Below are 57,671 nucleotides of genomic sequence, written 5' to 3' on the forward strand. Positions count from 1 at the left end.
ACAGCGGGACCCGTTGGTCTCGAGACCATAAATTTTCACTACACCATCGACACTGGCGGTCAACACATGGCAAGCATCGGCACTAAAGGTGGCTGAGACGACCTCACCCGGATGGACAATGCGGGCTTTTAGTGCCCATGATCCATCGGCCTGCAGGCTGCTGATTTTCGCTATGGCATCACTGGTGGTCACCACATGCTGGCAATCGGCACTGAAGTTGGTTGAGGTGACCTCCTCAGGGTGTTCAATGCAGGCTTTTTCTTCCCAAGATCCAGCACTCTGGCTATGGATTTTCGCCTTACCATCATTACAGGCGGTCACCACATGGCGGCAGTTGGCGCTGAAGTTGGCTGATTTGATCAACATTTCATATTTTATCGTGCCCATTTCTTTCCACGATCCATCAGCTTGCAGGTTATAGATTATTGTCGCGTGATTACGATGAGTGCTGAGGACCAGATGGCAGCTATCGACACTGAAGTTGGCCAGGAAGACAGGGGCCTTTAGTTGGATGGTAGATGTTACTTCCCACAATCCCGCAGCCAACTGGCCATGAATTTCTACAACGTGATCCATTGAATTAAGAATTATCATGTGACGGCCATCGGGGCTGAGCTTGGCCGAAGTGATCCAATTTCTATAAAAAGTCTCCTCTACTTCCCATGACCCATTGCCCCTTCGACCAACGAGTTTCACCGTGTTATAGGAACTGTGGGTCACCACACGGCGGCTATCAGCACTGAAAGTGGCTGAATTGAGGAAATTCTTATGGGAAATGCAGGCCTTTTCTTCCCAGGATCTATGATCATCCAGACCATAGATTTTCGCTGTGCCATCGCGACAGACGGTGACCATGTAACGGCCATCGGGGCTGAAGCTGGCTGACAAGACCACACGATTATGGGTAATGGTGGCTTTCTCTTCCCATGATCCATTGGCCTCCCAGCAGTAGATTTTTGCCGTGTGATCGCTACTGGCGGTTACCAGATGCTGGCCATCGGGGCTGACACTGGCGGAGTTTTTCAAGATAGTTGTCCCGAAAACTGAATTTTAGGCTGCCTTTTTCTCGTTAATTCTTGCTTCAGACAACCGCTCAGGATTCAGTGCAACCGCACCTACAGGCTCCCAGTTTCTGATAACTCCTGACCAGCGCGTTGGATTAGCTTCTCGCGCTTTGGTATACACCTGTTTCCGGTGATTCAGGATTTCCTGATCTCTTTTCTCATGCCGTTGCGCAGGTGTCACAAAGCGGATTGAGCTATGGCGGTGTTCATTGTTATAAAAGCGCTCAAACTTCAGCATCCACTGTCGACTGTGTTCTAACGTCAGAAAACCTTGAGATGGCCACTGAGGACAGTACTTCACCGTTTTAAAGATCGATTCTGCAAATGCGTTATCGTTACTCACCCTTGGGCGACTATGAGAGGGAATAATGCCCAATTCCTCAAGCTTGGCCTTAAAGGTACTCGACGTCATTGGAGCCCCATTGTCTGAGTGCAGTACAAGCGGTGTTTTAGTGCATTTTTCAGCCACCATTGTCCGGTTAATCAGTTCACTGGCTAACTCACCAGACTCACGGCTATGAATCTCCCAACCAACAATCTTACGACTGTAAACGTCCAGTATCAGGTAGAGGTACCAGAACTGGCCGCGTACCCTGGAAGGTATGTAACTGATGTCCCAACACCAGACCTGGTTAGGGCCAGTAGCAACATAGGTTGTCGGCTTGTTGCTTTTCGATCGCTTTCTTGAACGACCGCGGTGGTGCAACTGACCATACTTTTTCAACACACGGTAAAAGCTAGATTCAGAAGCAACGTATACTCCCTTGTCTGCAAGGGCTGGCACGATCTGCGATGGTGGCAGGCTCGCATACTCATCTTCATTACTGATAGTCAGAATACGTTGCTCCTCTTCCTCAGTCAGTTTGTTAGAGGGTACCGGGCGCAAGGCATCCGGGCGTTTGTCCGTTAACACTGCACCATTGTCATCGCGCCAGCGATTCAGTGTTTTCAGGGATATTTCCAATTGTTCAGCAGCCTTCCAGCGAGAAGCGCCGTTTGCTATAGCCTCATCAAACCATGTCAGCAGTTGGCGGCGCTTATCGACAGGTGTCAGTTGTCCTCGCTGTCTATCCCGTAGAAGGCATCGAGCTTTTTTGATAGCACCAGCAGGGCTGCAGCTTCTGCCAACGCCTTGTCTTTACGGCGAAGCTCTTTTTCAAGGCTCTGATTGCGCTTACGCTCTTGTTTTAATTGCTTGCTTTCCTGGTCTGCACGCTGAGAAGCCTGAACAGCACCTGAAATACAAGCGTGCTTCCACTCCTTGACTTGTTGAGGATAAAGCCCTTTTTTACGGCAGTATTCACTTAACTCTGTTTCTGACAAAGCAGCGGTTTCGACGACCACGGCAAACTTGCTTTCAGCAGACCATTGTTCTGATTTTTGTTCGTTCCCTGGCACAGGTAATCCTTTGTCCCGTAGTTTTTTACGCCAATTATACAGGGTTTGTTCGCTGATACCTTCCTCTCTGGCAACATCCGGCACAGAGCGATTGTGTGGTGGTAACAGTTTTTTCAAAACAGCTGATTTACGTTCCTCTGAAAAACGAGGCATATTCAACGTCCATCGCCCACTGTCTAGCTTTTATTGGTTAATCAGTGAGCGGGACAACTATCCTGACACAGCGGGCTGGCTTCATAGACTCGACCACTATGGGTAATTTCGAGCGTTTCCACTAACTTAAATTCTCTGCACAGAGACATTAATTGACTGTTGGTGAAAAGTAACTGGACAGGGAAATGAATATTCTTTCGGTGTTCAATGAGCGACTCGACAGTGCCCTTATTAGCAAACGGCGCCAACCAATCACGGAGCTGTTGCTCATCTTTTGTCTTAATGGCAGCCTTTAGTTGATATAGATGATGTGGTGAAGGAAACCGGCGATTCCATGCTCTTCCCAAAGCGTTATGGTGTTTAACAAGATTGCGAAAATATCGGCATACTTTTGCTAAACGGGTAATCTCTCGCAAACCCAAACAGCGAATAATCTTTAACTGTGTTAATTCCGGCAAATCTAAAAGCGGAGAGTTATTGTCGTAATAAGGAGTAACGTCCCTGCCTTTACAGACAACGGTTGCAGCTTCCTTCAGTCGATTTCGCTTGGGTGTTGGCGGGTGTGGTTCCTGTATCCCGGAATGGCTGTTAATTGGGTTCATCCCTGATTGCTCCATAGTTCCAAAGTCAGTCTTTATCCACAGTTAAAAGGGACATTTAAAATGGATCTGATCCGTTGGACTCGGTTTTACAATGGAAGTTCAAAACATTGCGTAAGCAAAAATACGCTCATTCGATCATCAATCTTTCTTCCGAAGTTCAGTGATTCTCACCTTGTTATCTGCGCTGACAGTCAACACATGTCGGCTATCGGCGCTGAAGGTGGCTGATTCAACAGAAAACTCGTGTCGAATGGTGGCTTTTTCTACCCATGAACCATCGGTCCACAAGCCATAAACTTTCGCCGTGCGATCGCAACTGGCGGTCACTACAAGGCAACCATCGGCACTGAAGGTGGCTGAACAGACGTAACCTTTGTGGACAATAGTGGCTTGTTTTTCCCATGATCCGTCAGTCTTCCGGCCATAGATTCTTGCCTTTTTATTGTCGACGGTGGTCAGCAAACGGAGGCCATCGGCACTGAAGTCGGCTGAGATGATGTCGCTTTTGTGAGAAAGGATGGCTTCTTTTACCCATGATCCGGGGGGCTCCAGGCCGAAGATTTTCATCGTTTTATCATTAGAGATGGTCAGCAGGCGGCGGCCATTGGCGCTGAATGTGGTTGAGAAGACACCCGTATTAAGAATTGTGACTGTTTCTTGCCATGAACCATCGTCCTGCAGGTCACATATTTTAAGCGTCTTAAGGACACCTTTGGTTATCAGATGGCGGCCATCGGCACTGAAACGAGCTGAGTGGACAGGAACATCATGAGTCATGGTGGTATTTATTTCCCATGACCCATTGGCTTCCTGACTATAGATTTCCACAGTATTGTCTTTACCACTGATCATCAGATGACGGCAATTGGGACTGAATCTGGGCAATATGAGCTCACCGTTATGAATCATGGTGGCTTCTGCTTTCCATGAGCCATTGTCCTTCTGACCATAGAGTGTGACAATGCCAGATACACTGAGGATCAATAAATAACGACCATCGTCGTTTAGTTGGGCAAATTTGATCGAATCATTATGGTAATTAGTGTATTTTTCTTGCCATGATGTATCAGTCTCCAGACCATAGATTCTCAGCGTTTTATCGGTGCTGGCGGTCAACATTTGGCGCCCATCAGCAGTGAATCTGGCAAATTTGACCAGACCATTGCCAGAAATGGTGGCTTTTGGTTTCCATGAGCCATTGTCCTCCCGGCCATAAATTTCCCCCTTGTTACGACTGGCGACCACCAGATTGCGGCTATCTGGGCTGAAAGTGACGATGTAGAACCGACGATTATGGGAAATGATGCCTTTTGGTTTCCATGAGCCATTGTCCTCCTTAGCAAAGATTTTCGCTGTATTATCACGACTGGCAGTTACCAGATGCTGGCCATCGGAGCTGAAACTGGCATTGTAGACAATATCACCACGGGTAATTTCGGCTTTTTCCACTGACTCAAATTCTTTACATAGCGACATCAGTTTACTGTTGGTGAAAAGTAACTGAACAGGAAAATAAGTATTCTTACGTTGTTCAATGAGGGGCTCTATAGTGCCCTTATTAGCAAATGGCTCTAACCAGTCACGGAGTTGTTGCTCATCTTTTGTTTTAATGCTGGTCTTTAGTTGATATAGATGGGATGAAGGAAACCGGCGATTCCATGCTCTTCCTAAAGCGTTAACCTGTTTAACAAGATTGCGAAAATATCGGCATACCTTTGCTAAACGGGTAATCTCTCGAAAACCCAGGCAGCGAATAATTTGCAAATGAGTTAATTCGGGCAAATCTAAAAACGGAGAGTTATTGTTGTGATACAGAGTAACGTCCCTGCCCGCACTGACGCCCGTTGATGCTGCCTCCATTTGAGGTTGCACAGGTGTCGGTGAGGCTCTGTTTATGCTGGAATTGCTGTTAATTGGGTTCATCCCTCATTGCTCCGTAACTCCAAAGTCAATATTTATTGTTAACTGGAAAGGACATTTAAAATGGATTCAGTCAGTAGGACTCGGTTTTATGATGAAAGTTCATTGATCATCAATCCTTTTTCCGAAGTTCAGTGATCCTCACTTTGTTATCCATACTGACGGTCACCACATTTCGGCTATCGGCGCTGAAACTGGCTGCGGTGAATTTTGTCTCTTTTTGAATGACGGCTTTTTGCAGCCATGACCCGTCAGCCTCCAGACCATAAATCTTCACTTTACCATCGTCACTGGCGGTCACCACGTGGCAAGCGTCGGCACTGAAGGTGGCTGAGACGACCTGATCATTATGGACAATGCTGGCTTTTAGTGCCCATGATCCATCGGTCTGCAGGCTATTGATTTGCGCCGTGGCATCATAACTATTGGTTACCACATGCTGGCAATCGGCACTGAAGCTTGCCGACCTCACCCCCCCGGAGTGGACAATGCAGGCTTTTTCTTTCCATGATCCAGCACTCTGGCTATAGATCTTTGCCGTATTATCCCTACTGGCGGTCACCAGGTGGAGGCAGTCGGCGCTGAAGTTGGCTGATTGGATCAAATCATCATGTTTGATCATGCCCATTTTTTTCCATGATCCATCAGCCTGCAGGTCATAGATTATTGCCGCAGGAGCAAATGTGCTGATGACCAGATGGCAGCTATCGGCGCTGAATTTGACCCGGTCGCTTCCCTCCTCTAGCTGAATGGTGGATGTTACTGCCCATAATCCAGCGGCCAACTGACTCTGGATTTCTATAACGCGATACCCGGGAGTATGAATGATCAGGTGACGGCCATCGGGGCTGAGCTTGGCCGAAGTGATCCAATTTTTTTGAAGAGTGTCCTCCAATTCCCATGATCCATTGTCCCCCCGACCTGTAATTTTCAGCAAAGCATCATTACCATAACCAACAGTCAACACACGGCGGCCATCAGCACAGAAGGTGGCTGAAGTGATGTATGTCTCGTGGGAAATGGAGGCTTTTTCTTCCCACGATCCATCGTCCTCCAGACCATAGATTTTCACTGTGCCGCGATGAGCGGCGATTACCAGATAGCGGCCATCGGGGCTGAAGGTGGCTGATATCACCCAATATTCATGGGTAATAACGGCTTTTTCTTCCCATGAGCCATTGGGCTCACGGCTGTAGATTTTCGCTGTTGTATCGCGACTGGCGGTTGCCAGATGTTGGCCATCGGGGCTTAAAGTGGCTTGGTAGACACGACCTCCATGGGTAATTTCGAGTTTTTCCACTAACTCAAATTCTTTACATAGCGACATCAGTTTGCTGTTGTTGAAAAGGAGCTGAACAGAAAAATGAATGTTCTTTCCTTGTTCCATGAGCAACCCGATAGTGCCCTTATCAGCAAACGGCTCCAACCAATCACGGAGTTGTTGCTGATCTTTTGTCTCAATGGTGGACCTTAGTTGATATTGCTGTGGTGAAGGAAAACGGCGATACCAGGCTCTTTCCAGAGCTCTACCTTGATTAACAAGATCACGAAAATACCGGCATACCCTTGCGAAACGGGTAATCTCTCGAAAACCCAGACAGCGAATAATCTTTAATTGTGTTAATTCGGGCAAATCGAAAAATGGCGAGTTATTGTTGTGATATGGTGTAACTTCCCTACCTGCACTGAGCCCCGTTGGTGCTTGCTCCAGTTGAGGTTCTTCAGATGTTGACGACAGTAGTTCGTTAATACCCGAGCTGCTTTTTACAGGGTTCACGACCGTTTCCTTTGTATTGCCAAAGTCAGTATTTATCCTCAATTTAAAAGGACATTTAGAATGGATTCGATCCGTTGGACTCGCTTTTACAATGGAAGTTCAAAATATTGCGTAAGCAAAAATACGCTTATTGGATCATTAATTCTTCTTCCATAGTTCAGTGATTCTCAGCGAGTATTCGTGACCGATGGCCGCCACATTTCGGCTATCGGCGCTGAAGCAGGCTGCGTTGAATCGTATACTGTTATGAACGGCGGTTTTTTGCAGCCATGATCCATCGGCCTGCTGGCCAAGGATTCTCACCATACCATCGTCACTGTACGTCACCAGATGACAAGCGTCGGGACTGAAGGCGGCTGAGAGGATCTTATCCTTATGGACAATGTTGGCTTTTGGTTGCCATGAGCCGTCGGTTTGCAGGCTATGGATTTTTGCTGTGGCATCATCACCGATGGTCAAGACATGCTGGCAATCGGCACTGAAGCTTGCCGATTTGACCCCCCCATGGTGGACAATGCAGGCTTTTTGTTCCCATGATCCAGCATTCTGACTATAGATTTTCGCCGTACCATCATCACTGGCGGTCATCAAATGGAGGCTGTCAGGGCTGAAGTTAGCTGATTTGATCGACTGATCATGTTCAATCGAACCCATTTCTTTCCATGATCCATCAGCCTGCAGGTCAAAGATTATCGCTGTGTGAGCGTAAGTTGTGATGACCAGATGGCAGCTATCGGCACTCAAGTTGCCCGTGCGGATATTAAACCTGAAATTAATAGTGGATGTTACTACCCATGATCCGGCGGCTGACTGGCCATAGACTTCTAAAACATCATCCAGAGAACCGAAAACTACCAGGTGACGGCCATCGGAGCTGAGCTTGGCCGAATAGACCCGTTCGTCATGAATAGTGTCCTCTACCTGCCATGATCCATTGTCTTCCCGGTGGATGATTTTCACCGAATCTCTTAAACCGACGGTCACCACACGGCGGCCATCGGCACTGAATTTGGCTGAATTGAGCATATTCTCGTGGGAAATGCAGGCTTTTTCTTTCCATGATCCATCGTCTTCCAGACCGTAGATTTTTGCCTTGCCATCCCAACCGGCTGTGACCAGATAGCGGCCATCGGGGCTAAAAATGACTGAATCAACAGTATGATCATGGCTAATGGTGGCTTTTTTTTGCCATGATCCATTGGTCTGCAGGGAGTAAATTTTCGCTGATTTATCACGACTGGCAGTTGCCAGATGCTGGCCATCGAGACTTAAACTGGCGTGGTAGACAGCATCATCATGTCTAATTACGGCTTTTTCCACTAACTCAAATTCTTTACTTTGAGACATCAGTTTACTGTTGGTGAAAAGTAACTGAACAGGGAAATAAATATTCTTGCGTCGTTCAATGAGCGACTCGACAGTGCCCGTATTAGCCATTGGCTTAAACCAATCACGGAGTTGTTGCTCATCTTTTGTCTTAATAGTGGTTTTTAGCTGATATAGGTAAGGTGAAGGAAACCGGCGATTCCATGCTCTTCCCAAAGCGTTATTTTCATTAACAAAATCGCGAAAATATCGGCATACCTCTGCTAAACGGGTAATATCTCGAAAACCCAAACAGCGAATAATCTTTAATTGTGTTAATTCAGGTAAATCGATGAGTGGAGAGTTATTGTTGTAGTAAGGAGTTACCTCCCTACCTGCATTGACACCCTTTGGTGTCTCCTCCAGTGGAAGTTGCAAAGGCATTGGCGAGAGTGGTTCGTGTATGCTGGAATTGCTGTCGGTAGGGTTCATCCCTGATTGCTCCGTAACTTCAAAGTCAGTGTTTATCTCCGCTTGGGAAGGGCATTTAAAATGGATTCGATCTGTTGGACTCGGCTTTATGATGGAAGTTCAAAAAATATTGAGGTCAGTGGCAATAAGTTGAAGAAGAGCACTGATCCGGAAAAATAACAGTGAGAAACTTTTTCATTGAAAGCTCAGAGTAATAAAAAGCACGACTTGCTTTAAGCGGTCATTTCTGCAAAAAGTGCTTCTGAAAAGTGCTTCTGAAAAGTGCTTCTGATGGTCTCTCGTGGTTAGCGGGTTTTACGCTCAACCATCTTTCTTGCCAAGTTCAGTGATTCTGGTCTTGTTATCTGCGCTGACGGTTAACAGATGTCGACTATCGACGGTGAAGAGGGCTGAGAGGACTCCACTATTGTGATGGATGGCGGCTTTTTCTACCCATGACCCATCGGTCCACAGACCATAAATTTTCGCTGTGTGATCTTTACTGGAGGTCACCACAAGGCAACCATCGGCGCTGAATCTGGCTGATTGGACGAAATCTTTGTGGACAATAGTGGCTTTTATCTTCCATGACCCATCAGCCTCCCGACCGTAGATTTTCGCTGTTTTAACATCACTGTTGGCCACCAAATGTTGGCCATCGTCGCTGAAGCTGGCTGAGAAGACCGCCCCATCATGTTGAATGATTGCCTCTTTTACCCATGATCCAGTGGGCTGCTGGCCGTAGATTTTCGCTGTTTTATCGTCACTCGTAATCAGATGGCGACCATTGGTGCTGAACTTGATTGGTTGGGCAAAATCATCATGAGAAACTGTGGTTATTTCTTTCCATGATCCATTGTCCTGCAGGTCACATATTTTCACCGTGTTATCGTAACTGGAGGTTGCAAGATGGCGGCAATCGGGGCTAAAGGTGGTTGATGCGACAACATCATCATGAGTAATGGTGGCTTTTACTTCCCACGAGTCAATGGTCTTCTGGCCATAGATTTTCACAGTGTTATTTTCACCGTAGATCACCACATGACGGCCATCCGGGCTGAAGTCGAATCTTCTGAGAGAACGCTCATTAGCTATGGTGTCAATGGTGGCTCTTAATTCCAATGACCCATCGTCCTCCTGACCATAGATTGTCAAACAGTTAGAACCATTGTCGACCAACAGATGACGGCTGTCGGCGCTGAAGCTGGCGAACCTGATCGGAGCATTATGGTTAATAATGTATTTTGGCTCCCATGATCCATCGCTCATCTGGCTATAGATTTTCAGCGTTTTATCGAAACTGGCGGTCAACACATGGCGACCATCAGCACTGAATCTGGCTAAGATGACCATACGATGATGGGAAATGGTGGCTTTTGGTTTCCATAATCCATCCTCACCAATACCATGGATTTTTGCCTCAGCACCACTGCTGATCAACAGATCGAGACCATCGGGGCTGAAGTTGGCTGAGAGGAGCGTATCCTGAAGAGAAATGCTGGCCTTTTCTCTCCATGATCCATCGGTCTCCTGGTCACAGATCTTCAATGTATCATCCAAACTGGCGGTCAATAAGCGGCGGCTATCGGCACTTAAAGTGGCCATGCAGATATCGTCATGATGGGTGACTTCGGCTTTTGCCTTTAAGTTAAATATTTCACATTGAGACATCAGTTTACTGATGGTGAAAAGGAGCTGAACAGGAAAATAAGTCCTTCCTCGTTGTTTTAAAAGTGACTCGACAGTGTCCTTATTCGCAAAAGACTCCAACCAATCACGGAGTTGTTGCTCATCTTTTGTCTTAACGATGCTCTTTAGTTGATCTTGGTGACGCGGAGAGAGCCGACGAAACCAGGCTTTTTCCAAGGCTAAATCATTTTTTACAAGCGCGTGAAGACGTTTGCATACCCTTGCTAAACGGGTAATCTCTCGAAAACTCAAACAGTCAATAATTTTGGAATGTACTAAATCGGGCAGATCGATGAATGGAGAGTTAAGGTTGTAGTACGGAGTGACCTCCCTGCCTGCACTGACACCCTTTGGTGCCTCCTCCAGCGGAATTTGCAAAGGTGTTGGCGAGAGTGGTTCGTGTAGGTTGGAATTGCTGTCGATAGGGTTCATTCCTGATTGTCCCGTAACTTCAAAGTTAGTATTTATCCCGGCTTGGGAAGGGCATTTAAAATGGATCAGATCTGTTGGACCCGGCTTTATGGTGGAAGTTCAAAAAATATTGAGGTCAGAATAATGAAAGGCACGACTTATAAACGACTGTCCATACTGCCCGATCTGCCCCAACCCCTGTCGCACTGTCTCGGTAATCTGCCGCATTCAGGTTTTCAGCGGCAGTTGATCCTCGGCACTGGCCGCAGGGGCAATCAGGCCAGGCGGTTTGTTGTTAAAGTCATCCATGGTCCAGGCTTGTGCCTCTTCCATCGGTTAAAAGGAGCTGAATGTGTCGGAAACGCTGTTCAACGTACTGAAAAACATCGGCATCAGTGAGGAGCTGGCGGCAAAAGTCAGTGCCTCCCTGGACCCGGACTACAACGCCAGCAAGAAAGACGTGCTCATCATGCAAGAAGCCATCTTGCAGCACCAGGCACACTTCAATCAAAAAATGGCCGACATGAGAGCCGAGTCTGACGCTCGCTTCAAAGAACAGAAAGCCGAGTCAAACGCCCGCAAAGCCGAATCAGACGCTCGCTACTACGGAGTGAAAATGGACAACATCTTTTGGCAGGCCGGTATTACCTTGAGCTGATTAGGAATGTGCTGAGGGTTTGATTACCTGGCTCATTCGGCAACGGGGTGCCTTATATAGGGTACAGAACAATTTCTTTACCTGGACCTGCGTAAAGCATCGCCCAATCGGGCGGTGATATAAGCAACAAGCCCGTGTAGGGCTTGCAGAACCGGAAGCTTTAATTATTTACAGGTGCTTATCGTTTCTGTAATATCCCTGCCATGAAAACTAAACGTGCCTACAAAGAACGATTCTACCCAACGCCGGAACAGGAAATGCTTCTTGCCCAGTCGTTTGGTTGCGCCCGTTTTGTCTATAACAACACCCTCCGTTTTCGCACTGATGCCTACTACAAAGACGGGCAATCTATCTCCCATTCCGAGGCAGAAAAACGGCTTGTGTCGCTCAAGACAGAGTTCCCATTTCTGGCAGATGTATCCAGTGTCATCCTGCAACAAACACTCAGGGATCAGCAGGAAGCCTTCAAGAACTTTTGGGCTGGCAGGGCGAAATACCCCAAGTTCAAAAAAAGACATTCAAGACAAAGTATGCGGCTGACAAAGGCTGCTTTCAGCGTTAAAAACGGCCACCTGTTTATAGCCAAAAGCAAAGAGCCTCTGAACATCCGCTGGAGCAGAGAACTGTCTTCTGAGCCTTCCAGTTTAACTATCAGCAAAGATCGGGCAGGCCGGTACTTTGTTTCTATGTTGTGCGAATTTGAAGCTAAAGCAATGCCTATTAGAAATAAGACAGTGGGCATTGATTTAGGCTTAAATGATCTGTTCATCACTTCAGACGGTGAAAAATCCGGTAATCCAAGGCACACCAAACGCTACGAGCGAAAGCTCGCCTACCTTCAGCGTCAGTTGTCGAAAAAGCAGAAAGGCAGCAGCAACAGAGCTAAAGCAAAGCTCAAGGTTGCTCGCATTCATGCAAAAATTGCCGATTGCCGGATGGATGCTACTCACAAGGCATCCCGCGAATTTATAGACGAGAACCAAGTTGTTTGCGTAGAGTCTCTGAACGTGAAGGGTATGATTCAAAATCCAAAGCTGGCCAAGCACATAGCCGATGCAAACTGGGGAGAATTTGTCCGACAGTTGCAATACAAGGCGGAGTGGGCAGAAAGAAAGGTTGTTCAGATTGACCGGTTCTTTCCAAGCACCAAGCGTTGCTCCGGCTGCGGGTTTGTCCATGAAAGCTTGTCGTTGTCTATTCGTGAATGGGAGTGTCCAGAGTGCCGCACTCATCACGACCGGGACATTAATGCAGCAAAGAATATCAAAACCGCCGGGCTGGCGGGGTTAGCCTGTGGAGCGACTGGAACGGGGATGGCTGCGAAAGCAACCATCTAGGGAAGGCGTGACGAAGCAGGAAGGTTCTTGGAGCGATCTAAGAACCCTCGCCCGATAGGGCGGGGAGTGTCAGCCATTTCCAGCTTCTTTCTTGGGGAGATTTGGATTTACCCGCTTAAAGCGTTTGAGTTGTTCTTCGGACAAAGGTTGTGCATCAGGGTCTTCCAATGCAGCCTCATGAAGTTCTTCTTCGGTCATTTCATCGAGAGCTTTTTTATCTTTGTACACATCAAGTTTTTGCCCTTTTACGTAGTCTACAGAGACTGTTTTTCCCATTGCGATCACCATGATTTATCGAATGAGCGTAAAACCCCTTACTTTTAGAGGGTGTCAACAGTTTTAAAATCTGCCCATTTGTGCAACGCATTACCGGAATGCTGGAAGCCAAAAGTATTCCTTATGAAATCGAATACATCAGCCTGAGCGAAAAGCCCCGATGGTTTCTGGCTATTTCACCAAATGGCCAGGTACCTGTCATGGTCACTGAGAATGGCACAGCTTTGTTTGAATCCGATGCCATCGCCGAATACCTCGAAGAAGCTTATCCCCCATTGCTGCCTGGCTTGAGCGCAGAGCAGAAAGCACTGAATCGTGCCTGGAGCTACCTGGGCAGTAAACAGCCATTCTTCAACAGTGATTCTCTGGGCATGGTCGATCTGGCCTGGCTGCCCGTGTTGCATCGTGCCCATATCATTCAGGTGAACACAGGCTATGACTTCCTGGCTTTTTATCCTAAAACCAAAGCCTGGCAAAAAAGTCTGCTGGCGACCGGGCTGGCTGAAAAGAGTGTCTCCGATGACTTTATTGAAAAGTTCACAGGCTTTTATCTGTCTGAGGAAACCTTTCTTGGCCGCTGTGAACAGGGAGGGCAGTGCAATGCCTTTAATCTGGAAGAGTGCTGTATAGAAGCTGACTGCTGCAAGACAGAAGTTACGGCTTGTAAGGATTTCGTCAGTGGCTTCGGATGTTAAGCATGGGGGGCTGGTGGATCTCCTGTTTGAGTGGCATTCATTGGTGTTTGTTCGAATAGTGGCAATCGTTGTTCCTGATACACTTCTGGCCACAGAGAATAAGCGACAGAGAGTATCAGGATGAGCGAAATGTACGAAAAGTTCGCCAGGGAGTACGAAAAAGCCATTATCGATAATATCTACAATGGCCATCTGGAGCGTCCATCATTAATCGCCATGCTGCCCGAACTGGGCGTAAAAAGTGTTCTGGATCTGGGGTGTGGACCGGGCGTCTATGCAGAGTATTTGATCAACCAGGGGGCAAAGGTGACTGCGATTGATGCCTCGCTGGAAATGGTTGAGATCGTCAAAGAGAAGTTGGGTGATAACGTTAGAACTTATGCACAGGATATTTCTCTTGGGCTGCCAGAAGAAAAAGAAGCCAGTTATGATGTTATTATCTGTCCTCTGACCGTGCATTACATTGAAGACCTTAGTGTACTGTTCGGTGATGTTAAGCGCCTGCTGAAAAATGGCGGCGTATTTATCTTTTCTACCCATCACCCGATAGTGGATTTTGAAGTGTCACCTTCAGGCAATTACTTTCAAAGAGAACTGATCACGGAAGAGTGGGATACTGTAGGTCATCCTGTCGGAGTAAGCTTCTATCGTCGTTCACTGACAGAGTGGTTTGAGAGTCTGGCTGCAGCAGATCTGTGTGTCACTCACCTGTCAGAAGGAAAGCCGTCGGAGCGCATGAAGTCTCTCTGCGCCGAGAGCTATAAGAAGTTATCCACAACGCCTAACTTTATCTTTTTTAAGTGTGAGGTCAGGTAGGCACCTTTTTAAACTGCTCAATTCCAAAAGTCATTGCACATTTGAGCCAAGACTGAAACCATGGTCCGACCTTATAAAAATTAATTGAAAGGAAGTCTTGCTATGTCTGGGGGAATGTTCAGACGGTATGTTATCACCGCCAGTCTTTTGGCTGCTTGCTTTAAGGTGCAGGCAGAGGCCGTGAGTCTGAGTGATGATCTGGCGCCTGAAGCAGCGACGGGATTTGAACAAAAGAGTCTGGTAAAAGCCAGCAAACATATGGTGGTAGCAGCCAACCCGCTGGCTGTGCAGGCAGGTGACGAAGTCCTTAGAAAACGTGGTTCGGCAGCGGATGCTGCGATTGCTGTTCAGTTGGTTCTGAATCTGGTTGAGCCCCAGTCGTCCGGAATTGGCGGAGGAGCCTTCACCCTTTACTTCGATGCCAAAAAGAACCGCCTGATCACTCTTGATGGCCGGGAAACAGCCCCTGTAGAGGCGACACCGACCTTGTTTCTGGACAGCGATGGCAAGCCGTTGCAATTCTATGATGCTGTGGTGGGGGGGCGCTCAGTCGGTACGCCAGGTACCGTCAAGCTGCTGGAAGAGATGCATCAGCGTTATGGTAAACGTCCATGGTCTGAGCTTTTCCAACCGGCCATTAAACTGGCTGAGGAAGGCTTTATCGTTTCTCCCAGGCTGGCCAGCCTGATTGCCAGGGATCAAAAAAGACTCAGCCGTTATTCGGGTACCCGTGAATACTTCTTCGATGAAAAAGGACAGCCGCTTCAGGCAGGCGCTGTTCTGAAAAATCCTGAGTTTGCCAGGACACTGAGGCTGATTGCCAAAGAAGGCTCAAAAGCCTTCTATGAAGGGAAGTTGGCGGACAGGATTGTCAAAACCATCAGAGAGGCCGAGGGGAACCCCGGAGTGCTTTCAAAGAAGGATCTGAAAAACTATCAGGTAAAAGAGCGAACGCCGGTGTGTTCGGCCTATCGTCAATACTCTGTCTGTGGCATGGGACCTCCCAGCTCTGGCGCAACTACGGTGGGACAGATCCTGGGGATTCTGCAATCTTATGATCTGGCCAACCTGGGGGCGGATAATCCGGAATCCTGGCGCCTGTTTGCCGGTGCATCAAGGCTGGCTTTTGCCGACAGGGCCCGTTATCTGGCCGACAGTGACTATGTGCCCGTACCTGTTCAGGGGCTTCTGGACAGCCAATATCTGGCAGAGAGAGCCAGACAACTTCAGTCTGATCAGGCTCTAAAGACGGTTAAAGCAGGCAAACCCGTCTGGCAGCATGCTTCGCTTCAGGCCGATGATCAGTCCATTGAACTGCCTTCTACCAGCCATATTTCCATTGTCGATGCCGAGGGTAATGCGTTATCCATGACGACGACTATTGAGAATGGTTTTGGCTCCCGTTTAATGGTGGGCGGTTTCCTGCTGAACAATGAGATGACGGACTTCTCTTTTTCCAGCCATGACGATGGTACGCCCATTGCCAATCGCGTTGAACCTGGTAAAAGACCAAGGTCTTCTATGGCGCCCACCATGGTTATGGATAAAAAGGGACAGCCTTATATGGTGCTTGGTTCACCCGGCGGAAGTCGTATAATCAGCTATGTTGCCAAAACCCTGGTCGCACATATTGACTGGGGAATGGACATTCAGGAAGCCATTGCTCTGCCCCATAAGCTGAACCCTTTTGGCGTTTATGAGCTGGAGCAGGATACCGAAGCAGAGCGTCTGAAGTCGACACTGGAAAAGCTCGGCTACTCCGTCAAGGTGCGGGAACTGAACAGTGGCCTGCACGGCATTGTGATAACGGACAAAGGCCTTGAAGGTGGCGCTGACCCCCGTCGTGAGGGAGTAGCGATGGGGATTTGAACGAAATCAAGGGCGTAATCCAGCTTCTTTAGAGGCGGGGAGTGTCAGAGACTCCAGCAAATTACATTCCTGATGAAACAGTGATACCCGTCTGACATTTTCTGATGTTTTGTAATAGTCATTCCAGTAACTCTGTCTATACTGCCTTCTCAAGCAACGGGTGCAGAACAGGTTTTATTTTGCTGTGCATCTTTTCTCACTGAGCGAAAAATCACTTTGTTTGATGCTATCTTCAATCCGTGAAAAACAACAATGCGGGCTGCTTCCAAGGGAGTGCCAATGAGCCTTCATACAAATCTTGCCGGAAGGTTACGTAATACTAATCTGCCGAAAACTCATGGTCTACTGCCGGTTTTTGAAGCCGTAGTCAACTCGATTCAGGCCCTTGAAGAAGCAGATGGGCTGGCCGAAGGTCAGATTACTCTTGAGATTATTCGTAACCCTCAACAACAAATGCACCCCGGAAAAGGGGCTGAAAAAGAAATCATCAAAGGCTTTACCATTACCGATAATGGAGTTGGATTTAACGCAGCCAACATGGAGTCCTTTGAAACCCTGGACTCAGATCACAAGATCGGAAAGGGTTGCCGGGGCATCGGGCGTTTGATGTGGTTGAAAGCCTTCGACATCGCCGAAGTAGAAAGCGTTTTCTGTCAAGAAGGAAAGCTTTATCAGCGAAACTTTTCTTTTTCATCCCGGCAGGGTGTTCAGACAGAGTCGCCGGTGGCGGTCCATGACCAGAAAGTACGGACGGTGCTAAAACTGGACGGGTTTGACAAAGAGTATTACGCGAGTTGCCGTAAAACCCCGTTGAGTATTGCCGAGGCTCTGCTGGAACATTGCCTGTGGTATTACGTCAGAAGCCCGGCAACGCCAAACATTGTTGTAAAGGATGGTACCGAAAGCATTTCTCTCAGCGACATTTACGATCGCTGCATGCACTCTGCTGCAACGGCAGAACAAGTCAGTCTGAAGGGCTATGTTTTTGAACTGAATCACATTAAGTTTCGGGCTGGGGTGAACAAAAACCACCCCATGTTCCTCTGTGCGGCTAACCGTGTTGTTAAAGAAGAGTCTATTGGCAAAAGGGTACCCGGGCTCTTTGGCACTCTATCCGATGATACGGGTGAGTTTACCTACGCCTGCTATGTCACTTCAGACTATCTTGATGAGCATGTCCGTTCTGAAAGAACGGCATTTAATATCGCTGAAACGATTGAGGATCTTATCAGTGATCAGGAGATTTCCCTCAGCGAAATCCGGGAAGCGGTCGTAGAGAAAACCAGAGAATACCTTTCCGATTACCTCCACGACAACATGAAAGCAGGCAAGGAGCGGGTGAATACCTTTGTTGCTCAGAAAGCGCCACGGTACCGTTCAATTATGAGCCATATGGATGAGCGTGAACTTGTGGTTGACCCCAGAATATCGGACAAGGAGCTTGAGTCCCTTCTCCACAGGCACTACTACGAGGCCGAAAAAAGCCTGATGGAAGAAGGGCATGAAATTATGAATCCGGCGGTAGAAAGCAATCTGGAAGATTATCAAAACCGACTGAGTGACTACCTGAGAAAAGCACAGGACTTCAAACAGTCAGACCTGGCCAACTACGTCACTCACCGCCGGACAATCATCGATTTGCTGGAAAAGTATATTGAGCGGTTGGATGACGACAAGTACGCTCGTGAGGATTTAATCCATCAGTTGATTATGCCAATGCGTAAGGATTCCACGCAGACACCGTTTGATGTCTGTAATCTCTGGCTGATTGATGAACGACTCGCGTTTCATGACTATCTGGCCTCAGACAAGCCTTTGGGTTCCATGCCTGTTACCGGTGACATTTCTGGAAAAGAGCCAGACCTGTGTGCGTTAAATGTCTGTGATAATCCTATTCTGGTGTCCGATAAAAAAGCCTTGCCGCTGGCATCCGTTACTGTGGTCGAGATCAAACGGCCCATGCGAAACGATGCCCGAGAGGGAGAAAATAAAGATCCTATCGAGCAGGCTTTGAGCTATTTGGATCGTATTCGTGAAGGCCAGGCGAAAACGGCGAGTGGCAGGCTGATACCCAATTCACGGGATATACCTGGCTTTTGCTACGTCATCTGTGATTTAACGCCATCAGTTGTGCAGCGTTGCCGAATCTTCGACCTCACGCCAACCCATGACCACATGGGGTATTTTGGATACAGTAAAAGTTACGGTGCCTTTATCGAAGTTATTTCTTATAACCGGCTGGTACAGTCGGCGAAGGAAAGGAACAAAGCATTCTTCGACAAATTGGGCCTGCCATCCACTTAGCCTTGACACAGAGTGTGCTCTGCAGGAGTGAAACTATGGCAATGATGACGCTTGGAAATATCCCGGATGAGCTCTACAGTGCTCTGAAGGCCAGGGCTAAGCAAAATAACCGGAGCCTGGTTGCCGAGGTTCGGAATATTCTCAATGAGGTTCTTCAACCTGAGGATCGACTGTTGATGGGTGATGCCCTGGTCAATGCCGGGCGAGACATCGGCCTGACGGACGAGGAAGTTGATGCGCTGGAGTCTGACCGGGATAAGACACCAGCGGAACCGCTGAAGTTACAACTCGTTCCCACGCTGGATAGAGTTTTGCGACACGCTCTCAAAGCACGGGGTTTTACACTCATTCGATAAAACTACCAATCAAGCTCAGAAAACGCTTATTTTCTTGATCCATCACTTTCTCAATCTACCCTTACTCTCTACAAGTCAGAGCAGACGGATAGAATGATGAACAACTCAATCTTTGCTGCATTGTTTTTACTGTCGGTGTTGCTATCTGTCGTCTGTCAGGCTGAGTCGTCGACAAGACATTTTGTTGCCGACTTTCAGCAGGATGATGCAGGTTCTCCGATCCAGAGCTTTTCTATAAAACGTGACTTCAATACTCTGTCGTATACCTCGTCAGACATGGTCGACACAAACGGCTATGCGGGGTTAGGTATTGAGCCCCTTGCATGGCTACCTGCAGGAGCGTTTGTTGCTCTTGGCTGGCTTTTGAAAAACTATTGGAACTCCGATCCATCACTGCTTATCCCAATGGATCAACTGGAAGCCAGTCAGGATGACCGGCCTGCAATCATCACCATGATGCTTCCCGGGAATAGCCAACAAAAAAATGACCAACAAAACCCGCCATCAACATCATCCGGTCAGCAAGCCACAGGTGGGTCAGCCAGCGCCCAGATTAAAGGCTATGCCAGCGGCTCCCAGCTTTCTGGCTCTGACGGCGATGACAGAAACCCTGAACCACAAAAGCATACTTTCGGTTACAATTGTCACTTTGGTTCCTGTCACGGTATTTGCAAACTCCGATCACCAAACCACCTCACAACGGTAACATTCGAACCAAGGTCTTATACTCTCTCAGAATTTGCATACGAGGAACTCCTCCGGCAAGAACAACTGAGACCTGACATCCTGGCGAGGTCAGGGGCAGCCAGTACATCTACCAGTGGAGATCCTGATCCCGCCGGGCGATTTGTCTGTGATGTGCTGATGAAAACGAGCAGTGGTGAGCGGGCGCCCTGCGGGAAGCGCTGCAGCGATAGAGAGGGGCTGTCAGAACACAAAATGCGATACCACACTGCGCCACTATTCTGTGATGTGATAGTGGTCGGGGGAGATGGTGAGCAGCGAGTATGCGGAGAAGTTCTTCATGTACTAGAGCAGGAGGATCACAACGACAGTAGATACCATGACGACGAATTGGATATTAGATGGTCGGATCCCAACAGAAGCCATCAGGTTCCCGGGTCAGTATTTTGTGACGTGATCCTATACGTGAATTTTAACGAGGGTCGCGTACGTCGAATGACGCAGCAACTATGCGGGAGGATCTTCGAGAGTGAAGAAGGGCTGCTTCGTCACATAAGCAGACGCCACCAGGGATGCCATCAAAGATGGAAAGACATAAGACCACCGGCAGACCTCCGGTGGCGTTTTTAACCCCATACCAGCGCCGCATTTTTGCGACAGTCTCAAGAGTGAGGGGCAGTCTATTCCCGATCAGCCTCCATGCTTTGTTGTGGCGCCATTATTGTTGTTCGGATTATCGGGCCTGTGTCTTTGATGTATTCTTTTATGCCACATCAGGCCCCGAGCAGTCCTGAAGCCAAGTCCGCATGGCCACCGTCGACCATTGCAAATGGCGACTGTTACGTAACAGGTGTGTTGCCTGTGTTTTCTTCTTTTGTGATCCTTCAGGGCTGTATTACTCTGGCAGACTTGCCCGCATGCTCGCTGCCGACCACCCTCCCCGAACACTGTCACTTTACAGGTGTGTTGCACGAGAGGGCTCTGTCGATTGAAGTCTTCATTGGGCCTTGAGCTTTGTTTCGGTCTTGCACCTGATTGTCGGAATTTACAAACGCCATTACAGTTATCTGCGAAACAATTTAAACCCAAAGTATGTTGGTGTTGTTCAGGGACTTCGTCACCGCCGTCAGAGTCGGAATGCTGGTGGCTGGTGATAGTGCCTCTGAACCCTGAGGTTGTTCCTGAGGCTTGCCGGGTGGATGATTCCGATAGTTGGCCTTGTTGTTGGTTCTCTCCGGAGCTGAGCGCCATAGTGTTGATCACAAAGGGATAATCCTGGCTCGACTCTTGTTGTCCAATCGGGTTGAACATCGGTGAATCGGAGTTCCAATAGTTGCTTAAAAACAAACCGACAGTGATAAACGATTCTAAAGGTAGCCGTGAATAAGTTTTGGAGCTTTGTGTGTCATGGCTGGTCAGGATCAGTTCGTAAGCAACCAGCCACTGGGAGGCGTAAAGCAAATGCCACGAAACCGACTCAATAATGATCGTTATTAGCCCGAAAATACCGGGTCCGAAGGGTGTGTCATTTGCCGGGGAATCCTGGTCTGAATGACCGTTGTTGCTGGCAATGATTGAAGGAGTGTTCGGCAAAGTATGCGGGTCATGCTGTTTGATAGAAAAGCTTTTGTCTGGAGAACCTGCATCCTGTTCAAGCTCGACAACAAAGTGTCTTATTGACGCCTGGCAGGCGATAGACAGCAACAGCAGTGCTGCAAAGAGTGGGCGTTTCACTTTATTGTTACATCCTGGTTTACCGTTGAGAGAGTGTAGACCATGGAAATAAGCGCGCTTTCTGGCAAAGAGATTCTGTTAAAAACGCATAGAAGTACTTATCGTTTTTTGTGCCCCAAGAGTGTGATCACGAGCCATTCGAGGGTTAGATAGATGACTTTGGTCATTTATTTAGACGACTATTATCTTTTGTTAGCTCCGGATCGCCCAGCAAAAAATATCACCCTCGATTGGGCGAGGGTTTACGGCGTTTTTGCTAACCACAATACCTGATAGGGCTTGAGTTGCAGGTCCTGTATGGTCCCACTGCCCAGTAAATCGGACCAGCCGACATAGTCTGGCTGGTTCAACGTTTGATGGGCCGATGTCAGGTTGTGTATAGCCACCAGTTTCCGGCGGCCACAGGGAGATGTTCGCAAGAATGCAAAAATCCCCGGCGCCATATCCAGAATGGTTTGGGAGGCATTGGGATGAAAGCAAGGCTCCTGTTTGCGAACTTTGATGTGATTCAACAACGAATGGAAAACCAGTGACCGAATCGAAACCGGGTTTTCCAGCTCAGGCAATAATTCTTCCAGTAACCACTTGCGGCGATTGATCGAGCGGGTTCTGCCACTACTCTCGACGCCTGCCAAATCATTGTGTGTGGCAAACAGGCTGTGTATGTAAAAAGCAGGTATTCCGCGCATCCCCAGCATGATGAGCTGGGAGCAGAGAAATCGCTGCACTTGCCATTGGTCCTCACCCCTTCTCGTCCCTTTCATGGCATCAAACAGGGCAATATTGATCTCATAAGGTGATTCAGTGTTGTCCGAAAGGGTGCGCATGCTGACGAACCCCCCAAAACGGTGCATGCTGTCGATCAGCTCTGAAACTTCATTTTCCGGGATCACCCCCGTCAGCGGACGCAGGCCTATGCCATCATGAGAGGCAGTAAAGTTCAGAACGGTACAACTCTCGGGGTAATCGGGCAGGTTACGGGCCCATTGCACAAGGTGTTTTTCTGTGCCCCGATTGAGTGCATGCAATATCAGGGGCGGCAGGGCAAATTGATAAACCATGTGTGCCTCATCCTGTTCCCCGAAATAACTGATGTTCTCCTCGTGGGGGACATTGGTTTCGGTCAGCAGCGTACTGCCAGGACAGGCTCTCTCCATAATCAGTCGGAACAGTTTCACGATGGCATGGGTCTCGGGCAGGTTTATGCAGTGAGTGCCCGGTTTCTTCCAGAGAAAAGCGACGGCATCCAACCTGACTACCATGGTGCCGCGGGCCAGATAAAAGAGCAGGACATCTACCATCTGTATCAGCACATCGGGGTTTTTAAAGTTCAGATCCATCTGATCTTCACTGAAGGTGGCCCAGACGTGTTTCAGCCCTCGCCTTGTATGAATAGGCACCAGCAGGGGGGAGTTTCTTGGGCGGGTCACTTCACTGAGATCAGTCTCCGGGTCTTCTTCAATAAAGTAATCCCGGCCGGGCTGATGACCACTGACAAAGTCGGCAAACCAGAGACTTTCCCGGGAGACATGGTTAATCACCAGATCCGACATAAGCTGATAGTCACTGGCGATGGCTTCGATATCCTGCCAGCTTCCCAGCTGCTCGTTGACCGACAGGTAATCAATCACAGAAAAGCCATCATCCGAGCTGTAGGGAAGGTAGGGAAGAATGTGAAGGGTATTAATAACCTCGTTCAGATAGCCATCAAGAAATCCCTTCAAGACCTGAAGAGGTGGCTGTTCACTGTTGTCATAGAGGGTGTCGCCATAGGTAATCAGAAAGATATCTTTTTCTGACCAGCCAGTGACTGTTTTGGGAGGGTTTTCATGAAGGTGATACTGAACTCTACGGACAATTCTGGCGGCTATCTCGCCCGCTTCCTGTCCATAAGGGAGTGTCAGAAGCTGAGTCATGGCCTGATGAAACTCATGGAAGGCTTTAGGGTAACTTTGCACGATACATCTTCCCCTTTGGCAATGTTTTTTTAGTACTTTTTCTTCTTTGCAGCAGGAGTCATGCCACTCCCGTATTTATAAAACCTTCAATCATTGTAAATGATGTTGAGCCCGGCGGGTGGTTTTCTGAATTGGCACGACTTCTGCTTATAGCCTGATGAGATGCAAAACTTCTCAATAAGACGAGCAATAATATGATTAAAAAATGTCTGTTTCCTGTTGCGGGGTATGGAACCCGCTTTTTACCCGCCACCAAGTCCATGCCCAAGGAGATGCTGCCTATTGTTGATAAACCCCTGATTCAATATGGCGTAGAAGAAGCCATGCTGGCAGGTCTGACTGACCTGGGGTTTGTCAATGGCAGAAACAAACGGGCGATTCCGGATCATTTTGATATTAACTATGAACTGGAAGCGGAAATCGCTGGCAGTGGCAAAGAAGAAAAACTGTCGACCATTCGAGAAGTGATGGCGGCCTGTACTTTTTCCTATACTCGACAGAACCAGATGCAGGGGCTGGGGCATGCCATTCTCTGCGGACGAACTCTTATGGGCGATCAGCCTTTTGGTGTGGTGCTGGCCGATGATCTCTGTGTTAACGACAGTGGTCCGTTGGTTATGTCGCAGTTGGTCAATCTCTACAAACAGTTTCGCTGCACCATTGTGGCTGTTCAGGAAGTGCCCGAATCCGAAGTCGATAAATACGGTGTGATTGCCGGTGAAGCTCTGAGCGATAACCTGATCCGTGTGACCGATATGGTGGAAAAACCAGCCCCCTCAGAAGCGCCCAGTAATCTGGCAGTGATTGGACGTTATGTCCTGACACCGGATATTTTCGACATTATTGAGAACACTGAACCCGGAATAAACGGAGAAGTGCAGCTGACTGACGCCATTCTGACTCAGGCCAGACAGGGCTGTGTTATTGCCTGCAAGTTTGAAGGTGAGCGCTTTGACTGTGGCAGTGTCAGTGGTTTTGTCGAGGCCACCAATACCATCTACCAAAAACGTCTGGACAGAGTTTGAGTCGATGTTCAACAGCAAAAAGGCGATGACGAAGCTGGTCATATTTTCCGACCTCGATGGTACCTTGCTGGATCATGATAGCTACAGCTGGGCGGCGGCAAAACCCGCTTTGGACCAGTTGAGAGAGCAAAATATTCCGGTTGTTTTCAATACCAGCAAAACCCTCAGTGAGGTACTGCCTCTGCAACTGGAGATGGCTCTGGATCATCCATTTATTACCGAAAACGGAATGATTACCACCATCCCGGCTCACTACTTTCAGTCGTCTGATACTGACAAGAATACCCATTACTTCCATGGTCAACCCTACAAGGCGATACGCAGGGTACTGAAACAGTTTCGCGAGCAGTACGGCTTCCGGTTCAGGGGCTTTGGCGATTGCTCTCATAGTGAAATAGCCGATCTCTCCGGGCTAAGCCTGGAGGAGGCTAAACTGGCAGCAGACCGAAAAGCCAGTGAACCTTTGGTCTGGGAAGACAGTGATAAGGCATTGGAGCAGTTTGAAAGGCAGCTTGCTGAAGAAGGATTACAACTGACCCGGGGTGGGCGTTTCTATCACGTATCCGGCAAGGGGGATAAGGGTTCGGCGGCGAAGAAACTGTTCAAACACTACCTGAAAAACTTTCCGGAGTGGACGTGGATATCCATGGGTCTGGGCGACAGCTTCAACGATCTGCCCATGCTGGAAGTAGTCGATATTCCTGTTCTTGTAAGTTCTGAAAAAAGTAAACAGCCCATTACAGAACATCTGTCTAATATTAAGTACACAAAATCAGTCGGGCCTGAAGGTTGGAATGAAGCGGTATCGGAGGTTCTTGATTCACTTCAGGAAGGTCATGAGCCAGTCTGTCCTCCAAAAGACGGCTCTATAAAAGACTGCTCTTTACAAGACGGGTGAGCTGGACTGCAGAGTGTGATCAGAGCATAAAGCGCTAACGAAAAGAAGGGAAAGCATTTATGGGCGATTTTTACCAGAATGGCACTATCACCAATTTCCATAATTTGAGAGTACGTTCGGTTGAAGATATGGAGCAGGAGCTGCAGGCCTTTTCCCGCCAGCGCCCTATGTCTCTGGTCTTGCCTTCGCTGTTCTCCGAGCTGCAGGGACCAGCCTTGAATAATATTGTTCAGGAGCTTAGCCAGGTGGGTTATCTTTCCGAGATTGTTATAGGCCTGGATAGAGCCAACGAAAAAGAATTTTCCTATTCAAGAGACTTTTTTGCCCAGCTGAATCAGCATCACCGGATTCTATGGCAGGATGGCCCCGGACTTCGTGAAATTGACCGTCTGCTTGAAAGTAAGGGGTTGGCGCCTAAAGAGGCTGGTAAAGGAAGAAACGTCTGGTACTGCTACGGTTATGTGCTGGCTTCAGCCAAGTCAGAAGCAGTGGCTCTGCACGACTGTGATATCGTGACCTACCAGAGAGATCTGCTGGCCAGGCTACTCTATCCGGTAGCTAATCCTGCGTTTAGCTATGATTTTTGCAAGGGCTATTATGCAAGAGTCGCTGATAACAAACTTAATGGCAGGGTCAGCCGTCTTCTGGTGACGCCACTGTTGCGAGCCCTGAAAAAAATTCTCGGCCCTATGGACTATCTGGAATACCTCGACAGTTTTCGTTATCCCCTGGCCGGTGAGTTTTCCATGCGAACCAGTGTTTTCAATGACATCCGGATTCCCAGCGACTGGGGTCTGGAAATAGGGGTACTGTCAGAAGTTAAGAGAAACTATTCCAATAAACGGCTGTGTCAGGTTGATATTGCCGATGTTTATGATCACAAACATCAGCCTCTATCGGAAGAAGATCGCAATGCCGGTCTGTCGAAAATGAGCCACGATATTATCAAGGCCGTGTTCAGGAAGCTGGCGACCAACGGGGTTCAGTTCAATACTGAAACCTTCCGCACGATCAAAGCGACTTATTACCGGGTGGCACTGGATTTCATCGAGTCTTATTACGATGATGCGATGATGAATGGCCTGCATGTCGATCGTGATACGGAAGAGCGAGCCGTTGAACTCTTTGCCAGAAACATTATGGCAGCAGGGCAACACTTTTTGGAAAACCCCATGGAAAGGCCTTTTATTCCCAGCTGGAACCGGGTGATGTCCGCTGTCCCTGATATTTTGGAGCGTCTCTATGATGCAGTAGAAGAAGACAATGCCTGATTAAAGCGCACAGAATAGTCTTGAATCATCACTCATTCAGCTTTTCAAGGGTTGACCTTCCAGTTACTGGATGGTTCAAGTTGGAAAGCTGAACCATAATCTCCTGAATTCTATGTCCATCCTTCACCTGAACCTGAAACACAGGCAGAACATTGGCACAGCAATGATTGCCCTGCTGATGTTTTTGCTGTTGCAGGTTTGCCTGATGGAGTCGTCACAGGCTATGGTTGCTGACCAGTCAGACATGCCCACGACGATGTCATCCAATGCTTCCGGCATGGCTGACGGTTTGTCCGCAGATCATTACTGTTGTGCTCCTTCCCCGGCAGAGCAACTGCAGAAAGCGAATCAGGCCTGTCCAGGCTGCGATTCTGAGGATCGCTATATCCCGTTTTCTCACCCGGACAGTAAGCCGACTTTTACCCTGCTTTATATTGTTGCAGAGTTGATTTTGCTGGACGCTGAACCGTCGCAGGACTGGATTTCTGCACCCCCATCTTCAGTACAGAGCTCCCAGCCTGATATCTATCTGGCCAATGTCTCCTTTCTGGAATAGCATTTCATAAATATCGTCGTTTAAAAAACAGAGTGAAACGTTGATTTTTCAGTGTCCCCTGCATGGGATTGGCACGGCTGTGGAGACAAACATGCAACTGAAACGGATTATGGTATCCGCTGCATGGCTGATATTGGTATCGGCAGGAGTCAGTGCAGGCCGCCTGACTCTATCTCAAGCCGAGCAAAAAGCTCTGGCTGCTGATCCAATGATTCAAGCCTATGAAAAACAGTCCAGGCAAGGCAAAAAAAGTCAGCAGGATCTGATCAGTGCCGAGCTTACATCCCCTGCCGCAGGCCCATTATGATGACCGTTTGCACCATTCTCTTCGGTCTTATACCGGTCATGCTCAATAATGGCACTGGCTCCGAAGTCGTGCAGCGCATAGCTAGCCTGATGATCGGTGGCATTGTCAGCTCACTGGTGGTGACTCTCGTGCTGGTGCCTGCCGTCTATTTTCTATGGCACACCCGGGAAAAGGTTCTGACCGCTCAGATCAATCAATGAATTATGAAACACTTGAAAAAGGAGAGTGAAACCATGAAAAAGCTGAAAGCCCTGTTCCTGGGAACTGCTGTTCTAATGTCGTTTATGCTGGCCAAGGCCGAGGAGTCATTACCGACAGTCATGCTCTACAAAACCCCTGCCTGTGGTTGTTGCAAACAGTGGGCGAAACACATGGAAGAGAATGGCTTTAAGGTCATGTCCCATGATGTGCCGAACACAGCCACGTATCGAGCCAGGGCCGGTATTCCGAAAGGAATGGAGTCTTGCCATACAGCCTTTATCGGTGATTATGCCATTGAAGGTCATGTCCCGGCTGCAGACATCAAGCGTTTGCTAAGTGAAAAGCCTGCTGGTGTGAATGGTCTGACTGTTCCGGGTATGCCTCTGGGATCGCCAGGTATGGAGTACGGTGATCGCAAAGATCCTTATCAGGTGATCGGTTTCACCAAGGATGGCAACACGAGTGTATTTGCCAATCATTAATCATGTCGCGATCCAAAGAAGCTCTTTTATGAGCTTCTTTGGGTGGCAGGGTTGAAATGAGTTATCCCCAATTCACGTAACGGGTGTCTAAAACTTGATAGTTGACTGCTCGATTGTGAGTTTCACAAAAACGCACTCAGAAGGTGAAAATCAGAATCAGAGAATTATACACGAAAAGCCATGGATTGGGGGCTTCTCAGGCTGATTTATGTGATGTGAACTCGGGGATTCAGGTATGATTAAGGCAAATTCATTGCCAAGGTTAATGGTGTTATTAAAATACATAACATAGTTGAAGCAGAAGCAGAAGCAGAAGCAGAAATGGAATTCCATCTTTGTGCATTTAGAGAAATTCCTTTTATTGGGTAATATATATCATGGCTTTTTTCTAATCGCACATACTTCTCTATAAAATTACGATTAAAAGTTAATGACAGCTTAAACTGGATTGCCAAATTGTCTTGATAGAATTTTCCAACATGTATTCCCAAGATAAATGAATTGTTTTGTCTGTAAAATAAGGGAGAACCTGAATCCCCAGGCTGGGAATCTCCGGGATATGAAACGAAATGTACTTCATCATTGCAGGAGCCTACCCAACTTACAGATGCAAGCTGCAATAACTGCTGATTGCCATAACCCGCAACCATAAGGTCAGTAATATTATAAAGGTCAGGACATTTGGTATAGTCGATGTCAGCAGGAGGAATTGACACAGGCTGGTTTAACTCGAGTATTGCTATATCGTATTTAGGCCAATCAGAGGTAGAAAAAAAATTATTATTTAATATATACTTTATAACTTTTCTTTTAATCTTGTTTTTAGCATTAAGAAAAGTTATGTCTAATTTTTTACCAATGCAGTGAGCTGAAGTCAGCAAATGCTTATCAGATATGAGCACAGTAGTACAACCATTATTAATACCAGCTATCCATGGAAGCGTACCTGAATTTATTTTTCTAACCGGCTCAGTGTATCGAGGAATTCTACTGTTTGATTCACACAATATTTCTTCTGAAGTAAATATTAATATAAATGAAAAGAGCACAATAATTTTTTTCATTAAATGTTGCCTGTCTGTGCTAGCCAAGTGTATCAAAGTAGCATATTTCAAACTTGTTGCCGTATAACCACTAAAAGAAAAGAAAAAAGACACCCATAAAAGAAAAAAGACACCCATAAATTTGCTTTACCATCCACCTAGTCTACTTTTTCACCCATCACTGATTTTTTACCCAGACAGGTGAGTCCATGGCACAGGCCCGTAATACTCTAGTGTAGTGCGTCGTTCTTTTTGCAACTTAACCGGCGATTAGCCCGAACGACTTTTTCTAAGATATCATTTGCCTTAGCAGTCCAGATAAACGGCTTTGGATTTTGATTATGCTTTTCAATATATTCATCAATCGCACTGACTAGCTGTGGCACACTGACAAACACACCACGGCGTAAACGCTGACTCGTGAGATCCCGAAAAAATCTCTCAACCATGTTTAACCATGACGTTGGCGTAAAGTGCATATGAAAACGAGGATGTTTTTCCAGCCATTCTCGCACCTTCGGGTGTTTGTGAGTCGCATAGTTGTCGCAAATCAGGTGCAGCTCTTTGTCTTTTGCCGTTTCCCTATTTATCTGTTTAAGAAACTTCAACCATTCCACATGGGTATGACGCTGCTGGCACTGACCGATGACAGCACCATCAAGTACATTCAGTGCTGCAAAGAGAGTGGTTGTACCATGTCGTTTATAATCATGAGTCATTGTTGCGGCACGCCCTTTCTTCAACGGTAAGCCAGGCTGTGTTCGATCGAGTGCCTGAACCTGACTTTTTTCATCACAGCACAGCACCAACGCATGTTCAGGAGGAGACAGATAGAGTCCGACAATATCTTCAAGCTTCTCGACAAATTTCGGGTCTCGGGACACCTTGAATGTCTTTTCCAGGTGAGGCTTGAGGCCATATGCATGCCATATCCGGCGAACACTTCTCTCACTGATACCGCTAACAGCAGCCATAGTTCGGGTGCTCCAGTGAGTGGCATTTTCCGGAAGGGTGTTTGTGGTCAGACTCACAATCTCAGCAGCATCAATCTTCTTTTTACGGCCACTGCGAGCTCGATCCTGTTCAATCCCGGAGAAGCCTTCCTGAGCATATCGGTCACGCCAGCGGCTGACCTGATGACGACCGATCTTCAGTATTTGCGCAATCTCAAGATTGCTTTTTCCTTCTGCAGAGAGAAGAACAATCTGGGCACGGCGGGCCAAGCGAAGAGGGCAAGTATTTGATGAAGTAATCTTTCTGAGTCGTATTTCTTCAGAAGCATCAAGTATTATCTCTGTGGCAACTCGCATAGTAAAAACAGGCAGTGGTTGGAATAACATCCATAGTAGACCGTTAGGAGTCTTTATGTACTGTTAATTAGGTCGCACTACACTAGTTGATCCCAGCTCAACGGAGTTTTTCAAGATAGTTGTCCCGAAAACTGAATTTTAGGCTGCCTTTTTCTCGTTAATTCTTGCTTCAGACAACCGCTCAGGATTCAGTGCAACCGCACCTACAGGCTCCCAGTTTCTGATAACTCCTGACCAGCGCGTTGGATTAGCTTCTCGCGCTTTGGTATACACCTGTTTCCGGTGATTCAGGATTTCCTGATCTCTTTTCTCATGCCGTTGCGCAGGTGTCACAAAGCGGATTGAGCTATGGCGGTGTTCATTGTTATAAAAGCGCTCAAACTTCAGCATCCACTGTCGACTGTGTTCTAACGTCAGAAAACCTTGAGATGGCCACTGAGGACAGTACTTCACCGTTTTAAAGATCGATTCTGCAAATGCGTTATCGTTACTCACCCTTGGGCGACTATGAGAGGGAATAATGCCCAATTCCTCAAGCTTGGCCTTAAAGGTACTCGACGTCATTGGAGCCCCATTGTCTGAGTGCAGTACAAGCGGTGTTTTAGTGCATTTTTCAGCCACCATTGTCCGGTTAATCAGTTCACTGGCTAACTCACCAGACTCACGGCTATGAATCTCCCAACCAACAATCTTACGACTGTAAACGTCCAGTATCAGGTAGAGGTACCAGAACTGGCCGCGTACCCTGGAAGGTATGTAACTGATGTCCCAACACCAGACCTGGTTAGGGCCAGTAGCAACATAGGTTGTCGGCTTGTTGCTTTTCGATCGCTTTCTTGAACGACCGCGGTGGTGCAACTGACCATACTTTTTCAACACACGGTAAAAGCTAGATTCAGAAGCAACGTATACTCCCTTGTCTGCAAGGGCTGGCACGATCTGCGATGGTGGCAGGCTCGCATACTCATCTTCATTACTGATAGTCAGAATACGTTGCTCCTCTTCCTCAGTCAGTTTGTTAGAGGGTACCGGGCGCAAGGCATCCGGGCGTTTGTCCGTTAACACTGCACCATTGTCATCGCGCCAGCGATTCAGTGTTTTCAGGGATATTTCCAATTGTTCAGCAGCCTTCCAGCGAGAAGCGCCGTTTGCTATAGCCTCATCAAACCATGTCAGCAGTTGGCGGCGCTTATCGACAGGTGTCAGTTGTCCTCGCTGTCTATCCCGTAGAAGGCATCGAGCTTTTTTGATAGCACCAGCAGGGCTGCAGCTTCTGCCAACGCCTTGTCTTTACGGCGAAGCTCTTTTTCAAGGCTCTGATTGCGCTTACGCTCTTGTTTTAATTGCTTGCTTTCCTGGTCTGCACGCTGAGAAGCCTGAACAGCACCTGAAATACAAGCGTGCTTCCACTCCTTGACTTGTTGAGGATAAAGCCCTTTTTTACGGCAGTATTCACTTAACTCTGTTTCTGACAAAGCAGCGGTTTCGACGACCACGGCAAACTTGCTTTCAGCAGACCATTGTTCTGATTTTTGTTCGTTCCCTGGCACAGGTAATCCTTTGTCCCGTAGTTTTTTACGCCAATTATACAGGGTTTGTTCGCTGATACCTTCCTCTCTGGCAACATCCGGCACAGAGCGATTGTGTGGTGGTAACAGTTTTTTCAAAACAGCTGATTTACGTTCCTCTGAAAAACGAGGCATATTCAACGTCCATCGCCCACTGTCTAGCTTTTATTGGTTAATCAGTGAGCGGGACAACTATCCTGACACAGCGGGTCAACGCCTTATTACCACTGCACGGCAGGATGTGTTCGTCAGGCTTACCTCTGTGGAGAGAACCACCTGACTGGCAAGAACTATGAGCATCGCCGCCAATGGGTGGTGGATAAACTCCGGGAACTGGTTTCAGTCTTTGCTATCGAAGTCTGCGCTTACGCTGTCATGTCAAATCATTATCACGTGGTTTTGCACATCAATCAGTCATCTGCCAGAGGCTGGTCACGGGACGAAGTGCTTCACCGTTGGACGACCTTGTTTACAGGCCCACTTCTGGTGCAAAGGCATTTGGCTGCTGACAAACTGGGCAGCGCTGAATTGGCCCGTATTGATGAATATGCTGAGGAATACCGGCGTCGTTTAACGGATATCAGCTGGTTTATGCGTTGTCTGAATGAATACCTTGCTCGTGAGGCCAATAAAGAAGACGAGTGTAAAGGACGCTTTTGGGAAGGTCGCTTTAAAAGCCAGGCACTGCTGGACGAAGCAGCGTTACTGACCTGCATGACCTACGTTGACTTGAATCCGATTCGGGCTGGAAAGGTAGAAACACCGGAAGAATCAGACTACACGTCGATTCAGGAACGCGTAGAGCAGGTTACAGATTCTGAGACTAAAAATCAGCCGCTGACCCTGAAACCTTTTTGTTTGCAGGGCCAGAATACGGACGTTGCCCTTCCCTACCTTCTTCATGACTATCTGGAACTGGTTGACTGGAGCGGTCGCATTGTCAGAACAGACAAGAAAGGTTCCATCCCGTCATGCACCCCTCCTATTCTTGAAAGATTGGAAATTGATCCGGATGAGTGGCTGAAAACCATGCAATGGAATAATCGTTTTTATCGGGCAGTTGGCCGTCTGAAGGCGATGAAGGCTTATGCACTTGAAGCCGGACAGAAGTGGCTTCGAGGTTTAAACGCCTGCAGTCGTTTGTATCTGACAAGTTAGCTTAGAAGTCAGTTAAGAAATTAAACACTTTCTCTTTATCCCTCCTCGACTTTAAGTCGGAATAAGTTTGTGTCGTCTGAATCATGGACTGAGCAGCCTCTGTTCGTCGAACGCTCATGTGTGGCTCGCTGATAGGCTATTCGAAGATAGGTTTTCAGATCCTTTTTTGGGAATGCAGTTTTTAAATGTCTTATTTATTTAATGGGTGCCCTATTTTTTTTTCATGGGTGTCTTATTTTTTTTTATTTTTTTATCTTATTTTTTATCAGGATCCGATTCCATTCCCCTAGCCAGCCGTTCAATGATAGGGCAGTCCGGCATATTGTCTCCATGACAGCATTGGGCGAGCTGTTGCAGGCTGTCACGAATCACCTGCAGTTGACTGATCTTAGCCTCGACATCGACTAATTTTTTCAGGGCCAGTGATTTTACATCAGCACTTTTACGATGTTTGTCGTTATACAGATCCAGAAGGTCCGAGCACTCTTTCAGAGTAAAGCCCAGCTCTCTGGCGCGGCTAATAAAAGACAGTTCTCGTATGTGTGATTCATTATAATCACGGTAACCGTTATTGAGACGATGGGCAGGTGAAATCAGGTTCAGACTTTCATAGTAACGAATGGTTTTGGCGGTCAGTCCAGTGGCCTGCGCTGCTTTGGAAATATTCATGATTCAGGCTCCCTAGCAGTTGGCTTGAAGCGTCTCAGACGATTGGCGTTGCTGACCACTGTGACCGATGACAGAGCCATGGCTGCTCCTGCAACAACAGGATTAAGCAGCATTCCTGTGAAAGGGTATAGCACCCCGGCAGCAATCGGGATACCGAGAGAATTGTAAACAAAGGCGCCAAACAGATTCTGTTTAATGTTTCCCAGAGTTGCCCTGGACAGCTCGACGGCGTCGGCCAGTCCATGGAGTGAAGAGCGAATCAGGGTGATATCTGCCGATTCAATGGCAACATCAGTCCCTGTGCCTATGGCAAAGCCAACATCAGCACGGGCAAGGGCCGGGGCGTCGTTTATACCGTCACCTGTCATACCGACCTTGTGCCCTTTTTCCTGCAACTGCCTGACATAGCGCTCCTTGTCTTCAGGCAGAGTTTCGGCTCTAAAGTCATCAATGCCCACCTGTTGAGCAACAGCGGCGGCAGTCAGCTTGTTATCACCGGTCACCATCAAGACCCTGATGCCCAGTTTATGGAGTCTTTCGATAGCTGCTTTGGAGTCTTTTCTTATCGGGTCGGCGACCGCTATCAGTCCCGCCAGTTGATGATCCACAGCCAGATACATGGGGGTTTTACCCTGATTGGCCAGTGACTCTGATGTGGATGCCAGAAGCGTGACATCAATGCCATTGGCAGCCATAAGCTTTTCATTACCCAGCAGCACAGACTTTTCTTGAACACACCCGCTCACTCCTTGCCCTGTGACTGCATGAAAATCGGATACGGGTGAAAGTGACAACGATTGCTGTCTGACAGAATTGACAATAGCGTCAGCCAGGGGATGCTCCGATGCACTCTCAATGCTGGCGGCAATCTGCAGAATTCTGTTTTTTTCTTCCTCAGTGTCTGCCGTGATGCTGATTCGTTCGGTCACTCTGGGATCGCCTTCGGTGATAGTGCCTGTTTTATCCAGCACTATGGTGGTCAATTGACTGGCCTGCTGCAAAGAGTCTCCCTTGCGAATCAGCATTCCCAGCTCAGCGGCCTTGCCAACACCGGCCATGACAGACATAGGAGTAGCCAGACCCAAAGCGCAGGGGCAGGCAATAATCAGAACCGTGGTGACTACCACCAGTGCGTGCGCTAATACCGGCGCAGGCCCGAAAAAGAACCAGACAGTGGCTGCCAGAACAGCAATGACTATCACAACGGGTACAAATACAGATGAGATCTGATCTGCCATCCGGGCAATGGGGATTTTTGAACTCTGGGCTTTTTTCACCAGGGCAATGATATGGGCCAGAGCGGTTTCACTGCCCACCTTTTCTGCCCTGAACAGCAAGCTGCCATTTTTATTCAGGGTGCCTGCTGAAACTGCGTCGTCTGGTGTTTTTTTCACAGCCAGTGGTTCGCCTGTGAGCATAGACTCGTCCACGAGACTGCTGCCTTCAACGACAATGCCGTCTACCGCAATATTCTCGCCGGGTCTGACTCTGACGATGTCGCCTTTTAAAACCTGGTCTGTGGGGATATCTATTTCCTGTCCATTGCGTACGACTCTGGCCGTTTTGGCCTGAAGCCCCAGCAGACGCTTAATCGCCTGACTGGTTTTGCCTTTGGCTCTTAACTCCAGAGCATGGCCCAGATTGATAAGACCAATGATCATGGCACTGGCTTCAAAGTAAACATGGCGAGCGGCAGACGGTAGAAGGTGAGGAAACAATACGACGACCATAGAGTAAAGCCAGGCTATGCTTGTGCCTATGGCAATCAGGGTATCCATATTGGTGTTGCCATGCTTCAGAGCTTTCCACATGCCGGTAAAGTAGTGTTTACCTGAGAACACCAGAACAAAAAGAGTGGCAAGGCCAACAATCCCCCAGGCGAGTTGCTGAAAGGGCGTGTTTATGCTCATTTCGCCGGTGACGACACCCCAGATCATCAGGGGAATGCCCAGACTCAGAGCAATGGCGGTATGTTTTAGCAGGTGGCGATACTGTTTTTTGTCTTCCTCTTCCTGTTTCAGCTGAAGATCACTGTCAGGTGTCAGCACGGTGCCGGGATAACCGGCATGTTCCAATGCCTGCAGAATGACGCCAATTTCAGATTGCCCCTGAACAGAGCAGGTTTTATCGGCCAGATTGACCGATGCACTCTCAACACCCGGAATCTTTAGAAGAGCCGACTCGATTTTGCTGACGCAGGAGGCACAGTGAATAGTCGGTATAGAAAATTGTCGTTCAGAGTCGCAGGGTATCACTCGCGCTTCAAATCCGGCTTTTTTCAGGGCTGAAATCAGAGAGGACGCTTCAGCACTGCCTTTGACCATAGCCGTTTTGTCTGCAAAGTTAACACTGGCTTCATTCACGCCAGTCACTCCTTTCAGGGCCTTTTCAATTTTGCCGACACAACCGGCACAGTTGACTCCGGAGAGGGCCAGCTGAATCTGTAGAGATTTCATGGTGTTTCTCCACGAGATTGATTTAGAGGGAAACTGTGTACAGGATAACCCTTACCCTGACTGGAAGGTAAAGAGGTGGTAGAGAAGATATGCCATAATCCGCAGCTAACATCTACACAACCGCTTACCGCTACGCCGAGCTCAAAGAGCTGACTGCCCGGGAACTGGATTCATCCTAAATTCTGGTGCTTCTCGAAGTTTTGCAATGATGCTCGCTGGCTCTGCTATGCTGATCAGCGCAACGACAACATGGGGTAAGATTATGTCGGTTGAGTCGAGACTGGAAAAACTGGAAGAGCAACACAGACGGTCAGCAAAACGCCCGACAACTGCCGGGCATTTAATTTCAAAAATGATAAGCAAGCGAAAACTGGACAACATTCAAATCCATATTGGGCCGTTTGATATAAGCATTGGAGTAGTGAAGCAACTTGGCGCCCAGGTCAAAACTTTTTTCGGAACCCAGAAGAACCCCGGCACCCAGCATGGTTTCAAACTGTAAATGAGTGCTTTTTTCTAAAGGCTGGTCGCCTTTGTAACGGATCTGGGTGTCGCTGATCCAGCCAACGCCCAGACCTGCATCGAAGTAATACCGTCCTCTGGGACTCTTGAATTGCCATACCGGAGTCACGAAAATGCCATGGATATCATCGTCACCTTTCGAGCTGTGGGAGGGTCTGGCATCGAGTTTATTGTCCCAATAAGAAACCGAGGTATCGAGAAGAAAGCAATCATTCCATTCTGAATGTTCGAGAAGTCCTTCGTCACTTAAATGCCATCTGAGTGCCAGACGAGTGTCCTTAACCTCTATTTTACTGGAAAGATCCGGCCCGTAGCTGAAATGAATACTTTCGGGTTGTGCGACTACCGACGTTGAAAAAACAGATAGCACCAAAGGTACTGCCGACAGAAAGGCTGTGTTATTGAATTTCATGATCCTTATGCTCTTGTTTTATTTATTGAGCCCGCTACCAGAGTTTGCTGCGCAATATTCTTGACGCCAAGTGGGAGGGGGCTTCCTACTAACTTACACTAAGGAGTCAGCCAATAAGACCAGATTTTTGCAACCTTGTTCTTTTTCAGCAAAGCCAGGTTGATATGCAGGCTGTTATCTCACACAGTTCTGGGCTTTTTATGACTCAAAAAATGAAGGGACCGATGAAGTATCAGATGATGAAGCTGAGTTTGGTTATTACCATTCGAACTAAAAGAGGCGATCTGTTGGCTTCACGAGAGTGTAACAGTGAACCATTACCATCAAATCGGTCGATTTGATCTGGATCAAGATCAGGGCCGTTTTGCTGTAGCCTCTATGCACTGAAGGATGAAGAATAATTCGTTGTTTTTATAAGTATTTACACGTATGGTGAATTTTTTGTACCTATGTACCACTATATGTACCACTATTAGTGGCAATTGGGAAAACAAGAATTTTAATGCCGACTTAATCTGCATTGGACTGATAAACGAATTAGATGAATAAGTTGTACCATGTCACCAAGCCTGCTCAACAGACTGAAAGCCTTTGGCCCTCTGTCCTCGCCTGACTTGAACATTGCCAGTGTGTTATCACAGACTGGGGTGCGGCGACTGATTATTGGCTGTGAAGTGCTGCTGGTGATTCTTCTGACTCAACAGCTGGCTCGTCTTACCTGGCAACTCATGGAGGGTTCTGGCAGCGCCAGGATTCAGTCGTGGCAACCTCAATCGACAGTGGTAAATCGTCGCCAATCGGAACAGGATGCCTACCCCGCACTGAATGATTTCCATCTGTTTGGTCAGGAGCCTGTCAAGCTGACACAAACGGATAACCCTGGTATTGACCCCAACGCTGTTCCCAAATCCCGCCTCTCTGCAAAAGTCACCGGTATTGTTGCCAGTTCAGTTCCTGCTGATTCCGTTGCGGTGATTCGTTCCAGTGGCCGTGATCGCACTTATCGAATCGGTGAAAAGCTTCAGGGCTCCAATGCGGAAGTGAAAGATATTTATGAGGATCGGGTGATTGTATCGAACCGGGGCAAGCTCGAAGCCCTTTTGCTTTACCCCGATGAAGCGGATCGAAAAGTAGAAAAAAGAGACAGTGGTCGTCTGATAGAAATTCGTCAGCAACTGATCTCTGATCCGGACTCTTTTACGGATTTTTTTCAGATCACCGAGGCTCAGAAGGATGGTCAGCTGGTCGGGTATCAGATAACCCCTGGCAAGTTTCCTGACGTTTTTCGTGAGTCAGGCCTGAAGCCTGATGATATAGCCCTGTCCATTAACGGATATGACCTGAGTGACAGCAACGATACCATGAAGCTGCTGCAGGAAATCAAGCAGCTCACCCAGCTATCGATGACCATTGAACGGGGTGGTCGTCTCTATGAAATAGAAGTCAAACTATGAGTGTTAGAGGAAAGACAGGGTTATTAGTATTACTCCCTGAATTGCTTAGCGGGGCCATTGCCCGGAAATGTGTGAACCAGAATGCCGTGAGACGGCTGCGCAGACAGATCTGCTCAATGATGGCAGGACTCATACTGGTTTCAGCGTCTGCTTTTGCCAGTCAGGCTTCAGCTGACTATCAGCGTTATTCTGCCAGTTTTGAAAAGGCCGATATTGCTGAATTTGCCAGTACGGTCAGTGCCACTCTGAACAAAACCATTATTCTGGACCCCGCTGTTCGTGGCTCTGTAACGGTGCGTTCCTATGACAAGCTCAATGCTGAACAGTACTATCAGCTCTTTTTGAACGTTCTGGAAGTTCATGGTTTTGCCGTTATTGAACAAGAGAATAATGTTCTGAAAATTGTTCAGGACAAGAACGCAAAAATGTCGTCTATTGCGCTGGCCGACCGGCAAAACACGGGTCAGGGTGATGAGTTCGTTACCTGGGTGCTTCCGGTTCAGAATGTGCCGGTGAGAGAACTGTCTCCGTTATTGCGCCAGCTCAATGATACTGCAGGCAATGTGGTTCATTACGATCCCTCCAATATTCTTCTGCTGACTGGCCGTGCAGCTAATGTGAAGCGTCTGGTTGAAATTGTCAGACGAGTAGATATGGCCGGCAACCGAAACTTCTCTGTTATCCAGCTCGAGTACGCTTCTGCTTCAGAAATGCAGCGAATTCTCACTTCCCTGCTGCAGGAAAAAGGTGGTAAGGGCGGCGCGTCCCAGGTGACCGTGGTTGCTGATGATCGTAGCAACCGCCTGATTGTTGCCGGTCAGGCAAGACAACTGCAAAAAGTGAATCGTATTGTCTACCAGCTGGATGCCGAACAGGAATCCTCCGGTAATACCCGTGTCTTCTATTTGAGGTATGCCAAGGCGGAAGAACTGAAAGAAGTCATGGAAGGTGTCGGGCAAACGGTTCAGGCAGAAAAAGACAGCGGTAAAACAGTTGTTCGTAATAACCAGAAATTCAGCATCAACGTTCATGAGCAAACCAACGCTCTGGTGGTCACCGCTCAGCCAGACATTATGAAAAGTCTGGAAAGTGTCATCAAGCAGCTTGATATCCGTCGTGCCCAGGTTCTGGTCGAAGCCATTATCGTTGAGGTAGCCGATGGTGATGGCATTAACCTCTCCTTCCAGCTGGCCAATGCTAACAACGGCAGCATGATGCAGTTTAATGATGGCCGAACGGTACCGATTGGCGAGATCATGGCCGGTTTGAAAGAGGCAGAGGACGTGCCGGGCTCAACGGTCATCGGTGAAAATGGCACCACTATTAACCCTGATCAGCCGGGCGATTACACCAGATTATATGATGCTTTGGCCGGTGTTTCCGGTGCTGCATTCAGTATCACATCCGGCGACTGGACAGCCCTTTTGCAGGCTGTTACCAGCTCAACAAAATCCAATGTTCTGGCGACTCCCAGCCTGATGACGCTGGATAACGAAGAATCTTCTTTCATAGTGGGTGACGAAGTTCCTGTTATCACCGGTTCCGCCTCCAGTTCAAACAACGATAATCCTTTCCAGACTGTAGAGCGTAAGGAAGTAGGTGTGAAGATGACCGTCAAGCCCCAGATCAATGAAGGGGATTCGGTGATGCTGGATATTACTCAGGAAGTGTCTGGTGTTAATGGTACGACTTCCGTCGATGTCACTTTCTCCAAGCGTGAAGTGAAAACATCCATCATGGCCCGCAGTGGTGACACCATTGTTATTGGCGGACTGCTGGACGAAGACGTGCAGGAAAGTGTTTCCAAAGTGCCACTGCTGGGTGACATTCCCTACCTGGGGGCGCTCTTCCGCTCCACCTCCAGCGAGGTGAAAAAGCGTAACCTGATGGTCTTCCTGAGACCTACCATCATTCGTGACGATAACATCCTGACCAGTATCAGCGGTAAGAAATACAGCTATATGCGTGCCCGCCAGCTAGATCGTCGTGATCAGGGCGTTGAGTTGATGCCTGATGCGAGAACTCCGGTCCTGCCTGAATACCCTTCTAACTCCGATCTGATGAACAGAGCGCGCCAGAAACTGGATGAAGCCGATCGGAAAGAAAAAGAGAAAGAAAAAAACGACAGGGAAGACGATGACAAGGTAGCCAGTAAACAGTCGGAGAAGAACGATGCTGAGTCCGGCGATAACAGTTGATCAGGAAACCGAAGTCCTTGCTCAAGGTACTCCTGCGGGTGTTCTTGAACTGCCCTTTGCCTTTGCCCGTAACTTCGGTGTTCTGCTGGAACAAGAGCCGCAGGGCAGCCCCTGCCTGTACGTCAATGGCCAACCATCCAGAGCAGCCATTGCCGAAGTTCGTCGATTTGTTGCGGGTCCGATAGATATTAAATCACTGTCCGAGGGTGAGTTTGAAGCACGACTGTCGGCTTATTATCAAAAAGACTCATCGGCTGCCCGACAGCTGATGAACGATATCGGCAATGATGAAGGTCTTCACTCTCTGGCAGAGGAATTACCCGACAGCGAAGATCTTTTAGATGCCGATGATGGTGCCCCGATCATTCGCATGATCAACGCCATGTTAGGTGAGGCGATCAAGGAAGGGGCTTCCGATATTCATATCGAAACCTTCGAAAACTGCCTGGTCATTCGCTTCCGCGTCGATGGTGTATTGAGAGAAATCCTTCGACCCCAGCGTAAGCTGGCGGCATTGCTGGTATCCCGTATCAAGGTTATGGCCAAACTGGATATTGCTGAGAAGCGGGTGCCTCAGGACGGTCGTATTTCTCTGCGACTGGGTGGCCGTGCCGTTGATGTCCGGGTATCGACACTGCCTTCCCGTCATGGCGAGCGAATCGTATTGCGTTTGCTGGATCGCAACAGTGTCCGTATGGATATGTCCAGCTTAGGCATGACGCCTGATATTCATCAGCACATCCGTGAGGCTTTGCATAAACCTCACGGCATTCTTCTGGTCACAGGTCCGACCGGTTCTGGTAAGAGTACGACACTGTACGCTGGTCTCACAGAAATCAATGACACAGAGCGCAATATTCTCACCGTTGAAGATCCTGTGGAATACGATCTCGAAGGTGTGGGTCAGACACAGGTCAACCCCAAGGTCGATATGACCTTTGCCCGGGGTCTGCGTGCCATCCTGCGTCAGGACCCTGATGTGGTGATGGTGGGTGAGATTCGTGATCTCGAAACCGCAGAAATTTCTATTCAGGCCTCCCTTACCGGTCACCTGGTATTGAGTACCCTGCACACCAATACGGCTATCGGTGCTGTCACACGCCTGAGAGATATGGGCATTGAGCCTTTCCTGCTGTCATCCAGTTTGCTGGGCGTTCTGGCCCAGCGTCTGGTTCGTACCCTCTGTCCTTCCTGCAAAGTAGCCAGAGAGCCAACGCCTCATGAGCGAAAGCTGATAGGAATGGACGACTCTGACAGCAGACCCGTTCACGAAGCCAGCCCTGAAGGTTGTTCCGAGTGTCATGGCGGTGGCTATAAAGGTCGAACCGGCATTCATGAGCTGTTTCTGGTCAGCGATGAAGTTCGTAGAATGATTCATGAGGGTGCCGGTGAACAGGCTCTGGAAGACGTGATTCGCAGGACCAGCCCCAGTATCCAGAAAGATGGCTTCCGTAAAGTTCTTGCGGGTATGACTTCCATTGAAGAAGTACTGCGGGTGACCAGGGAGGAATAATGGGCGTATTTGCTTACGAAGCCCTGGATAAAAAGGGTAAAAAACGCAAAGGGGTACTTGAGGCTGATTCTGCCCGCCAGCTCCGTCAGCAGTTGCGCTCCGAAGGTCTGGCTCCGGTGACCATTAATGAATCTGAGCAAAAGAGCAGTGGTGAACGTGCGTCGTTTACTCTGTTCGAGAAAAAAGCCAGCCCGGCTGAAGTCGCCATGCTGACTCGTCAGCTGGCCACTCTGGTTGCGGCTGCCATTCCTCTGGAAGAGTGTCTTCAGGCCTTGTCTCGTCAGGTTCAGAAATCCCATCTGAAAGCTATGATCACCACCGTCAGAGCCAAGGTACTGGAAGGCCGGACGCTGGCTGAAAGTCTGGCGATTTACCCGAAAACCTTCGACACACTGTATTGCTCAATGGTGGCGGCCGGTGAAAAGTCCGGTCATCTGGATACGGTTCTGGAGCGGCTGGCAGATTATACCGAACAGCGTCAGCTGATCCGGGGTAAGCTGATTCAGGCCATGATCTATCCCGCTATTCTCACCATAGTAGCGGTCTCGGTCATCGCCATTTTGCTGGCAACCGTGGTACCCACCGTGGTGGAACAGTTTGCGGATCTCGGGCAGGACCTGCCAGCCATGACTCGTGCCTTGATTGCCATGAGTGACTTTGTTCGGGATTACGGCTTCGGTGTACTGGCTGGCCTTGTCGTTCTGTTATTCATGCGGCAACGTCTGCTGGTTAATCCCGAGCGGAGACTGACCCACGACCGATGGCTGTTGAAAATGCCCGTTATGGGTGAAGTGGGTGCCGGTGTTGATACTTCCCGTTTTGCCCGGACATTGAGTATTCTCAGCAGCAGTTCAGTGCCCCTTCTGGAGGGTATGAGAATCTCGGCAGAAGTCATGTCCAACTCTTTTATCCGGAAATCACTTGAACAGGCTTCGGAGCGGGTGAGGGAAGGTTCCAGCCTCTGGATGGCGCTGGATCAGACACAACTGTTTCCACCCATGATGCTTCATATCATTGCCAGTGGTGAAAAATCGGGTGCGCTGGAACAGATGCTGGTTCGAGCAGCGGACAGTCAGGATCGACAGTTTGAAAACCAGGTGAATATTGCCTTGGGTGTTTTTGGCCCTTTGCTGATTGTCTCCATGGCGGGCATGGTTCTGTTTATTGTGATGGCGATTCTGACCCCGATGCTGGATCTTAACTCACTGGTATCAGGTGGTTAACAGTCAGTATGGGGTTTTCAGTAAAGAGCTTTTCAGAAGAGAATATGAGCCTGACACAGATCGGGCCATGTGACATTAGGAGTGAATGACCAATGACTACGAAAAAGGCACATCGACAACAACAGCGGGGTTTTACCCTGATCGAGATCATGGTGGTGATCGTGATTCTCGGTGTCCTGGCCAGCATGGTGGCCCCGAATGTTCTGGGTAACAAAGAAAAGGCAGACCAGCAGAAAGCTGTCAGTGACTTAGTGACGCTGGAAAACGCACTGGATATGTACAAGCTGGACAATAATCACTTCCCATCGACTCAGCAGGGTTTGAATGCTCTGGTAGAACAGCCTTCCGGCAGCCCTCAACCCAGGAATTACCGTGACAACGGCTACATCCGTCGTCTACCCCAAGACCCATGGGGTAATGACTATCTGATGCAGTCTCCCGGTGAATTTGGTGATATCGATATCTTCTCTGCCGGTCCTGATGGCCAGGCGGGCTCTGAGGATGACATCGGCAACTGGAACATGAATTCCTGATGAAAAGTGCCGGTTTCACCTTGCTTGAAATCATGCTGGTTCTGGTACTGCTGGGCATTGCTACCGCTGTCGTATTGCCCACTCTGGAACCGGCTGACAGTTCCGCACGTTTAAAAACGGCTGCGGATCGATTTGCTGCTCTGGTGAAAACTGGCCACGAAAAGTCATTGCTCAAAGGTAAAGACCTTGGGGTCAGGTTTACCGACAACGGCTATCAGTTTATGGAGTGGCACGGAGACAAATGGCAGTTAATGCAAAATGACCGATTGCTCACAGAGAAAGAGCTTTCAGAAGCCATCAATCTGGATTTTATGCCGGGTGAGCTGATCTGGCAGGCTGCTCTGGATGCTGAAGAGCAGCAGGATAGTGACTCGTTTTTTACTGACTCAGGGCTGTTTGAAAACGAAGCCAGCAAGAAAAAGCCTGAACTCTATATCTGGTCCAGCGGTGACCTGACCCCGGCGGAAGTGCGGTTCCAGTCAGCCAGCGACATTCGTCGTTTTTTTAGTGTCATAATCACGGAAACCGGAGAAGTAACCGTGGTCAGTGCAGATGAGTACGACAAGACAGGTGGCCGGGGCTGATAAATGAAACGTTATTCAGGTTGTTCCCGATGTTCCCGACAGGTCAGGGGCTTCACTTTGTTAGAAGTGTTGATGGCCATGACTATTCTGGCCATCGCCGGTATCACGGTGCTCAGAACCAGCAGTGAAAGCCTGGATAACAGCCAGTACCTGAAGAACAAAACCATGGCTCGCTGGGTAGCCGACAATGAACTGGTCGATCTCTACCTGAAGGATCAATGGCCATCCCAGACCTGGAAAAAAGAAACCCGTGAGCTGGCTGATCAAACCTGGCATGTTCGATACCGAAGTGTGCGTACGGCGGATGACAATTTTCGGGCCATCCAGGTCGAAGTCCGACTCGACCGTGATGAGAAGAAAGCCGCTCTGGCCAGTCTGCAAACTTACACGGTGAAGCGGTCTTGAAGTCATTGAATGTCATGCAACACTCGACCCAACGCGGTTTTACATTGCTCGAAATGTTGGTGGCCCTGACCATTTTTGCACTGGTCAGTATGAGTGCCTGGCAGATTCTGCAGGGGATTATGGGTGCTCGGGATGTTGCCAGCGATCACCAGAGTCGTATTCGGGAAATTGACTACGCCATGATGGTCATGGAGCAGGACTTTCGGCAAATGATTGATCGGGGTGTGCGGGTCGATGGTGAACTGACGGATCAGAGTCTGTTTGCCGGTAGAGACATGCTGGAATCCGATGACGAGGCGGCGGCCTTTATTCGTCTGGGCTGGCGCAATCCGCAACAGAAACTCCCCCGCTCCGAGTTGCAGAAAGTCAGCTATCGGCTCAAAGCCGGAGTGCTCGAACGTCAGCACTTTTATGTGCTGGACCCGGAGGAGAATGCAGAACCTGTGGTCAGGGATCTGTTAACCGATGTCCGCTCACTTAAATTTCAGTACTTTATTAATGGCCAATGGCTAGAAATGCTCGGCAATACCCTGCCCCAAGGTATGAAGATTACGTTTGAGCTGAATGATCTGGGGGTCATCGAGCGGCGCTACGTGCTTTCCGGGAACTGGGAAGTTCAGGAGCAAGATTCATGACGAGCCTGATTTCAGATAAAAAGAATACAACGTCTTTTCAGCGTCGTCAGTCGGGTGTCGCATTGCTAATTGTTATGTTCGTATTGACGTTGATGGTGCTGATAGCGGCAGAGATGACTTTTGGATTTTCCCTGCAAATGCGCCGGACAGCCTCCCTGCAACAAATGGAACAGGCACGCTGGTATGCATTGTCTGGCGAAGAACTGGCAGTCAAAGTACTTCAGGACGGGTTTGATGAAAGCGAAGAAACCGTGAATCTTGGTCAAACCTGGGCCACGGGGGAAGTGACTTTTCCGATGGATGGCGGAACAATCAGGGGCGAAATTTTCGACGCTCAGGCCTGTTTAAACCTGAATGCTTTGCAGGCTCCGGATAAAGAAGGGCAGACCTCGGTTGAAGTCAAAGTGTTTCAATCCCTGATGGAAGCTTTGGGAATTGAGTCCTATCAGGCCGAGATCATTGCACAATCAACCAGAGACTGGGTAGATAATGACAACACCCAGGGGTCAGGCATGGGCGCGGAAGACAGTTATTACCAGTCTCTGCCAGTGCCCTATCTGGCCAGTAATACCAGTATGAGATCGGTTTCGGAGTTGAGAGCGGTAAAAGGCGTCAATGCCAGAATAATGAGAAGGGTCAAACCTTTTGTCTGTGCATTGCCGGCCACTGAAATGAAGATCAATATCAATACCCTGTCGCCGGACCATGCGCCGGTGCTCAGCGCCCTGTATTGGGGTGAGCTTCCCTTAGAGCAGGCAAAAGAGGTATTGGAACAGAGGCCGGAGAATGGCTGGAGGAGTGTCGATGAATTTATTCAACAACCCTCTCTCTCCAACTTCAGTGCCGAAAACACCCATGAATTGATGTCGGTGGACAGTCAGTATTTTGCAATGACTGCAACCGCTTCTTATGCGGACACCAAAGTCCGAATAAAGAGCCTGTTGCGGCGGGAAGAAGAGAATAAGTTCAGCGTCATTCGCCGAGAGTTTGGAGGGCTTGAGTGAGCCAGTATCTTATCATCAGGCTGCCCGGAGATCCCGGCCAGCCCGTTCACTGGCAATGCTATCCAGTAGAGCAGGAGCCAGTGATTCAGGTAACCGAAGGGGAAAACGCTACCTCTGGTATTCTGCCGTCTGTTGAAGACCTGGGAACACTGATGGAGTCATTCCCGGATACCAAAACCATTGCCCTGGTTCCCACGGAGCTGGTCAGTGTTCACTGCCTTCAGGTTGAAGGCAGACTAAGCAAGGCGGTATTAAAGTCACTGCCTTTTCGTCTGGAAGATGATCTGGCTGAGGATGTGGATGATCTTCATATTTCGGTTATTGCCAGAGAAGGAGCTCAGGTTTATCTGTCAGTGGTCGCTCATTCGAAAATGGCTTTCTGGTACGAAGCACTGAATCAGTCCGGCCTTAAAGTCAAAACCCTGATTCCTGAAGCCCTGGCTCTGCCCTGGACCGAGGGAGAGTGCTCGGCGCTGGCCATGGATGGACGCTGGATACTCCGGGATGGCCGCTGGCATTGGGCTGCCTGTGATCCATCCTGGCTGAGCTTCTGTCTGGCAGAGGACGACTCAGAAGAAACGCCCCTGAAAGTGAACTGTTTCAGCGAACTACCAGAGGACAGGCCGGGTGAATGGCGTCAGGAAGCTTCGGGCTCTGCTCTGGAAGTATTGGCAGCGGGTGCGGTGAGCGCCACCTCACAGAAAAACAGTGCCAACCTCTTGCAGGGCGTCTGGCAGGTAGAGTCATCCGTCATCAAAAGCCTGAAACCCTGGGGGCTGGCTGCCGGACTTCTGGCTTTTACCGTCATTCTGTTTATGGCTCAGGCGGTAGTGAAGTCGGTACAGTTGGAACAACAGGCTGAACAGCTTAATGCACAGGCGCATAAGATCTACAGTGACATGTTCCCCGGTGAGCGGATTGTGCGTCTGCAGTCGCAGATGCGGCAGAAGCTTATGGCCTTGAAAAGTAGCAACAGCGATGACTCGGGTCTGCTGAAACTGCTCGATCAGACTGCCCCGCTGTTTAAACAGTATCCGCAACTCAAGCCGGTTACATTGTCGTACAACCAGTCTCAGCAATCACTTCGGGTGGAAGCCACTGCGAAGGATTTTGATACTTTTACGGCATTTCGGGAAGAGTCGGGTGAGCAACTGGTGATCACGGTTGAAACACTGGAGAAGCGTGGTGATATTGCCAATGGTACGCTGATCATCAAGGGGAGTGATTCATGAATAACATTGTGGAAAGCTTCAATGAGGGCTGGCAACAGGCTCAAAGCTACTGGCGTGGTCTGAGTCGACGCGAGCAGCAACTCTGTACGGTAGCAGGAGCGTTTATTATTGTCTGGAGCATTTGGCAGGGTATTTTAAACCCTTTGTCAGAACGTCAGTTAGCTGCCGAGCGAAAGCTGGTGGCCAGTCAGAAGTTACTGGCTTCTGTTGAGAAACAGGCCAACGAGATCGTCATTCTGCGTCAGGGTCGGCCTGACAAGAGCCGCTATCTGGTCTTACCTCTGGACCAGTTGGTGAACAGAACTGCAAAAGATTTTGATCTGCGCATCACCGGGGTTCGAACCGTTCGAGATTCATTGCAGGTCGATCTTGATACAGTGGGCTTTGATCGTTTATTGGCATGGTTGGTCAATCTTCAACAGCAGGGTGGGGTTGAGATCAGGGAGCTGGAGGTAGAAGCCGCCGAAAAGCCCGGTCATGTGATCGTTAAGGCTCTGAGAATGGAAAGAGCCTTCAGCGCAGAGACAGCCTTCAGCGAGAGTTAAGACATATGAAGAAAATCATTTCTTTGGCTGCACTGGCCGTTGTTTCTTACTCAGTTTTTTTGCTGGCAGGGTTGCCAGCCGCTTTTGTCTGGCGTCATGCACCCAACATGTCGGGGATTGAGCTGGAAGGTCTGTCAGGTTCAGTCTGGTCGGGTTCAGCGCAGGAATTAACCATCAATGGTATCGAGCTTCAGGAAGTCAGTTGGGATTTCCAGCCTTCTGCACTGCTCACCGGAAAGGTCAGCGTGGACCTCGAGGTCGGTGATAACTTGTCTGCTGTTGTGGGTCAGGCGACAGTGACCCACAGTCCTCAGGGTGTAATGGTTGAAGACCTTGAAGCAGACGCCTCGGCAGGCTGGCTACAGCAGCTTGCAGCCATGCCAGTTCCGGCAACAGCCAAAGGTAATATCAATCTGGTGGTAGACTCCCTGGTTTATGAAGAAGGTCGGTGTGTCGAGCTGGATGGTCGTATGGAATGGGAAAGAGGGCGAATCAGCAGTCCTCTGGGTAACGTGAAACTGGGTAAAGCAGATGCTGATCTCACCTGTAAGGGAAATACTCTGGAAGGTAAAATTAGCCAGTCATCCGAGTTTCTGACAACAGATGCCGTTTTCAGCTTTAATCTCAACGGCAGTTATTCATTGAACGGGAAAGTGTCTGAAGGTGAAGCTCTGCCAGAAACCATGAAAGATGGAATGAAGTTTCTGGGAAGGCCGGATTCTCAGGGGCGCTTCCCTTTAACATTCAGAGGGGGCATCCAGGGGGTATTCTTATCCAACCGACCGAACAGATCAAAACATCAGTAACTTGCTAGTATGCCCCACCGTTGATCAGGAGATTCACACAGTCGGTATTGCCCATCTCGATTGCTATGGACAGTGGGGTGGCGCCGTCCGAAGTCCTGGCGGCATTGAGATCCGTCTCGGCGTTGATCAGGAGTCTCACGGAGTCAGTATTGCCTTTCGCAGTGGCGACAAACAGCGGGGTGGCGCCATCCGAAGTCCGGGGGAGGTTCAGATCCGCCCCGGCGTTGATGAGGATTTCCACGCAGTCGGTATTGCCTTTCGCGGCAGCAACATACAGCGGGGTGGCGCCAGTCTCAGTCCGGGCGTTAAGATCAGCACCGGCGTTGATCAGGAGTTGCACGCATTCGGTGTTATTTTCCCGGGCAGCGACGAATAGCGGGGTGGCGCCATTCAGCAGGGCAGCGTTGAGATCTGCCCCGGCGTTGATCAGGAGTTTTACGCAGTCGGTATTGCCTTTCGCAGCAGCAATTAACAGCGGGGTGGTGCAATCCTCAATTTGCGCATTGATATCTGCCTTGGCTTCGATCAGGATTTTCAGGCTGTCGTTGTTGTTTTGCTGAGCAGCCATGAACAGCGGGGTGGCGCCAGTCTCAGCCCGGGCGTTAAGATCAGCACCGGCGTTGATCAGGAGTTTCATGCAGTCGTTATTGCCTTTCGCGGCAGCAACATACAATGGGGTGGCGCCATTCAGCAGGGCAGCGTTGAGATCTGCCCCGGCGTTGATCAGGAGTTGCACGCATTCGGTGTTATTTTCCTGGGCAGCGACTAATAGCGGGGTGGCGCCATTCAGCAGGGCAGCGTTGAGATCCGCCCCGGCGTTGATCAGGAGTTTTACGCAGTCGGTATTGCCTTTCGCAGCAGCAACGAACAGCGGGGTGGTGCAATCCTCAGTTTGCGCATTGATATCTGCCTTGGCTTCGATCAGGATTTTCAGGCTGTCGTTGTTGTTTTGCTGAGCAGCCATGAACAGCGGGGTGGCGCCATCCGAATTCCTTGCGTTGAGAGCCGCCCCTGCGTTGATCAGGAGTTTCACGGAGTCGGTATTGCCTTTCGCAGCAGCCATGAACAGTGCGGTGGCACCATCCGAACGGGCAGCGTCAAGCTTCGCCCCAGCGTTGATCAGGCGTTCCACGACATCAGTGCGCACGCTGATGGATGCCAACATCAAGGCGGTGAAATCAGCAGTCATAACGGCATTGACATTGACTCCTTCTGCCAGTGTCCTCTCCACCTGATCCAGATGCCCGTTTAAACAGGCATCAAAAAACGTTTGATCGGGGAAAAATGTATCCGGGTGAGATTCACTGGTGTTCTGATTCACCACAGGCATCGGGTTTTGCCGACACATCGCGCACTGGCGTGAGCCGATGGGCTGATCAGCAAAACACTTTGAAACACAGTCCAGATCGAAGCGGTGACCACAACATTGGGTTTTGACGACCACAGGCGCTTCACTGCGGCCTTGGAAGGGAGCCAAACAAATAGGACAGTGATCGGCCTTCAGTGTCCATGGGGAGAGGCTGGCGAACAGTGCCAAACATAAGTAGAGCATCTGTGTTGGTCAATAAGCCGTGTGGGTTAGATACAGAAAAGCATATTAGTTCATTTAAACGGCTATCAAAGTTCGCTGTGGCCAAACGATCACCTGTTTCAAAAACTCAGAAGATGGGAACAGCCGAGAGCCCTGTTTACTGGACAGCATGAAACTTTTCTTTTGTTTCCTTCACTGCCATTGTTCCCATCTCTGCCTCAGCGTTGATGAGGAGTTTCACGCAGTCGGTATTGCCCTTCTTGGTTGCGATGGACAGCGGAGTGGCGCCAGTCTTGGTGCGGGCGTTGATATCCGCCTCGGCGTTGATCAGGAGTTTCACGCAGTCGGTATTGCCCTTCAGGGCTGCGGTGAACAGCGGAGTGGCGCCATTCGGCAGGGCAGCGTTGAGATCTGCCCCGGCTTCGATCAGGATTATCAGGCAGTCGGTATTGCCTTTCTGGGCTGCGATGAACGTTGGGCTGGCACCACCCTTAATCCGGGTGTTGAGATCTGCCCCGGCGTTGATCAGAAGTTGCACGCATTCGATGTTATTTTCCTGGGCAGCGACGAATAGCGGGGTGGCACCATTCAGCAGGGCAGCGTTGAGATCCGCCCCGGCGTTGATCAGGAGTTTCACGCAGTTAGTATTGCCTTTCGCAGCAGCAACGAACAGCGGGGTGGCGCCATCCTCAATTTGCGCATTGATATCTGCCTTGGCTTCGATCAGGATTTTCAGGCTGTCGATGTTATCTTGCTGAGCAGCCATGAATAGCGGGGTGGCGCCATCCGAATTCCCTGCGTTGAGAGCCGCCCCGGCGTTGATCAGGAGTTCCACGCAGTCGGTATTGCCTTTCGCAGCAGCAACGAACAGCGGGGTGGTGCCACTCTTAGCCCTGGCGGGGCTGAGTTCCGCCCCGGCCTTGATCAGGAGTTTCACGCAGCCAGTATTGCCTCTCGCAGCAGCAACATACAGCGGGGTGGCGCTAGTCTTAGTCCGGGCGTTGAGATCCGCCCCGGCATTGATCAGGAGTTCCACGCAGTCGGTATTGCCCTTCTCAGCAGCAACGTACAGCGGAGTGACGCCATCCAAAGTCCGGGCGTTGAGATCCGCCCCGGCGTTGATCAGGAGTTTCACGCAGTCGGTATAGCCCTTCAGGGCAGCGATGAACAACGGAGTGGCGCCATCCGAAGTCCGGCAGATGTTGAGATCCGCCCCGGCTTCGATCAGGATTATCAGGCAGTCGGCATTACCGTACACAGCAGCCATGAACAGTGCGGTGGCACCATTTGAGCGGGCAGCGTCAAGGTTCGCCCCAGCGTTGATCAGGCGTTCGACGACATCCGTGTGCCCTCTGCTGGATGCCAACATCAAGGCTGTGGAATCAGCAGTCATAACGGCATTGACATTGACTCCTTCTGCCAGTGTCCTCTCCACCTGATCCAGATCCCCGTTTAAACAGGCAAAATAAAACGTATGATCGGGGAAAAATGTATCTGGGTGAGATTCAGTGGTGTTCTGATTCACCATAGGCATCGGGTCTTGTCGACACATCGCGCACCGGCGTGAGCCCATGGGCTGTTTAACAAAAGACTGCGAAATACATTCCAGATCGAAGCGGTAGCCACAACATTGGGCTTTGACGACCACAGGCACTTCACTTCGGCCATGGAAGGGAGCCAAACAAATAGGACAGTGATCTGCCTTTAGTGTCAAAGGTGAGAGGGTAGCGAACAATGCCGCAAATAAGTGGAACATCTGTGTTGGTCAATAAGCCGTGTGGGTTAGATACAGAAAAGCATATTAGTTTATTTAAACGGCTATCAAAGTTCACTGTGGCGAAACAATCACCTGTTTCAAAAACTCTGAAGATGGGAAGTCTGAAAGCCATGTTCACTGAACAACACAACACTTTTTTTGTTCCCTTCTTTAACCTCTGTTCACTACCTCGCCCCAACGTTGATCAGGCGTTTGACGACGTCTATGTGAGCCTCGATGGATGCCAACATCATACTTCATGCATCAAATGTGTGATCAAGAGCCGTATGACGGGAGACTGTCAGGTATGGTTCCGTAAGAAGCCTGGAGATGAAATTTCCCCTTGCTTACTCGACTCAACCAGCGGCTTGAGCGGCTTCTGTTTTGATTGTTTGACGTTTTAACCCACGATCAAGTCATTCAACGGTAAGCAGACAAAGTCGTTGTTTGAAGGTGGATCGTATTCGCAATAACAAAGAATGGCGCGTCTGCTTTAAATGGCATCTAACCAACTGCGCCCTATACACCCTGGTGAAATCCTCAGGGAAGATTACCTTAATCCTCTGGGTATGAGTGCCAACGCACTCGCTATAGCGCTGAGAATACCAGCCTCGAGGATTAATGATATTGTTTTGGAAAGACGCGCAATAACGCCTGATACTGCCCTGAGGCTGGCAAGATACTTTGGTGGCGACGCACAGAGCTGGCTTAACCTGCAAACGGCCCATGACCTCAAAGTCACCGCAGCTGAACCGGGCAATAGTCTTGAAGCTATTGAGCCGAGAGTTGCCTGACATGACGTAGGAAGGAATACCTCTAAACCTGCCCTAATCTTCTGGTAGCCAGTCTTCCTCGATAATCTGATCGTATGTCCAGGGACACTCTGCCGGAAAGCTGCCATCATCAAGCTGCTGATGCTTCTGGACGTAGCGGTTCATTTGTTTTATGGCCAGACGTTTGGCGTGGGGGTAGACACTGGACAGTGCTTCATCGGTCAAACGTTGCAGGGATGGATTTTTACGAATAAGTATCCATATATCACTTCTGGCCCGATCAATGCTGCCGAACCATTCCCGACAGTTGTAGGGCTTCGGCAATACGGGATTAATTACCTGAGTTTGGTAACGGTATTTCAGCAAGTGCAGAAGCAGGGTTTTCAGGTGTGATTCAAGGGTACTGGATATATCGCCCATTTGCAGAGTCATTGCCTCCAGTAGATTAGGGATGTCCAGATCGTCAAATTGCCTGTTTTTAAGCAGTTCCCGTTGCTGGCTGATCCAACTGTGGTAATCAGTTGTATATTGGTTTTCCATCGTCAACTCTGCACCAGTCAATCCATAATCATCCAATGTAGACCAGAAACCGGAGGTAATGCAAAGCCACTCCGTCAGATGCCATTGACAGAGGCAGGAAGTTGGTTTTTTGATCGTAGGAAAGGTTACCTGAACCTGCGTAAAGCATCGCCCAATCGGGCGGTGATATAAGCAACAAGCCCGTGTAGGGCTTGCAGAACCGGAAGCTTTAATTATTTACAGGCGCTTATCGTTTCTGTAATATTCCTGCCATGAAAACTAAACGCGCCTACAAAGAACGATTCTACCCAACGCCGGAACAGGAAATACTTCTTGCCCAGTCGTTTGGTTGCGCCCGTTTTGTCTATAACAACACCCTCCGTTTTCGCACTGATGCCTACTACAAAGACGGGCAATCTATCTCCCATTCCGAGGCAGAAAAGCGGCTTGTGTCGCTCAAGACAGAGTTCCCATTTCTGGCAGATGTATCCAGTGTCATCCTGCAACAAACACTCAGGGATCAGCAGGAAGCCTTCAAGAACTTTTGGGCTGGCAGGGCGAAATACCCTAAGTTCAAAAAAAGACATTCAAGACAAAGTATGCGGCTGACAAAGGCTGCTTTCAGCGTTAAAAACGGTCACCTGTTTATAGCCAAAAGCAAAGAGCCTCTGAACATCCGCTGGAGCAGAGAACTGTCTTCTGAGCCTTCCAGTGTCACTATCAGCAAAGATCGGGCAGGCCGGTACTTTGTTTCTATGTTGTGCGAATTTGAAGCTAAAGCAATGCCTATTAGAAATAAGACAGTGGGCATTGATTTAGGTTTGAATGATCTGTTCATCACTTCAGACGGTGAAAAATCCGGTAATCCAAGGCACACCAAACGCTACGAGCGAAAGCTCGCCTACCTTCAGCGTCAGTTGTCGAAAAAGCAGAAAGGCAGCAGCAACAGAGCTAAAGCAAAGCTCAAGGTTGCTCGTATCCATGCAAAAATTGCCGATTGCCGGATGGATGCTACTCACAAGGCATCCCGCGAATTTATAGACGAGAACCAAGTTGTTTGCGTAGAGTCTCTGAACGTGAAGGGTATGATTCAAAATCCAAAGCTGGCCAAGCACATAGCCGATGCAAACTGGGGAGAATTTGTCCGACAGTTGCAATACAAGGCGGAGTGGGCAGAAAGAAAGGTTGTTCAGATTGACCGGTTCTTTCCAAGCTCCAAGCGTTGCTCCGGCTGTGGGTTTGTCCATGAAAGCTTGCCGTTGTCTATTCGTGAATGGGAGTGTCCAGAGTGCCGCACTCATCACGACCGGGACATTAACGCAGCAAAGAATATCAAAACCGCCGGGCTGGCGGAGTTAGCCTGTGGAGCGACTGGAACGGGGATGGCTGCGAAAGCAACCATCTAGGGAAGGCGTGACGAAGCAGGAAGGTTCTTGGAGCGATCTAAGAACCCTCGCCCGATAGGGCGGGGAGTGTCAGCATTGTATTCATCGCGCATTGTGTGATGAATATAGCCGAGCATAATTGCGCTCAGTTCAGAGCAACGGTTCTGAGTATGTTCTGTCGTATCAGCCATTCAAACTGACTGTTTTTTTTCTTCCCGTTAATGGAAGCTCCGTGAATAAAATCTTCATAAAAATTCTATTGTTTGTTCTGGTTCTGGCCGGAGCCACTGTCCTGTACCTGAAGTTTAAACCGGTTGAAAAACCGGTCACTCCGGCACCGGAGCTGACTCAACTGTTGGAAAGAGCTCAGCTTCAGGCGGAAGAACTGACCATGCCAAAGGCAGAACCCATTAATCTGGCAGACTGGCAGCTGCTGATGCAGCAGGTGGCTGACCAGAGCGGTTTACAGATTGGTGTCAGAGAGGGCAATGCCCAGCAGGCTGAAATCTATATCAGGGAGGGATCGGTAGCGTCCTTTGTGAACGGGTTTGCGGATATGTATGCCAGAGGGCTCAGAGTTCAGAGCATACGATTGCTGGAAACCGGTGAGCCAGCGCAGGTTAAGGCTGAAACAGTGAAGCTGTTGGTGAGCCCTTAGGAATAATGGCAATACCTCCCACGACTTTTCTCAGGCTAATGTTCTGACTCTTGGCCGAAGGCTAATGCCGTCTATCCGACCACGGCATAATGTTTGTCCAGAGTACTGTATCCCAGCCCTGTCTCTTTCCTCACTTCAATACGTGTGGGAATCCTTTCTTTCAACGATTCAATATGCGAGATGACCCCTACCATCTTTCCTGAAGCGTTCAGGTTATCCAGGGCATCCAGCGCTATTTCCAGTGTCTCCTGGTCCAGTGTGCCGAAGCCCTCGTCCAGAAACAGGGAATCAATGCTGGTTTTGTGACTGACCAGATCGGACAAGGCCAGTGCCAGTGCCAGACTGACCAGAAAGCTCTCTCCTCCCGAAAGAGTTTTGATGTCCCGGGCGGTATCCCCCTGCCAGGTATCAATGACTTCGATGCTGAGGGCTTCGACCGCTTTTCTATGCAGCTGGTAACGACCATGCAGCCTTTGTAACTGCTGGTTGGCCAGATAAATCAGATGATCGAGTGTCAGTCCCTGGGCAAATTTACGAAACTTGTCGCCTTTTGCCGAGCCGATCAGACTATTGAGATGTTCCCATACCGCAAACTGCTCTCTCTGTTTGCTGATTTCATCTACCCAGTCAGACAACTGCTGACGCTTTTTCTGGTCTTCGGTGAGCGCCTGTCGAATTTCACCCAGTCGTTGATTGTTGAGGCTCAGTTCTGCTGTCTGTTGTTTCAGGCAGGTCAGGATTTCTTCAGCGGCTTGTTTAGTCAGGGCCTCTTTCAATAGTTTTTCCAGAGAGGTTTCTGCCAGTTTGAAACGTTCGGTACTGCTGGCAATGGCTCTGTCCAGAGTGCTTTTCAATGCTTCCAGTTCGCTACGTTGTTCAGGAGCAAGCAGAGCCTGCTGAAACTGTTCGCTGGAATCAAAGGGGCTGTCTTCCAGAGTGGTCTGCCAGTGTGCTTCTTTTTGCTCCAGTTCGGACTGGTGAGTTTTCTGGTCATTGAGATGTTGCCCGATAGAGCCGGACAGCTCGCTCTCAGCGCGCATTGTCGTTTGCAACTGCGTTTCTGCGTTTTTAAGGTTTTGTTCGGCGGTGACTATGGCCTGCTCGATCCTGCTGCGTTCCTCTGTCACCTTCAGTTCTCCAAACAACGTGAACCGCACGTCTTTGCGATCAGCCTGCTCTCTGTCGATCTGATCCAGTTGCCGGTTTAATTGATCGGCCTGCTGTCGGGACTGAAGCAGATTCTGCTCAAGCATTTGCATCTCATGATTGAGCGTTTGCAATGCCTGCTGTTGTTCAAGACTCTGCTGATGGCATGTTTGCCAGCGATCTTTCAACGCTTTCTGGCTCATAAGCCAAGTGTCCTGCGTTTCCAGTGCCGGAAGCGCCGTTGCCATTGACTGATTGAGGGCTGCTTCCAGCTGGCCCAGTTCCTGTTCGTGTCGGGATAGCTGCTGCCTTAGTGTTTCGATCTGTTCTGACGCTTGACTCAGCTGTTGATGCAAAAGAGCCAGTTGCGACTGTTTCTGATCAAGCTGCTGCTGTTCCCGGGTAGCCACCTTCTC

51 protein-coding genes (1 of these 51 running past the window's edge) are annotated in these 57,671 nt (G+C 49.0%); 31 read left to right on the forward strand and 20 right to left on the reverse strand.

Annotated elements, in window-relative coordinates; genetic code table 11:
* The 7 genes from ACOMHB_RS24340 to ACOMHB_RS24370 all read right to left on the reverse strand — a co-directional run.
* Positions 1-1,026 (reverse strand): WD40 repeat domain-containing protein (locus ACOMHB_RS24340; RefSeq protein ID WP_448218685.1); only part of this gene is annotated, 1,026 nt, incomplete at its 3' end.
* 24 nt (positions 1,027-1,050) lie between these two features.
* A protein-coding gene (locus ACOMHB_RS24345; protein WP_448215008.1) for an IS3 family transposase occupies positions 1,051-2,615 on the reverse strand; the annotation gives its coding sequence in 2 pieces (ribosomal slippage) (positions 1,051-2,162 and positions 2,162-2,615; 1,566 coding nt in all).
* A gap of 41 nt (positions 2,616-2,656) precedes the next feature.
* Positions 2,657-3,217 carry an F-box protein gene (locus tag ACOMHB_RS24350; RefSeq protein ID WP_448218686.1) on the reverse strand — a complete coding sequence of 187 codons (561 nt, stop codon included), beginning with the start codon at positions 3,215-3,217 and terminating at the stop codon, positions 2,657-2,659.
* Positions 3,218-3,355: 138 nt separating this feature from the next.
* Positions 3,356-5,140: an F-box/WD repeat-containing protein gene (locus ACOMHB_RS24355; protein WP_448218687.1), complete on the reverse strand. Its 1,785-nt coding sequence runs from the start codon at positions 5,138-5,140 to the stop codon at positions 3,356-3,358.
* Between the two features lie 109 nt (positions 5,141-5,249).
* Entirely contained in the window at positions 5,250-6,914 is a 1,665-nt protein-coding gene (locus ACOMHB_RS24360) for an F-box/WD repeat-containing protein (RefSeq protein ID WP_448218688.1), read from the reverse strand.
* Between the two features lie 138 nt (positions 6,915-7,052).
* Positions 7,053-8,711 (reverse strand): F-box/WD repeat-containing protein, encoded by a 1,659-nt coding sequence (locus ACOMHB_RS24365; protein ID WP_448218689.1) that lies wholly within the window; start codon positions 8,709-8,711, stop codon positions 7,053-7,055.
* Positions 8,712-9,011: 300 nt separating this feature from the next.
* Complete coding sequence (locus ACOMHB_RS24370) at positions 9,012-10,811, reverse strand: F-box/WD repeat-containing protein (RefSeq protein ID WP_448218690.1); 1,800 nt, start codon at positions 10,809-10,811, stop codon at positions 9,012-9,014.
* Between the two features lie 331 nt (positions 10,812-11,142).
* On the opposite strand from ACOMHB_RS24370, the gene ACOMHB_RS24375 reads away from it, so the two are divergent.
* On the forward strand, positions 11,143-11,448 hold the full coding sequence (locus ACOMHB_RS24375) for a hypothetical protein (RefSeq protein ID WP_448218691.1): 306 nt from the start codon (positions 11,143-11,145) through the stop codon (positions 11,446-11,448).
* A gap of 203 nt (positions 11,449-11,651) precedes the next feature.
* Positions 11,652-12,785: an RNA-guided endonuclease InsQ/TnpB family protein gene (locus ACOMHB_RS24380; RefSeq protein ID WP_448218692.1), complete on the forward strand. Its 1,134-nt coding sequence runs from the start codon at positions 11,652-11,654 to the stop codon at positions 12,783-12,785.
* A gap of 69 nt (positions 12,786-12,854) precedes the next feature.
* Here ACOMHB_RS24380 and ACOMHB_RS24385 read toward each other — a convergent pair whose 3' ends face one another.
* Positions 12,855-13,061, reverse strand: coding sequence for a hypothetical protein (locus ACOMHB_RS24385; protein WP_317144466.1), 207 nt, complete (start codon positions 13,059-13,061; stop codon positions 12,855-12,857).
* A gap of 68 nt (positions 13,062-13,129) precedes the next feature.
* Here ACOMHB_RS24385 and ACOMHB_RS24390 point away from each other — a divergent pair, with 68 nt between their 5' ends.
* From ACOMHB_RS24390 to ACOMHB_RS24415, 6 genes are all read left to right on the forward strand, one after another.
* The gene (locus tag ACOMHB_RS24390) at positions 13,130-13,756 is read left to right on the forward strand and encodes a glutathione S-transferase family protein (RefSeq protein ID WP_448218878.1); all 627 of its coding nucleotides are present in this window, start codon (positions 13,130-13,132) and stop codon (positions 13,754-13,756) included.
* A 129-nt stretch (positions 13,757-13,885) separates the two neighbouring features.
* A complete protein-coding gene (locus ACOMHB_RS24395) occupies positions 13,886-14,572 on the forward strand; it encodes a class I SAM-dependent DNA methyltransferase (protein ID WP_448218693.1) in 687 nt (228 codons plus the stop codon).
* A gap of 102 nt (positions 14,573-14,674) precedes the next feature.
* Positions 14,675-16,441, forward strand: coding sequence for a gamma-glutamyltransferase (ggt, locus tag ACOMHB_RS24400; RefSeq protein WP_448218694.1), 1,767 nt, complete (start codon positions 14,675-14,677; stop codon positions 16,439-16,441).
* Positions 16,442-16,720: 279 nt separating this feature from the next.
* On the forward strand, positions 16,721-18,745 hold the full coding sequence (locus tag ACOMHB_RS24405; protein ID WP_448218695.1) for a hypothetical protein: 2,025 nt from the start codon (positions 16,721-16,723) through the stop codon (positions 18,743-18,745).
* 35 nt (positions 18,746-18,780) lie between these two features.
* Positions 18,781-19,101, forward strand: a complete 321-nt coding sequence (locus tag ACOMHB_RS24410) for a FitA-like ribbon-helix-helix domain-containing protein (protein WP_448218696.1) — start codon at positions 18,781-18,783, stop codon at positions 19,099-19,101.
* Positions 19,102-19,194: 93 nt separating this feature from the next.
* On the forward strand, positions 19,195-20,415 hold the full coding sequence (locus ACOMHB_RS24415; protein WP_448218697.1) for a hypothetical protein: 1,221 nt from the start codon (positions 19,195-19,197) through the stop codon (positions 20,413-20,415).
* A gap of 60 nt (positions 20,416-20,475) precedes the next feature.
* Here the strand turns inward: ACOMHB_RS24415 and ACOMHB_RS24420 are convergent, their stop codons facing one another.
* Both ACOMHB_RS24420 and ACOMHB_RS24425 read right to left on the reverse strand, forming a co-directional pair.
* The gene (locus ACOMHB_RS24420; RefSeq protein ID WP_448218698.1) at positions 20,476-21,519 is read right to left on the reverse strand and encodes a hypothetical protein; all 1,044 of its coding nucleotides are present in this window, start codon (positions 21,517-21,519) and stop codon (positions 20,476-20,478) included.
* 242 nt (positions 21,520-21,761) lie between these two features.
* On the reverse strand, positions 21,762-23,477 hold the full coding sequence (locus ACOMHB_RS24425; protein ID WP_448218699.1) for a sugar phosphorylase: 1,716 nt from the start codon (positions 23,475-23,477) through the stop codon (positions 21,762-21,764).
* A 194-nt stretch (positions 23,478-23,671) separates the two neighbouring features.
* On the opposite strand from ACOMHB_RS24425, the gene galU reads away from it, so the two are divergent.
* The 7 genes from galU to ACOMHB_RS24460 all read left to right on the forward strand — a co-directional run bounded on the left by galU (position 23,672) and on the right by ACOMHB_RS24460 (position 28,217).
* Positions 23,672-24,502: a UTP--glucose-1-phosphate uridylyltransferase GalU gene (galU, locus tag ACOMHB_RS24430; protein WP_448218700.1), complete on the forward strand. Its 831-nt coding sequence runs from the start codon at positions 23,672-23,674 to the stop codon at positions 24,500-24,502.
* A gap of 4 nt (positions 24,503-24,506) precedes the next feature.
* The gene (locus ACOMHB_RS24435) at positions 24,507-25,400 is read left to right on the forward strand and encodes an HAD-IIB family hydrolase (RefSeq protein WP_448218701.1); all 894 of its coding nucleotides are present in this window, start codon (positions 24,507-24,509) and stop codon (positions 25,398-25,400) included.
* 59 nt (positions 25,401-25,459) lie between these two features.
* On the forward strand, positions 25,460-26,671 hold the full coding sequence (locus ACOMHB_RS24440) for a glycosyltransferase family protein (RefSeq protein WP_422135902.1): 1,212 nt from the start codon (positions 25,460-25,462) through the stop codon (positions 26,669-26,671).
* Between the two features lie 70 nt (positions 26,672-26,741).
* The gene (locus ACOMHB_RS24445; RefSeq protein ID WP_448218702.1) at positions 26,742-27,227 is read left to right on the forward strand and encodes a hypothetical protein; all 486 of its coding nucleotides are present in this window, start codon (positions 26,742-26,744) and stop codon (positions 27,225-27,227) included.
* Positions 27,228-27,318: 91 nt separating this feature from the next.
* Positions 27,319-27,534: a hypothetical protein gene (locus tag ACOMHB_RS24450; RefSeq protein ID WP_422135900.1), complete on the forward strand. Its 216-nt coding sequence runs from the start codon at positions 27,319-27,321 to the stop codon at positions 27,532-27,534.
* Positions 27,531-27,734 carry an efflux RND transporter permease subunit gene (locus ACOMHB_RS24455; RefSeq protein WP_448218703.1) on the forward strand — a complete coding sequence of 68 codons (204 nt, stop codon included), beginning with the start codon at positions 27,531-27,533 and terminating at the stop codon, positions 27,732-27,734. The genes ACOMHB_RS24450 and ACOMHB_RS24455 overlap by 4 nt, the downstream gene beginning before the upstream one ends.
* A 33-nt stretch (positions 27,735-27,767) precedes the next feature.
* On the forward strand, positions 27,768-28,217 hold the full coding sequence (locus tag ACOMHB_RS24460) for a DUF411 domain-containing protein (protein WP_422135899.1): 450 nt from the start codon (positions 27,768-27,770) through the stop codon (positions 28,215-28,217).
* Positions 28,218-28,456: 239 nt separating this feature from the next.
* Here ACOMHB_RS24460 and ACOMHB_RS24465 read toward each other — a convergent pair whose 3' ends face one another.
* The 3 genes from ACOMHB_RS24465 to ACOMHB_RS24475 form a co-directional block, all read right to left on the reverse strand.
* Positions 28,457-29,281, reverse strand: a complete 825-nt coding sequence (locus ACOMHB_RS24465) for a trypsin-like serine peptidase (protein ID WP_448218704.1) — start codon at positions 29,279-29,281, stop codon at positions 28,457-28,459.
* 209 nt (positions 29,282-29,490) lie between these two features.
* Positions 29,491-30,570, reverse strand: coding sequence for an IS630 family transposase (locus ACOMHB_RS24470; RefSeq protein ID WP_448218879.1), 1,080 nt, complete (start codon positions 30,568-30,570; stop codon positions 29,491-29,493).
* A gap of 138 nt (positions 30,571-30,708) precedes the next feature.
* A protein-coding gene (locus ACOMHB_RS24475) for an IS3 family transposase (protein WP_448215008.1) occupies positions 30,709-32,273 on the reverse strand; the annotation gives its coding sequence in 2 pieces (ribosomal slippage) (positions 30,709-31,820 and positions 31,820-32,273; 1,566 coding nt in all).
* A 180-nt stretch (positions 32,274-32,453) separates the two neighbouring features.
* Here ACOMHB_RS24475 and ACOMHB_RS24480 point away from each other — a divergent pair.
* Positions 32,454-33,296, forward strand: coding sequence for a transposase (locus tag ACOMHB_RS24480; RefSeq protein ID WP_448218705.1), 843 nt, complete (start codon positions 32,454-32,456; stop codon positions 33,294-33,296).
* 255 nt (positions 33,297-33,551) lie between these two features.
* Here the strand turns inward: ACOMHB_RS24480 and cueR are convergent, their stop codons facing one another.
* From cueR to ACOMHB_RS24495, 3 genes are all read right to left on the reverse strand, one after another.
* Entirely contained in the window at positions 33,552-33,965 is a 414-nt protein-coding gene (cueR, locus tag ACOMHB_RS24485; RefSeq protein WP_422135896.1) for a Cu(I)-responsive transcriptional regulator, read from the reverse strand.
* Complete coding sequence (locus ACOMHB_RS24490) at positions 33,962-36,421, reverse strand: heavy metal translocating P-type ATPase (protein ID WP_448218706.1); 2,460 nt, start codon at positions 36,419-36,421, stop codon at positions 33,962-33,964. Before ACOMHB_RS24490 ends, cueR begins: the two co-directional genes overlap by 4 nt.
* A gap of 346 nt (positions 36,422-36,767) precedes the next feature.
* Positions 36,768-37,355: an acyloxyacyl hydrolase gene (locus tag ACOMHB_RS24495; RefSeq protein WP_448218707.1), complete on the reverse strand. Its 588-nt coding sequence runs from the start codon at positions 37,353-37,355 to the stop codon at positions 36,768-36,770.
* A 557-nt stretch (positions 37,356-37,912) separates the two neighbouring features.
* Between ACOMHB_RS24495 and gspC the strand changes: the two genes are divergently transcribed.
* The 12 genes from gspC (at position 37,913) to ACOMHB_RS24555 (ending at position 49,487) form a co-directional block, all read left to right on the forward strand.
* Positions 37,913-38,809, forward strand: coding sequence for a type II secretion system protein GspC (gene gspC / locus ACOMHB_RS24500; RefSeq protein ID WP_422472965.1), 897 nt, complete (start codon positions 37,913-37,915; stop codon positions 38,807-38,809).
* Positions 38,806-41,007 (forward strand): type II secretion system secretin GspD, encoded by a 2,202-nt coding sequence (gene gspD / locus ACOMHB_RS24505; RefSeq protein WP_422412749.1) that lies wholly within the window; start codon positions 38,806-38,808, stop codon positions 41,005-41,007. Before gspC ends, gspD begins: the two co-directional genes overlap by 4 nt.
* Positions 40,982-42,520 (forward strand): type II secretion system ATPase GspE, encoded by a 1,539-nt coding sequence (gene gspE, locus ACOMHB_RS24510; protein ID WP_422135890.1) that lies wholly within the window; start codon positions 40,982-40,984, stop codon positions 42,518-42,520. The genes gspD and gspE overlap by 26 nt, the downstream gene beginning before the upstream one ends.
* The gene (gene gspF, locus ACOMHB_RS24515) at positions 42,520-43,743 is read left to right on the forward strand and encodes a type II secretion system inner membrane protein GspF (protein ID WP_448218708.1); all 1,224 of its coding nucleotides are present in this window, start codon (positions 42,520-42,522) and stop codon (positions 43,741-43,743) included. Before gspE ends, gspF begins: the two co-directional genes overlap by 1 nt.
* Positions 43,744-43,835: 92 nt before the next feature.
* Positions 43,836-44,276 (forward strand): type II secretion system major pseudopilin GspG, encoded by a 441-nt coding sequence (gene gspG, locus ACOMHB_RS24520; RefSeq protein WP_448218709.1) that lies wholly within the window; start codon positions 43,836-43,838, stop codon positions 44,274-44,276.
* Positions 44,276-44,860: a type II secretion system minor pseudopilin GspH gene (gene gspH / locus ACOMHB_RS24525; RefSeq protein WP_448218710.1), complete on the forward strand. Its 585-nt coding sequence runs from the start codon at positions 44,276-44,278 to the stop codon at positions 44,858-44,860. Before gspG ends, gspH begins: the two co-directional genes overlap by 1 nt.
* A 3-nt stretch (positions 44,861-44,863) precedes the next feature.
* Positions 44,864-45,265, forward strand: a complete 402-nt coding sequence (gene gspI, locus ACOMHB_RS24530; RefSeq protein WP_422135886.1) for a type II secretion system minor pseudopilin GspI — start codon at positions 44,864-44,866, stop codon at positions 45,263-45,265.
* Positions 45,262-45,900 (forward strand): type II secretion system minor pseudopilin GspJ, encoded by a 639-nt coding sequence (gspJ, locus tag ACOMHB_RS24535; protein WP_448218711.1) that lies wholly within the window; start codon positions 45,262-45,264, stop codon positions 45,898-45,900. The genes gspI and gspJ overlap by 4 nt, the downstream gene beginning before the upstream one ends.
* Entirely contained in the window at positions 45,897-46,904 is a 1,008-nt protein-coding gene (gene gspK / locus ACOMHB_RS24540; protein ID WP_448218712.1) for a type II secretion system minor pseudopilin GspK, read from the forward strand. Before gspJ ends, gspK begins: the two co-directional genes overlap by 4 nt.
* Positions 46,901-48,136 (forward strand): type II secretion system protein GspL, encoded by a 1,236-nt coding sequence (gspL, locus tag ACOMHB_RS24545; RefSeq protein ID WP_448218713.1) that lies wholly within the window; start codon positions 46,901-46,903, stop codon positions 48,134-48,136. The genes gspK and gspL overlap by 4 nt, the downstream gene beginning before the upstream one ends.
* Entirely contained in the window at positions 48,133-48,681 is a 549-nt protein-coding gene (gene gspM / locus ACOMHB_RS24550) for a type II secretion system protein M (protein WP_448218714.1), read from the forward strand. Before gspL ends, gspM begins: the two co-directional genes overlap by 4 nt.
* 5 nt (positions 48,682-48,686) lie before the next feature.
* Complete coding sequence (locus tag ACOMHB_RS24555; RefSeq protein WP_448218715.1) at positions 48,687-49,487, forward strand: type II secretion system protein N; 801 nt, start codon at positions 48,687-48,689, stop codon at positions 49,485-49,487.
* A 4-nt stretch (positions 49,488-49,491) separates the two neighbouring features.
* Here the strand turns inward: ACOMHB_RS24555 and ACOMHB_RS24560 are convergent, their stop codons facing one another.
* On the reverse strand, positions 49,492-51,039 hold the full coding sequence (locus ACOMHB_RS24560; protein WP_448218716.1) for an ankyrin repeat domain-containing protein: 1,548 nt from the start codon (positions 51,037-51,039) through the stop codon (positions 49,492-49,494).
* A gap of 136 nt (positions 51,040-51,175) precedes the next feature.
* Positions 51,176-52,774 (reverse strand): ankyrin repeat domain-containing protein, encoded by a 1,599-nt coding sequence (locus tag ACOMHB_RS24565; RefSeq protein ID WP_448218717.1) that lies wholly within the window; start codon positions 52,772-52,774, stop codon positions 51,176-51,178.
* 497 nt (positions 52,775-53,271) lie between these two features.
* On the opposite strand from ACOMHB_RS24565, the gene ACOMHB_RS24570 reads away from it, so the two are divergent.
* Complete coding sequence (locus ACOMHB_RS24570; protein ID WP_448218718.1) at positions 53,272-53,568, forward strand: HigA family addiction module antitoxin; 297 nt, start codon at positions 53,272-53,274, stop codon at positions 53,566-53,568.
* Between the two features lie 33 nt (positions 53,569-53,601).
* Here ACOMHB_RS24570 and ACOMHB_RS24575 read toward each other — a convergent pair whose 3' ends face one another.
* Positions 53,602-54,087, reverse strand: coding sequence for a DUF29 domain-containing protein (locus tag ACOMHB_RS24575; RefSeq protein ID WP_448218719.1), 486 nt, complete (start codon positions 54,085-54,087; stop codon positions 53,602-53,604).
* A gap of 251 nt (positions 54,088-54,338) precedes the next feature.
* Between ACOMHB_RS24575 and ACOMHB_RS24580 the strand changes: the two genes are divergently transcribed.
* A complete protein-coding gene (locus ACOMHB_RS24580; protein ID WP_448218720.1) occupies positions 54,339-55,472 on the forward strand; it encodes an RNA-guided endonuclease InsQ/TnpB family protein in 1,134 nt (377 codons plus the stop codon).
* Positions 55,473-55,683: 211 nt separating this feature from the next.
* Positions 55,684-56,109 (forward strand): hypothetical protein, encoded by a 426-nt coding sequence (locus tag ACOMHB_RS24585; RefSeq protein ID WP_448218721.1) that lies wholly within the window; start codon positions 55,684-55,686, stop codon positions 56,107-56,109.
* 71 nt (positions 56,110-56,180) lie between these two features.
* Here the strand turns inward: ACOMHB_RS24585 and ACOMHB_RS24590 are convergent, their stop codons facing one another.
* Positions 56,181-57,671, reverse strand: the final stretch of a protein-coding gene (locus ACOMHB_RS24590) for an SbcC/MukB-like Walker B domain-containing protein (protein WP_448218722.1). The gene runs 2,175 nt beyond the window's last position; the window shows 1,491 of its 3,666 coding nt (coding positions 2,176-3,666); its start codon lies beyond the right edge, outside the window; the stop codon is at positions 56,181-56,183.

It is taken from the genome of Endozoicomonas sp. 2B-B (genome assembly GCF_053470045.1).

What these genes read in the sequence shown, in the direction of transcription:
- gspF (WP_448218708.1), top strand. Translation starts at nt 42,520, where the DNA reads ATGGGCGTATTTGCTTACGAAGCCCTGGATAAAAAGGGTAAAAAACGC.
- gspD (WP_422412749.1), top strand. Translation starts at nt 38,806, where the DNA reads ATGAGTGTTAGAGGAAAGACAGGGTTATTAGTATTACTCCCTGAATTG.
- ACOMHB_RS24580 (WP_448218720.1), top strand. Translation starts at nt 54,339, where the DNA reads ATGAAAACTAAACGCGCCTACAAAGAACGATTCTACCCAACGCCGGAA.
- ACOMHB_RS24405 (WP_448218695.1), top strand. Translation starts at nt 16,721, where the DNA reads ATGAGCCTTCATACAAATCTTGCCGGAAGGTTACGTAATACTAATCTG.
- ACOMHB_RS24450 (WP_422135900.1), top strand. Translation starts at nt 27,319, where the DNA reads ATGCAACTGAAACGGATTATGGTATCCGCTGCATGGCTGATATTGGTA.
- ACOMHB_RS24380 (WP_448218692.1), top strand. Translation starts at nt 11,652, where the DNA reads ATGAAAACTAAACGTGCCTACAAAGAACGATTCTACCCAACGCCGGAA.
- ACOMHB_RS24470 (WP_448218879.1), bottom strand. Translation starts at nt 30,570, where the DNA reads ATGCGAGTTGCCACAGAGATAATACTTGATGCTTCTGAAGAAATACGA.
- ACOMHB_RS24350 (WP_448218686.1), bottom strand. Translation starts at nt 3,217, where the DNA reads ATGAACCCAATTAACAGCCATTCCGGGATACAGGAACCACACCCGCCA.
- ggt (WP_448218694.1), top strand. Translation starts at nt 14,675, where the DNA reads ATGTCTGGGGGAATGTTCAGACGGTATGTTATCACCGCCAGTCTTTTG.
- ACOMHB_RS24555 (WP_448218715.1), top strand. Translation starts at nt 48,687, where the DNA reads ATGAAGAAAATCATTTCTTTGGCTGCACTGGCCGTTGTTTCTTACTCA.
- ACOMHB_RS24440 (WP_422135902.1), top strand. Translation starts at nt 25,460, where the DNA reads ATGGGCGATTTTTACCAGAATGGCACTATCACCAATTTCCATAATTTG.
- cueR (WP_422135896.1), bottom strand. Translation starts at nt 33,965, where the DNA reads ATGAATATTTCCAAAGCAGCGCAGGCCACTGGACTGACCGCCAAAACC.
- ACOMHB_RS24395 (WP_448218693.1), top strand. Translation starts at nt 13,886, where the DNA reads ATGTACGAAAAGTTCGCCAGGGAGTACGAAAAAGCCATTATCGATAAT.
- ACOMHB_RS24355 (WP_448218687.1), bottom strand. Translation starts at nt 5,140, where the DNA reads ATGAACCCAATTAACAGCAATTCCAGCATAAACAGAGCCTCACCGACA.
- galU (WP_448218700.1), top strand. Translation starts at nt 23,672, where the DNA reads ATGATTAAAAAATGTCTGTTTCCTGTTGCGGGGTATGGAACCCGCTTT.
- ACOMHB_RS24365 (WP_448218689.1), bottom strand. Translation starts at nt 8,711, where the DNA reads ATGAACCCTACCGACAGCAATTCCAGCATACACGAACCACTCTCGCCA.
- ACOMHB_RS24490 (WP_448218706.1), bottom strand. Translation starts at nt 36,421, where the DNA reads ATGAAATCTCTACAGATTCAGCTGGCCCTCTCCGGAGTCAACTGTGCC.
- ACOMHB_RS24575 (WP_448218719.1), bottom strand. Translation starts at nt 54,087, where the DNA reads ATGGAAAACCAATATACAACTGATTACCACAGTTGGATCAGCCAGCAA.
- ACOMHB_RS24570 (WP_448218718.1), top strand. Translation starts at nt 53,272, where the DNA reads ATGGCATCTAACCAACTGCGCCCTATACACCCTGGTGAAATCCTCAGG.
- ACOMHB_RS24560 (WP_448218716.1), bottom strand. Translation starts at nt 51,039, where the DNA reads ATGCTCTACTTATGTTTGGCACTGTTCGCCAGCCTCTCCCCATGGACA.
- gspH (WP_448218710.1), top strand. Translation starts at nt 44,276, where the DNA reads ATGAAAAGTGCCGGTTTCACCTTGCTTGAAATCATGCTGGTTCTGGTA.
- ACOMHB_RS24460 (WP_422135899.1), top strand. Translation starts at nt 27,768, where the DNA reads ATGAAAAAGCTGAAAGCCCTGTTCCTGGGAACTGCTGTTCTAATGTCG.
- ACOMHB_RS24385 (WP_317144466.1), bottom strand. Translation starts at nt 13,061, where the DNA reads ATGGGAAAAACAGTCTCTGTAGACTACGTAAAAGGGCAAAAACTTGAT.
- gspC (WP_422472965.1), top strand. Translation starts at nt 37,913, where the DNA reads ATGTCACCAAGCCTGCTCAACAGACTGAAAGCCTTTGGCCCTCTGTCC.
- ACOMHB_RS24435 (WP_448218701.1), top strand. Translation starts at nt 24,507, where the DNA reads ATGTTCAACAGCAAAAAGGCGATGACGAAGCTGGTCATATTTTCCGAC.
- ACOMHB_RS24410 (WP_448218696.1), top strand. Translation starts at nt 18,781, where the DNA reads ATGGCAATGATGACGCTTGGAAATATCCCGGATGAGCTCTACAGTGCT.
- ACOMHB_RS24465 (WP_448218704.1), bottom strand. Translation starts at nt 29,281, where the DNA reads ATGAAAAAAATTATTGTGCTCTTTTCATTTATATTAATATTTACTTCA.
- ACOMHB_RS24370 (WP_448218690.1), bottom strand. Translation starts at nt 10,811, where the DNA reads ATGAACCCTATCGACAGCAATTCCAACCTACACGAACCACTCTCGCCA.
- gspI (WP_422135886.1), top strand. Translation starts at nt 44,864, where the DNA reads ATGAAACGTTATTCAGGTTGTTCCCGATGTTCCCGACAGGTCAGGGGC.
- gspE (WP_422135890.1), top strand. Translation starts at nt 40,982, where the DNA reads ATGCTGAGTCCGGCGATAACAGTTGATCAGGAAACCGAAGTCCTTGCT.
- gspG (WP_448218709.1), top strand. Translation starts at nt 43,836, where the DNA reads ATGACTACGAAAAAGGCACATCGACAACAACAGCGGGGTTTTACCCTG.
- gspK (WP_448218712.1), top strand. Translation starts at nt 45,897, where the DNA reads ATGACGAGCCTGATTTCAGATAAAAAGAATACAACGTCTTTTCAGCGT.
- ACOMHB_RS24565 (WP_448218717.1), bottom strand. Translation starts at nt 52,774, where the DNA reads ATGTTCCACTTATTTGCGGCATTGTTCGCTACCCTCTCACCTTTGACA.
- ACOMHB_RS24415 (WP_448218697.1), top strand. Translation starts at nt 19,195, where the DNA reads ATGATGAACAACTCAATCTTTGCTGCATTGTTTTTACTGTCGGTGTTG.
- ACOMHB_RS24455 (WP_448218703.1), top strand. Translation starts at nt 27,531, where the DNA reads ATGATGACCGTTTGCACCATTCTCTTCGGTCTTATACCGGTCATGCTC.
- ACOMHB_RS24495 (WP_448218707.1), bottom strand. Translation starts at nt 37,355, where the DNA reads ATGAAATTCAATAACACAGCCTTTCTGTCGGCAGTACCTTTGGTGCTA.
- gspM (WP_448218714.1), top strand. Translation starts at nt 48,133, where the DNA reads ATGAATAACATTGTGGAAAGCTTCAATGAGGGCTGGCAACAGGCTCAA.
- ACOMHB_RS24445 (WP_448218702.1), top strand. Translation starts at nt 26,742, where the DNA reads ATGGTTCAAGTTGGAAAGCTGAACCATAATCTCCTGAATTCTATGTCC.